This is a genomic window from Lentzea sp. NPDC036949 (genome assembly GCF_055608075.1).
This window is the reverse complement of sequence record NZ_JBVJRA010000029.1, coordinates 1-40,535: the sequence shown is the minus strand read 5'-3', so window position 1 is coordinate 40,535 and position 40,535 is coordinate 1. Positions and strand designations below refer to the sequence as shown.

Here is a 40,535-nt window from a genome sequence, read left to right as displayed (position 1 = left end):
AGGTACGACAAAGCAAAAGAGGCCGTCTATGCGACGACCTCTCCGCGTGTGCTTAGCGTACGTGTCCGAGGGGGGACTTGAACCCCCACCCCCTTGCGAGGACTAGCACCTCAAGCTAGCGCGTCTGCCATTCCGCCACCCGGACCGGTGTGGCTGAAGCATATACGCCCCCAGAACGCCCCCTGAACCAGGGGGCACGCAACGCCGGCACGCCCGCCTACGATCGGGGCCGCACAGGCGCGTGGACAGCGAGGAGGACGGCCGGTGAAGGTCATCGTCGAGGCCGACGGGGGGTCGCGGGGCAATCCCGGGCCTGCCGGGTACGGGGCCGTTGTCCGCGACCACCGGAGCGGGGAGACGCTGGCCGAGCGCAAGGGGTTCGTGGGGGTCGCCACCAACAACGTGGCCGAGTACCAGGGGCTCATCGCGGGGCTCAGGGCTGCGGCGGAGGTCGGGGCCGGGGTCGTCGAGGTGCGGATGGACTCCAAGCTGGTCGTCGAGCAGATGTCGGGGCGGTGGAAGATCAAGCACCCCTCGATGCAGCCGTTGGCGCAGGAAGCGCGGCAGGTGGCGCAGGAGTTCGACCGGGTCTCGTACGAGTGGATTCCGCGGGAGCGCAACCGGCAGGCTGACCGGCTTGCGAACGAAGCCATGGACGAGGCGCAAAAGCCTCAGGAACCCCGAAAGCCCTCCCAACCGGTCCAAGTCAAAGCCGAAGGCGACAAGCAGCCGCACTGGAGTGGAGCCACGGGCGAGCCCACGCGGCTGATCCTCCTGCGGCACGGGCAGACCAGGTTGAGCGTCGAGCGCCGCTACTCCGGCCACGGCGACCACCCGCTCACCGAGTTGGGGCTGGAGCAGGCGGCCAAGGCCGCGCAGCGGCTGTCCAAGGTGGAGGACGTCGCGGCGGTCGTGTCGTCGCCGTTGCAGCGGGCCGCGCAGACCGCGCGGGAGGTCGCTGACGCGGTCGGGCTTGAGGTGGTCACCCATCAGGGGCTCATCGAGACCGATTTCGGCGCGTGGGAGGGGCTGACGTTCGCGGAGGCGGCGCAGCGGGACCCCGACGTGCACCGGCGGTGGCTGGGGGACACGAGTGTCCAGCCGCCGCAGGGGGAGAGTTTCGACCAGGTGCACGCGCGGGTGCGGAAGGCGCGCACGGACCTGATTGCCAAGTACGGCGGCAAGACGCTCGTGGTCGTGAGTCACGTCACGCCGATCAAGACGTTGCTGCGGCAGGCGTTGGACGTCGGGCCGCAGTTCCTGTTCCGGATGCACCTGGACCTGACCGGCGTCTCGATCGCCGAGTTCTACCCGGACGGGCACGCGTCGGTGAAGTTGATCAACGACACGTCACACCTGGGCTGAAGCTAGGAACGGCGGCGGTGCACCGCCAGGGCGACCGCCGCCGCGACCAGGGCGCCGCTGAGGGCCAGCACCTCGACGTCGGGGAGGGTGGAGGGGTCCGCGGATGCCTCTGCCGGTGGTCCGGTGTCGAGCAGCAGGAAGGTGAAGACGGCCAACAGGAGCACGACGCCGAACAGCTTCACGGTTCCCCTCCCGGAGTGGTCAGCCGGCCTTGCGCAGGTGGGGCGTCAGCGCCGTCATGAACCGGTCCGCCGCGGCCTCCAGCGCCGTGGTCGCCGCCGGGGTGCCGACGTTCTGGTCCAGCACGAACTCGCCGCGCACCACGTGGTCCGCGCCCTTCGAGGCGAGCAACGGGTGCAGCGCGTAGTCCATCGCCACCAGGAACCCCTGGCTGCCGCCGGTCGCGAGCGGCAGGACGGCGCGGCCGCGCAGCGCCTTCTTCGGCAGCAGGTCCAGCAGCGCCTTGACCAGGCCGCTGTAGGCCGCGCGGTAGACCGGGGAGGCGACGACGACGCCGTCGGCGGAGAGCACGGAGCTCACGGCCGCGGCGATCTTCGGGTCGCGCAGGTCCTCGGTGAGCAGCGACAACGTTGGCAGCGCGCGCACGTTCAGGTGGGTCACGCGGTGGCCGGCGGCCTCCAGCAGCGCGGCGACGCAGGACACGACGAGACCGGTGGGCGCGGCGGGGGACGGCGCGCCGGAGATGATCAGCAGCTCGGACACGGCAGGGCACTCCCTGAGATCGCGGACGTGGGCGGTGGCGGTCTCAGCGGCAACACAGGCTGGCTGCCACGCGGCCGTAGTCGACGTGGCGACGTCGTGTCATGGGTGTGAGTGAAGCAACGTTCGGACCAGTGGACAACCGCTCCCAGCCGCTGGGATATCCTGGTGGACGCGGATGAGTCGGCAGGGCGGCCGCGGCGGGAGACCGTCGAGGAAAGTCCGGACTCCACAGGGCAGGGTGGTTGTTAACGGCAACCAGGGGCGACCCTCGGGACAGTGCCACAGAGAACAGACCGCCTCGGCCCACGGCCGGGGTAAGGGTGAAACGGTGGTGTAAGAGACCACCAGCGCCCCAGGTGACTGGGGCGGCTAGGTAAACCCCACCCGGAGCAAGGCCAAGAGGGCGCCTGACCGAAAGCGACGGCGCCTGCGCGAGCGTTCGAGGGCGGCCCGCCCGATGCTCGCGGGTAGGCCGCTAGAGCCTGTCGGCGACGGCAGGCCGAGATGGATGGCCGCCGAGCGGGGCGTGAGCCCCGTGAACAGGATCCGGCTTACATGCCGGCTCATCCGCCTGTATTGATGGACGCATGCTTTCTCACCTGGAGTGCGCCCGGTGCGGCCGTGAGCACGACGCCAACGCCGTCCAGAACCTCTGCCACTCCTGCGCCTCGCCGCTGCTGGCCCGCTACGACCTGACCCGCGTCACCCGGCCGACGGCCGAGAACTCGCTGTGGCGCTACCGCGACGTGCTGCCGGTGTTCAGCCCGGACCCGGCGTTCAGCCTCGGCGAGGGCATGACCCCGCTGGTGCCGCTGCCGGCGCTGAGCCGGGCGCTGGACGCGAACGTCATCATGAAGGACGAGTCGCTCGTGCCGACCGGGTCGTTCAAGGCCCGCGGCGCGGCCGTCGGCGTCGCGAAGGCCAAGGAGCTCGGCATCAAGGGCATCAAGATGCCGACCAACGGCAACGCGGGCGCCGCCTGGGCCCTGTACGCGGCCCGCGCCGGGTTGCGCAGCGTCATCGCCATGCCCGAGGACGCCCCGCTGATCACCCGCGAGGAGGTCGCGGCGAGCGGTGCCGAGCTGCGGATCGTGCCCGGCACCATCGCCGACGCGGCCAAGGCCCTCGCCGACGTCGACCTGTTCGACGCGTCGACCCTCAGGGAGCCCTACCGGATCGAGGGCAAGAAGACGATGGGCTACGAGATCGTCGAACAGCTCGGCTGGCGGGTGCCCGACGTGATCGTCTACCCGACCGGCGGCGGGGTCGGCCTGATCGGGATCTACAAGGCGCTGCAGGAGATGCGCGAGCTCGGCTGGATCAGCGAGAAGCTGCCCAGGCTGGTCGCCGTGCAGGCGACGGGCTGCGCGCCGGTCGTGCGGGCGTTCGTGGAGGGCGCGGAGGAGTCGGTGTTCTGGGAGGGCGCCCACACCGCCGCGTTCGGCATCAACGTGCCGAAACCGCTGGGGGACTTCATCATCCTCGAAGCGCTCCGGCAGACCAACGGCACCGCGGTCGCCGTCACCGACGAGCAGATCGAGGCCGACCGCGCCGAGTGCGCCCGGCTCGAAGGCGTGTTCCTGTGCCCGGAGGGTGCCGCGACCGTCAGCGCCGTCAGGCAGCTGCGCGCGGACGGCTGGCTCCAGCCGGCCGACGAGGTGGTCGTGCTCAACACCGGTGCGGGCGTCAAATACCCGGGGATCCGCCTCTAAGTACGCGCAGGCCCTGAGGGCGTTACAGAAATGCGGCCGTTCGAGTGGTGCGCCGGCCCCGGTTCACCACTCCCGGTATCACGGCCCGCACGCCCCCATCCTCCTGTCAGACGGTCGGCCCCTGCAGCCGGCCGTACCACCGAGGAGGGGGAACAAGACGATGCAACGCAAGCTGACCGCGGTGCTGGCCCTGTCCAGCCTGATCACCGCGGGAGCCGCGGGCACCAGCCTCGCCGCAGAGGCGGAGCTGCCCGTGTACGGGGTGACGAGCTCCGGGCTCGACCAGGAGCAGGCGCAGAAGCTGCAGAGGGCGTTGGGGCTCAAGGACGTCGCCAGGTCCGAGAGCGGTGAGGTGGCGTTCGCCGACGAGCAGCGCTACCTCCAGGTCCCGACCGTCGACAAAGGACGGGGCAAGGAGGACGAGGACGGCAACGAGACCACGCAGTCCGCACTGGACCTGGAGGCCCTCAAGCGCATCCAGACCGTCCCGACCGACGTGGCCGTGAAGCGCGTCCAGGAGGCGCTGCGCTCCGCCGGTGTGCTGCCGGACAACGCCACGCCGACCGCCCGGCACACGACGTTCGAGCTCGCGGACGCCAACGGCCGCACCGGGCTCACGCAGAACCTCGACACGTCGGTGTCGTACACGTTCGACCTCGGCGGCATCCCGCTGGAGGGCGAGGGCGCGAACATCCGCGTCGCGTTCGACGCGCAGGGCGTCACGGCGCTCAGCCACGCCGCCCGCACGTACGAGAAGACCGGCAGCGTGAAGGTCAACGACCTGGCCCACGGCCTGAAGCTGTGCCAGAGCTACCTCGGCGCCGAGGTGAAGCCGGACGTGAACTACGTCTACGCGGCCCCTGCGCTCGGCGAGAAGGTCGACCGGGTGGAGCCGTCGTTCCGCTGCACCGGCCGCAACGCCGACGGCGGCGCACCGCAGGCCATCATCCTGCCCGCGGTGGTGGGCGCGGAGATGCCCGCCCCGCAGCCGCCGCAGACCCCGCGTCCCGAGCAGCAGCTCAAGGCGCAGCGCGCCGGCACCCAGGTCGGCAGCGAGGGCACCGGCAACTGCTCCGGCCTGCCCAACACCCCGGCCAACATCGGCTCGTTCAACTCCGAGGCGAGCAGCCACGGCATCACCCGCGACTTCAGCTGGCTCGACCACAACGCCTGGGAGAGCGACTTCAAGGACCCGGTGTTCCCCGGCGGTGACGACACCAACTGGGCCGACGACGTCGACCTGACCTACTGGCAGGGCCACGGTTCCGGCACCGGCTTCTACTTCACCGGCTGCTCCAACCACAACGACACCAAGCTCGCCAACACCGAGGCGCGCTGGGGCAACAACGACGTCGAGTGGATGAGCCTCTTCACCTGCCTGATCCTGGAGACGAACACCGGTGGCCAGACGTGGGGCCAGCGCTGGGGACAGGCGTTCCGCGGCCTGCACCAGATCAACAGCTTCACCACGATCAGCTACAACTCCTCCAACCACGGCGGCAAGTACGGCCACTACCTGTGGCGCTCGCCGTTCCTGTGGTGGAACAAGCCGATGAAGGTCCGCGACGCGTGGGCGCAGGCCAGCATCGACACCCAGCCCGCGTCCGTCGAGTGGGCGACCATGGGCGTGTACCTGGGCGCGTCCGGTGGGTACGGCAACTTCAACGACTACTTCTGGGGCAAGGGCTCCGTGGGTCCCGACTACGCCTCGACCGGCATGTTCTGGCGGATCCGCGGCGGGTCCTGACCCTGCCCGGCACACCGGTGGGAGGCCTGGCGACTGCGGTCGCCGGGCCTTTCCGGCGTGCTCAGCGCTTCGCCGGCCGCCCGGACGGCATCCGCAGCACGGGCCGGAACGGCTCCCCGCCGTTGTACAGCTCCTCCAGTTCTGTCACGTACGCCAGGACAGCCGGGTTGACGATGTCCGCGAGCGAGCGCACCCCGGCCTGCGGTTCGTACGACGCGAGGTACGTGGCCGCCGCACGGGCGCGCTCCAGCACCGAACGGTCGAAGTTGATCGTCCGCTGGACCCGGCGCCGGGATTGCGGGCCCGTCCCGGTAGGCTGGGGAACGCCTGGAGCACTAGGGGAGGCTGTGATTCCGTCCACACTTCCGTCCGGCACGAGGTCAGGTTCGAGCATGGGCGAATCTCCTCGGAGTCGTCGCTTCGGGGCGTACGCGCGGCGGAGCCGCGAACCGGCCGTTCAGCGCATCCACCCTGGATGGACACGTGCGCGGTTTTGAGACGCACGCACTGTGTGTGACCAGGGCGTTCGCAGTCGGGTGAACCTTGCCAGCGACGGAGAGAATCTTGGTCCTGGTGTTCCCCACTGACGTCTCCTCAGTGATGATGTGTCGGCCAGATTAGACGTAATTCGCCGCCCGGGGAACGCCCAGATGATCTGCAGCCAGCTCCACTTGCTCCACACGCCGTGACGAACTCGTGTTCTACTCGTAGCGCAAGCCCGAGCGCACTCAGGAGTACCTAAATGACCGCCATGGAACTGGTGACACTCGCTCAGCAGCAGCCGACGGTGCCGGGCACAAACAACATCCGCGACTGGATCCTGGGCAACATCGTTCCCCTGCTCCTGCTCACCGTCGCGTTGCTGCTGCTCTGGCTGGGTGGCGGCAAGGGCGACAACGCGGGTGTCATGCGCCGCCTCGGTGGTGTGATCGTCGCACTGGCCATCATCGGCCTCGCGGTCACGACCGACGCGGGCAAGAACATCGGGCAGTGGCTCGCCGGTTTGTTCGTCGGAGGCTGACGCGTGCGGGTTCGCACTGACGACGAGGTCTACCGGGTCGACGCCGTCTGGCTGGGCCCGCCGAAAGCGACCTTCCCCTGGCGTGCGCGCTACGTCGCGTGGGGCGTCGGGATCGTCGTTTTCCTCGTCGTACTCACGATCGAGCGCCAGATGGGCATCGGGTTCGGGTTCTTCTCGACCGCGTGGGCCCTCGTCGCCACGATCATCCTGACCAGGTTCATCACCCAGCGGATCAGCCACGAACGGCCGCTCACGGCGGTCATGTCGATGTGGGTCCGCGAGCTCACCGCACCTCGAGAACGCACGGCCAGCACCGGCGGGGCGGCCAGTGCCGCCCGGATCCGGGTCAGCTCGCAGCGCCCTCGTCCCAAGTTGAGCAAGAAACAACGGGCGAGACAGCAGGCCCAGAACCGCCGGACGTCAGCCACGCGCAAGAAGGAGGTTCGCGGTGTTCGGACGCCGGCGAGACCGTGATCGTCGCTCCGCCCAGCACATCGCGCAGCACGCGGCCGCGGACCCGCGCGACCGCGACCGGGCCGCGTACTCCAAGCGCGGCCGCCGCCTGCCCGGCGAGCAGGCGGTGCCCAGCTACACGCCGTCGATCAGCGCCCGCAGCATCGACGGCCACCTGCTGCGCACCGGCCAGGAGGTCTACGCCTGGTACCGGCTCGCGCCGCAGCGCTGGTCGTTCCGCAGCGACTCGCAGCGCCAGGACCTGATCGCCGCCATCGCCGGTCAGTACGCCGAGCTGCAGGGCCGCTGGATGCACCTGCGGGTCACGACGCGGCCGTACCCGATCCGCATGTGGGCCGAGGCGCACGTGCACAACGCCGTCAAGCGCCTGCCGGACACCCCCGGCACGCTGACGTTCGACGACTACATGGTCGGCGAGCAGCAGCAGCTCATGGGCCGCTCGATGGCGGAGAAAGAGGTCTACCTGGGCGTCCAGGTGCAGACCCGCAACATGATGGACCGGGCCGTCGAACGCGCGGCCCCCGTGCTGCGCAAGGTCTTCCCGGACGCCGTCGACGCCGAGCTGGTGGCGCTGGACTCCGAGGTCGAGCACCTCGACCAGGTCATCGGGTCGGCCGGTCTCGAAGGCCGTCCCGCGACGGCCGAGGAGATGTCCTGGCTGATGCACCGGTCGTGCTCGCTGGGCCTGCCCGCACCGCGCAACCTGCCCGCGGTGCCGGGTGCCGCGTGGGAGCCGGAGGACCTGGCCAGCTTCACCGACGCCGCGGACTTCCACCAGGAGCCGTACTCGCCGACGGTGACCGTGCGCGGCCGCACCGGCTCGAACGCGGGCATCCGGCGGCACGTCGCCGTGCTCACCGTCGGGCTGATGCACGGCCTGCAGATCCCCGAGGTCGACGACCCGTGGGTGCAGCGCGCCGACCGGCTGCCCGCCTCCGTCGAGTGGTCCGCGCGGATCTACGTGCGCCGCCCGGAGGAGGTGTCCGGCGAGCTCTCCCGCCAGATGAGCAAGGTGCGCTCGCAGGTCCGCCACTACACCGACGAGCACGAGCTGGAACCGCCGCAGTCGCTGGCCCGCCAGGCCGGGCGCGTGCTGGAGATCGACGACGAGATGACGTCGGGCTTCACCGCGCTGGGCACTAGGGTGCGCTCGTGGTGGCGGCTCGCGGTCTCCGGGCCGACCGAGCGCGAGGCCCTGCGCCTGGCCCAGCAGCTGCTGGAGCTGTACAAGCCCAAGATCGCCATCGACCACCCGGAGGCGCAGTACGCGATCGCCCGCGAGTTCATCCCCGGTGAGCCGCTGTCGAACGGCGCGTACCTGCGGCGCGGCAGCGTGCTGTGGGCGGCGTCCGCCGTCCCGACGGCCACGGCCGAGGTCGGTGACCGCCGCGGCATCCTGCTCGGCGAGACCGTCACGGCCACCCGGCGCCCGGTCGCCTGGGACCCGTGGATGGCCCAGGAGCTGCGCGACGCGTCCGGTCTGACGGCGATGGTCGCGGGTCTGGGCGCCGGCAAGTCGTTCCTCGGCGGCGGCATCGTCTACAAGACGCTGCGCTCCGGCGCGCACTGGACGCTGCTCGACCCGTCCGGTCCGCTGGCCGCGCTGTGCGAGCTGCCGGAGCTGCGCCCGTACGCCCGGCCGATCAACCTGCTCAACGCCCAGCCCGGCATCCTCAACCCGTACCGGGTGGTCGCCGAGCCGATGATCGAGCACTTCCTCGACGAGGACGACCCGGAACGCGCGTGGCGCAGGGAGAAGGCACTCGCCGCGGCCACCCGCCGCCGGCTGGTGCTGGACGTGCTCACCGGTCTGCTGCCGTTCGAGGTCGCCCGCCTGCCGCAGACGCGCATCGTGCTGCTTCGCGCGGTCCGCACCGTCGGCGGCCGCTTCGACGCCCACCCCGGTCTCGTCTTCGAGGCGCTGCGCCGGGACGCGTCCGAGCACCACGAGCACGCCGTGGTCGTCGCGGACTTCCTCGACGAGATGCGCGAGCGCATGTCGTTGCTGATCCCCGAGGCGAACGCCGACCCGTACAACGAGGCGCGGGACGACCGGCTCACGGTGCTGACCATGGCGGGCCTGAACCTGCCCAAGGACGGCGTCGGCCGCGAGCACTGGACGGACGCGGAGTCGCTCGGCGTCGAGATGCTGAACCTCGCCGCGTGGCTCACCCAGCGCTCGATCTACGAGAAGCCGAAGGACCAGCGCAAGGGCGTCTGGATCGACGAGGCGTTCTTCCTGTCGGAGGTCCCGACCGGTCGCGTGCTGATGAACCGCTTCGCTCGCGACTCGCGCAAGTGGAACGTCCGCGTGCTGCTGTCCTCGCAGATCCCCGCCGACTTCCTCAAGATCCAGGGCTTCGTCGCCCTGCTCGACTCGGTCTTCGTCGGCAGGCTCGACGACGACCAGGCGCAGGCGGACGCGCTGCGGTTGCTGAAGGTGCCCGTGGGGGCCGGTTACGAGCAGGTCGTCGCCTCGCTCGGCCGCCGTCCCGGTGGTGAGCGGAGCGTGTCCGAACGCGACCGCGCGCCGCGGCAGTTCATCTTCGGCGACGGTGCCGGTGGCGTGGAACGGATCCGCATCGACTTCAGCGGTCCGCACCTCGAGCACCTGCGCAACGCGCTCGACACGACTCCGGACGCCAAGCGCGACCGCGATGCTCTTCCGTCGGGCGAGGAGGACCAGGTGCCGTCAGTGCCACAACCCGCGTACGTGCCGGACGAGATCGACGACGAGCTCGCCGCCGACCTCGAACTGGGGCTGACAGAGGACGAGGCCCACCTGGTGGGTCACGGTGACGGCTCCAACCGCCACCGGGACGGCGTGGCATGACGCTGTTGGCGGTCGTGGTCTCGGTCGTCGCCTTGCTCTGGGCGAGGCGGCGGTTCGGGCTGCGCCTCTCCCAGCGCGTGGGCGCGCGCACGAGGGCCATCGGTCTCGTGTCGGCGATCCTGGCACTCCAGGTGGTACTGGGTGCCCCGGCCGCCCACGCCCAAAACTGCGGTGAGGCACCCAATCCGGAACGTCCGGGTGCGGGCATGGTCGGCGCGCTCGACCCGCCGGTCGGCAACGGCCTGCCGGGCTCGGCGTACCTGGACTACGGCTACGCCGGCATGGTCTGGCACTACTACCAGAAGAGCTGCACCATCCCGAACGCCAACGCCACGATCGACACGTGGGCGGGCAACGAGCTCTTCAGCATCGGCAAGAACATCGTCGGCGCCACCAACGCGCTGCACTACACGGTGATGGGCCGCGGTCTGCTGGTGCCGCTGGACGACGCCGTGAACAACGGTGTGCAGAAGGTCTACGACAACGTCTACCTGCGCTGGTTCGGGCTGGTCGCGCTGATCCTCGCGATCCTGATGTTCCGGCAGATCTGGACCGGCGACTTCGCCGCGATCTCCAAACGCGGGCTCTGGGCGCTGGCCGCGATGTGGCTCGCCACGTCGACGTTGGCGCTGCCCCAGTTCTACAACCTCCTCGACAACACCCTGGTCTCCAAGACGTCGGAGATACAGGCGGGCTTCATCGAGGCCCCCGAGGAGCAGGGCACACTCCACGTGCTGCCGACGAAACTGCACGAAGCCGTTGTGTACCAGAGCTGGTTGCGCGGCGCGTTCGGCACTCCCGAGGCACCGCAGGCCGTCGAGTACGGCCCGCGCATCCTCAAGGCGCAGGCCTGGACCACGGCCGAGATCGCCGAGCACAAGGACGCCGACCAGGCGGCGCTGAGCGCCAAGAAGGCCGAGTGGATCGCACTCGAAGGCCAGCTCGGCACCGCGAAGGGCTACTTCGACGGCACCGACGGCAGCCGCACCGGCGCGGGGTTCCTCTCGCTGCTGCAGGCGGTCGCGTTCTCGCTGTTCCAGCTGTTCGCGAAGGGCGCGGTGCTGCTGGCCCAGCTGCTGCTGCGCATCCTCACGCTCGCCGGCCCGCTCATCGGCCTCGTCGCGCTGATCCACCACGACCTGCTGCGCAAGGTCGCCCGCGCGGCCGCCGTGACGGTGTTCAACGTGCTGGTGCTCGCGGTCCTCGCGGGTGTCCACGCGCTGCTGCTGCAGGCGATCTTCAACGCGACCGGGCTGTCGCTGCTGACGAGGACGTTGCTGGGACTGATGCTCACCCTGGTGTGCTTCGTGATCGGCAAACCGCTGCGGCGCATGTGGCAGATGGTCGAGATGTCGGTCGGCTCGGCGAGCAACGTCCTGCCGATGCAGGGCGGCGTCTGGTCGAAGCTGCGCGGCCGCAAGCAGACCGGGCCCAGCCCGCAGGACGAGTTCTGGGACTCGGTGCGCGAGGGCGACGGCGCCGGCGAGGAGGTGCCGCAGCGGGGCCGCGGACGGGTGCGCCCGGAGGCGTCGAACCCGGTCGCGGCCACCGCCCAGCGGCTCGACCGCGGTGCGCCGAGCCAGATCAACTCGTCCGGCGACGGCTACAGCACCACGCGCGCCGGTGCGCTGCCCGCGGGATCGGGCCCGGCGGCGCTGCCGGTCGGCCGGTCGCGCGTCGTGGACAGCCCACCGGTCACCGACCGGCAGTGGGACCGCGTGGACGACGCGGTGCTCGTGCCGTCGCGGTCGAACGGCTACTCGGCCCCGGTGCAGGAACCGCGGCGCGCGGAGACCGAAGTGGTGGCGGGACGCCAGGTGCACGTGATCTACCGGCCGTCGCGCGGCTTCGAAGTCAGGGACAACTGAGGAAGGGGGACAACCGGTGCCTATCCGCACGAACCGCGGCCGTGCCGCGGTCTACCGCAGCCTGTGGGGCTGGCCGATGCGTTCCCCGCGCCACCTCGGTGCGTCGATCGTCATCTTCGTGCTGCTCGTGGTCGCCCTCGGGGTGATCATCCCGAGGATGCTGGACCGCTCGCCGACCGGCACGACGGTGGCGGCCCAGTCGACCTCCGTGCAGCCGACCCAGGTGGGGCAGCTGCCCAGCAGCGGGGTGTCGCTGCCGACCAAGCTGCCGCCGCCGACGAACTCGGCGCAGGCCGCGCCGCCGCAGGCGGACGCGCAGCTGGTGGCCGAGCTCTGGGCGGAGAACTGGATCAAGCCGCCGCCCAACAACGACGTCGAGAAGTGGCTCGCGAACCTCCGCCCGTACACCACGGAGGAGTTCCTCGCGCAGATGGCGACCATCGACCCGAAGAACGTGCCGGACAAGATCACCGAGAAGGTCGCCCCGGTGCGGTCCACGGTGTCGTCGGCCGACTTCCGGGTCGGCACCGACTCCGGCAAGGTCGTCATCACGTTGATCAAGCTTTCGCCCAGCAACGAGTGGCGGGTCAACAGCTACACGAAGGCGGACTGAGCCATGCGCCTCATGTTGATCATCGGTGCGGTCGTCGTGGCCATCGTGACGGTGGTCGCGACGTCCGGTGTCACGCAAGTGGTCAACAACCAGAGCGGTGCGGCCGGCGGAGCCGGCGTGCTGCGGATGAGCTGCAACGCCTCGATCGGGCCGTGGGACGCGGGCGGCGGCGACAAGGGCCGCCACGACGCGTCGCGCCTCAACGACGAGCAGCGCAACATCGTCGCCCAGATCATCTCCATCGGCCAGCAGCGGGAGCTGCCGCCGCTGGCGTGGCAGATCGCGATCCAGGCCGGCATGACCGAGTCGGGTCTGCGCCCGCTGAACTACGGCGACCGCGACTCGCTCGGCATCTTCCAGATGCGCCCGTCGATGGGCTGGGGCACCGAGGCCCAGGTGGTCGACCCGGTCTACGCGATCAACAAGTTCTACGACGTGCTGCTGAAGGTGCCGGACTGGGAGAACCGCAGGCCCGGCGACTCGGCGCAGGCGGTGGAGCGCTCGGCGTTCCCGGACAGGTACCACAACTGGGAGTCCATGGCGGCGTTCCTGCTGAGCGAGCTCGGCCAGATCTCCGACCCGGCCGGCTGCGGCGCGGGCGCCGGCGAGTTCCTGGTCGCCTCGAACGCGGCGGGTGTCGCCATCGAGTTCACCAAGCAGCAGCTCGGCGAGCCGTACCTGTGGGGCGGCAACGGCCCGGACGCCTGGGACTGCTCCGGCATCCTGGTCAAGGCGTTCGCGGGGGCGGGGGTCAAGATCCCGCGGGTGGCGAACGACCAGTACGAGAAGGGCGGCGCCCACCTGCCGGTCCGCGACGCGCAGCCGGGCGACCTGATCTTCTGGGCCTACAACACGGCCGACCCGCGTTCGGTGCACCACGTGGCCATGTACCTCGGCGGCGACGAGTACATCCACGCACCGCAGACGGGTGACGTCGTGAAGATCAGCAAGATCAACTGGAACTACCACGAGTTGATGCCGATGGCCGTCCGGCCGGGCGTGTAGATCGCGGGGAGGCGCTGCATGTTCAACCACAACCCCATCCCGAGGCCCGCCGGACCACCCGCGTCGAGCGCACCCGTGCGCGACTACACGGCCGCCGGCGCTCCCGGTGTCTCGTCCGACTACGTGGTGGTCCCGCGCGCGCTGGCCGAGGCCATGCCGTTGCCGTGGCAGCAGCACATGGTCCACCTGCTCGCGGAGTTCCACCGCACCTACGGCCACCTGAAGTGGCCGATCTACCGCGTGGTGCCCTCGCGCTACGAGAAGCTCACCGACCTCGACGAGGAACAGCTCGCGGAGGTCGGTGCCGTGGTGGAGATCGACTCGGACGGTTCGCTGGTCTACCGTGACCGGTCCGACCGCTTGATCGACAACGCCGAGCACCGCACGGTCCTGGTCTCGTGTTTGGATCCGATCCCGTCGGAGTACGCCAACGCCAACCAGTCCACGCCGCCGCGGGGATTCCCGGCGCCCATGGGAGGCGAACGCGCATGAGTGACACCAGCGGGTGGTTCTACTGCCTGACCCACCAGACCGTCGAGCAGGGCAAGGGCTGCCGGGGCGCTGACCGGATGGGCCCGTACCCGGACGAGGCCACGGCCGCACGCGCCCTGGAGATCGCCCGCGAACGCACGCGTTCCGCGGACGAGGCGGACAAGAAGTGGCGCGGCGACGACGAGGACTGATCGCCGGTCCTTAGGCTGTGCGGGTGGCCTCCCTGGTGATCCGCACGGGTCGTGCTGACCTGTCCTTCGACGGCATCCGCACCGAGTTCGGGCTGCGGCCGGTGTTCCCGGCCGCGGCACTGGCCGAGGCGCAGGAGGCGGTCGCCCGCCCGGTGGGCGACCGCCTCGACCTCACGTCGATCCCGTTCGTGACGATCGACCCGCCCGGCGCGAAGGACCTGGACCAGGCGCTGTGCCTGGACCGCACGTCCTCCGGTTTCGTGGTGCACTACGCGATCGCCGACCTGGGCCTGTTCGTGACGCCGGGCGGCGCGCTGGACGAGGAGGTCCGGCGCCGCGGCCAGACGGTGTACCTGCCCGACGGCAACGTGCCGCTGCACCCGACCGTGCTGTCCGAGGGCGCCGCGTCACTGCTGCCCGGCGTGGTGCGGCCGGCGGTGGTGTGGACGTTCACGTGCTCGGCCGACGGCGAGGTCGCCGCGGTCGAGGTCCGGCGCGCTCTCGTCCGTTCGACCGCGCAGTTCGACTACGCCTCCGTCCAGCGGACCTTCGACGCCGGCACCCCGCACCCGTCGGTGGCGGCGCTGGCGGAGTTCGGCCCGCTGCGGCGGGCACTGGCCCGTTCCCGCGGCGCGATCGAGCTGCAGCTGCCCGAGCAGGAGGTCGAACCCGACGGCGCCGGCTGGAAGCTGGTGACCCGCCCGCGGGCCGCCGTGGACTCCTGGAACGCCGAGATCTCGCTGATGACCGGCATGGCGGCGGCGAAGATGATGATCGAGGCCCGCGTCGGTGTCCTGCGGACCCTGCCGGACCCGGACGCCGAGGCCGTGGCGTCGCTGCGGAAGTCGGCGGCGGCGCTGGGCGTGCCGTGGGCCGCCGGGGTGTCGCCGGGTGCGTTCCTGGCCGACCTGGACGCCTCGACACCGGAGGCGCTGGCGCTGTTCACGGACGCCACGCGCCTGCTGCGGGGTGCGGGCTACTCGGCGTTCAACGGCACGGTGCCCGAGCTCGTGACGCACGCGGGGGTCGCGGCGCCGTACACGCACGTGACCGCACCGCTGCGCCGGCTCGTCGACCGGTTCGCCACCGAGGTGTGCCTGGCGGTGTCGGCGGGGAAGCCGGTGCCCGCGTGGCTGGCGGAGGCGCTGCCGTTGCTGCCGTCGCTGATGGGGGCGTCGGACTCGCTCGCGTCGAAGGTGGAGCGGGCGACGCTGGACCAGGTCGAGGCGTGGGTGCTGAGCGGACGGGTCGGGCAGGAGTTCGAGGCCGTCGTGCTGCGGGCGGGGGACGACGAGGCGGAGGTGTTCATCGCCTCGCCGCCGATCCTCGCCAAGTGCGCCGGCCCCCGCCTCTCCGAGGGCGAACGCATCCGCGTGCGCCTCGCGGAAGCCGACCCGCCTTCCCGCCGCGTCCACTTCACCGCCCAGCTCTGACGCCACGCGGGCCCCTTTCGTGCCCTCTTGGCGCACGCGGGGCCCTTTCGTGCCCTCCTGGCGCACGCGGGGACCTTTCGTGCGATCCCCGCGTGCGCGGGCTATCGGCGTTCGCGGCGTAGTCACACGTGTCGAGCGCAAGGTCACGTTGGGCCGCACGCCCCCACCGGACCGTGTGAAGATGCACGGGTGACAGAGATTCGTGACCTCACCGTCGGCGTGCTCGGTGGCACCGGTGCCCAGGGCAAGGGCCTCGCCATCCGCTGGGCCAGGGCCGGGCTCAAGGTGATCATCGGCTCCCGCAGTGCCGAACGGGCCGGGCTCGCCGCCGAGGAGATCGTCGGCGTCGCCGGTGGTGACGTCAGGGGCGCGGACAACGCCGACTGCGCGGCCGACTCCGACGTCGTGCTCGTCGCGGTGCCGTGGGACGGGCACGGCGACCTGCTGGCGTCGTTGCGGGACCAGCTGGCGGGGAAGATCGTCATCGACTGCGTGAACCCGCTCGGGTTCGACAAGCAGGGCCCGTTCGCGTTGCCGGTGACCGAGGGCAGCGCGGCGCAGCAGGCGGAGCTGCTGCTGCCGGAGTCGCGGGTCACGGCCGCGTTCCACCACGTGTCCGCGGTGCTGCTGGCGGACCTGACGGTGTCCGAAGTGGACATGGACGTGCTGGTGCTGGGCGACGACCGCGAGGCCACGGACACCGTGCGCGAGCTGGCCGAGCTGGTGCCGGGCTTCCGCGGCGTCTACGGCGGGCGGCTGCGCAACGCGCACCAGGTCGAGGCGTTCACGGCGAACCTCATCGCGGTCAACCGCCGGTACAAGGCGCACGCCGGTCTGAAGATCACGGGAGTCTGATGCTGCCCGTCGACGACCTCGGTGAGCCGGTTCCGGTCGACCGGCCCCGGCGCGTGGTCAGCCTGGTGCCGTCCATCACCGAGGCCGTCGCGGTCAGCGTTCCGGGAGCACTGGCCGGTGCGACGGACTACTGCACGCACCCGGCCGGCCTGGACGTCGAGCGGGTCGGCGGCTCGAAGTACCCGGACGTGGAGGAGGTTCTGCGGCTGCGGCCCGACCTCGTGATCGCGAACTCCGAGGAGAACCGCGCCGAGGACGTCGACCGGTTGCGCGCCGACGGCATCCCGGTGTGGGTGACCGAGGCGCCGCGGACCGTGCCGATGGCGCTGGCGTCGCTGCGGCGGCTCTTCGCCACCGCCTGGGACCTCGAACCCGGCTGGCTCGTCGACGCCGAGGACCTGTGGCGGGACACCGCACCGCAACGCCTCACCGCGCTCATCCCTGTGTGGCGCCGGCCGTGGGTGGTCGTCGGCCGCGACACGTTCGCCACCGACGTGCTGCGCAGGCTCGGCGTCGAGAACGTCTACGCCTCCCACGAGGAACGCTATCCGCGGCCGAGCCTGGACGAGCTGAACGAGCAGCGGCCCGACCTGGTGGTGCTGCCCGACGAGCCGTACGCGTTCACCCACTCCGACGGGCCGGAGAGCTTCCCCGGCCTGCCGTACGTGCTCGTCAACGGCCGTCACCTCACGTGGTACGGGCCCTCCCTCGTGGAGGCCAGGGCGAGCCTCGAACGGGTGCTGGGCCACCTCGGGGGCTAGTCGCGGAACCGGTCGGTGGCCGCCAGCAGCGCCGCGAGGACACCGGGTTCGTCGTAGGCGTGCCCGGCGTCCGGCACCAGCACGAGCTCCGAACCGGGCCACGCCTTGTGCAGGTCCCACGCCGACACCGCGGGCGTCGCCATGTCGTAGCGGCCCTGCACGATCACGCCCGGGATGCCCGCCAGCCGGTCGGCGTCGCGGATCAGCTGACCCTCCTCGAACCAGCCGTCGTGCACGAAGTAGTGGTTCTCGATCCGGGCGAACGCCAGCGCGTACGCCGGTTCCGCGAACTGCGCCACCAGCTCGGGCCTGGGCAGCAACGTCACCGTCGCGCCCTCCCACGTGCTCCACGCGACCGCCGCCGGGCCGTGCACCGCAGGGTCTGGGTCGGCCAGCAGCCCCGCGTACAGCTGAACGGGGTCGCCGGACATGCCCTCCAACGGCGCCATGAACTTCTCCCACAGGTCGGGGAAGACGTTCGCCGCACCACCGCGGTAGTACCAGTCCACTTCGGACTTGCGCAGCGTGAAGATGCCGCGCAGCACCAGTTCCGTGACGCGGTCGGGGTGCTTCTGCGCGTACGCCAGCGCCAGCGTCGACCCCCAGGACCCGCCGAACACCTGCCACCGCTCGACCCGCAGCGACTCGCGCAGCAGCTCCACGTCGGCGACGAGGTGCCAGGTCGTGTTCAGCGAGAGGTCACCGGACACCGACGCGTGCGGCAGCGAACGCCCGCAGCCGCGCTGGTCGAACAACACGATCCGGTACACCTCGGGGTCGAACAGCCGGCGGTGCGCGGGGGAGCAGCCGCCGCCGGGACCACCGTGCAGGAAGACGACGGGCTTGCCGGAGGGGTTGCCGCACTCCTCCCAGTACACCTGGTTGCCGTCGCCGGTGTCCAGCAGGCCTGACGCGTGGGGCTCGATCTCCGGGTACATGGGCCTATCGTCGAGGACATGGCGCAGTTCACGAAGGAGACGTCCACCACGGGAGCGTTCGTGCGGCAGCCGAACCGCTTCACCGCGCGGCCGGAACCCGAGCCCGGCCGCTACCGGCTCGTCGTCAGCCTCGCGTGCCCGTGGGCGCACCGCGCGGTCGTCGTGCGCAAGCTGCTGGGCCTGGAGGACGCGATCTCGCTCGCCGTCGTCGACCCGATCCGCGACGACCGCGGCTGGCGCTTCCAGGGCACGGACCCGGTGCTCGGCTACGACTTCCTCAGCCAGGCCTACGAGAAGGCCGACCCCGGCTATGAGGGCCGCGTGACCGTTCCCGCGCTGGTCGACACGACCACCGGCGAGGTCGTCACCAACGACTACCCGCAGCTCACCCTCGACTTCAGCCTCAAGTGGAACCCGGAGAGCACCCTCTACCCCGAGCACCTGCGCGAGGAGATCGACTCCTGGATCGAGCCGATCTTCCACAACGTCAACAACGGCGTCTACAAGGCCGGTTTCGCCACGTCACAGGAGGCCTACGAGGAGGCGTACACCGCCTTGTTCGCCGAGCTGGACCGCATCGAGGACCACCTGGCCACGCACGAGTACCTGGTGGGCGGCCAGCTCACCGAGGCCGACATCCGCCTGTGGACCACGCTCGTGCGGTTCGACGCCGTCTACCACGGCCACTTCAAGTGCAACCGGACCAAGCTGACCGAGATGCCGAACCTGTGGGCGTACGCGAAGCGCCTCTACGCGCAGTTCGGGGACACGGTCGACTGGGACCACATCAAGCGCCACTACTACGTGACGCACCACGAGATCAACCCGACCAGCATCGTGCCGGCGGGCCCAGACCCGTCGGTCTGGACCCGCTGACCCTGCTCGGCTTGCTGTCACGCGGGGGCCCCGCGTTCCCCGGAAGGGAACGCGGGGCCCCCGCGTGCCTCAAAGGGAACGTAGGACTCCCGCGTGACTTCCGCTCAGTGGAAGGTGTGCTCGGGGCCGGGGAACTGGTGCCCGCGCACCTCGTTCGCGAACTCGGTCGCCGCGCCCAGCATGACGTTGCCGATGTCGGCGTAGCGCTTCACGAACCGGGGCGCCTTCCCGCGGTTCAGGCCCATCATGTCCTGCCAGACGAGCACCTGGGCGTCGGTGTCCGGACCGGCACCGATGCCCACGGTCGGGATGACCAGGTCGTGCGTGATCTGCTTCGCGACCTCGGCGGTCACCATCTCCAGCACGACCGCGAACGCGCCGGCCTCCTGGACGGCGGCGGCGTCGTGCAGCACCACGTCGTGGTTCTCGTGGCGGCCCTGCACCCGGTACCCGCCGAGCTGGTGCTCGGACTGCGGGGTGAAACCGATGTGCGCCATGACCGGGATGCCCGCGGCGGTGATCGCGCGGATGTGCGGCGCGAAGTAGGCGCCACCCTCCAGCTTGACCGCGTGCGCCTGGCCTTCCTTCATGAACCGCACCGCGGTGGCCACGGCCTGCTCCACCGACACCTGGTAGGAGCCGAACGGCAGGTCGGCGACCACGAGGGAGCGCTTGACCGACCGCGTCACCGCCCGCACCAGCGGGATCAGCTCGTCCACCGTGACCGGCAGCGAGGTGTCGTTGCCGAAGACCGTGTTCGACGCGGAGTCGCCGACCAGCAGAACGGGGATGCCCGCCTCGTCGAAGATCTGGGCGGTGAACGTGTCGTACGCGGTGAGCATGGGCCACGGCTCGCCGCGGTCCTTCATCTCACGCAGGTGGTGGACCCGCACGCGCTTCGCGGGAGCCTTCTGGGGAGCGGCTCCGGAGCCGTAGGGCGCGGAAACTTCGGCATTGGTCATCGTCGACCGTTCCTTTCCTCGAGGCCCGCCGCAGCGAGTCCCCGGGCGCTTGGTGCACGGTTGCCGACCCCCAGGGTGGCACCGCCGACCGGAAACCGGTTGCAGATGCGGCTACCGTCACACGGGTGGCAGCCCGAATCACAGAACTGGTGCTCGACTGCACCGATCCGGAACGACTCGCGGCCTTCTGGTGCGAGGTCCTCGGCTACGAGGTGGTCGACCGCGAGGACGTCCTCGTCGAGATCGCCCCACCGGACCGCCGCACCACCCTGCTGTTCCTGAAGAACCCGGACCGCAAGCTGCAGAAGCTGCGCCTGCACATCGACGTCCGGGCCACCGACCGGGAGCAGGACGAGGAGCTGGCGCGCCTGCTGGAGCTCGGCGCCACGCGCATCGACATCGGCCAGGGCGAGGACGTCAGCTGGTACACCCTCGCCGACCCGGAGGGCAACGAGTTCTGCCTGCTCAGCGGCCGGGCAGAGCCCTGAGCACGGTCCGGATCGCCATGACCACGGCGTCCGGCCGGTCCATCTGAACCATGTGCCGACTGCCGGGCACCGGCACGTTGCGCCCCCACGGCACGAGGGAGGCCAGCGACCGGTGTTCCGGCCATATCTTCCGACCGGCCGTGAGCACGAGGAACGGCACCTCCGGGAACGCACAGCGGGTCCGCAGCCGTTCCAGCGTCGCCACCTGACCGGGGTAGGACGCCAGCTCGGCCAGTGTGGCGCGTCCCACATCGGCCCGCCGGTAGACCAGCTCGACCAGGTCCCGCGGTGCCGGGTCGGTCGCGCCCAGCGTGGACAGCGCGGTCAGCCAGTTCCGGAAGGAGTGCCCGTACCTGCGCGTGAGGCGGGCTCCCAGCCAACGGCTGCCGAACGCGCGCAACACCTGCGCCACTACCGCCGACACGTCGAACGGCGCCCCCGCGCCCGGCATCTCCGTGTCCGGGTCGAGCAGCACGACCCCCAGCACCCGGTGCGGCCGCAGCCGCGCATAGGCCTCGACGTGCATCGATGCCATCGAGTGCCCCACCAGCACCGCCTGCGGGACACCGCGCAGCACCGCGTCCAGCACCGCCACCTCCCGCGCCAGCGACGGCCCGCGCCGCGCCGGACCGGACATGCCCAGACCGGGCCGGTCGAACACCACCACCCGCGCCAGCGGTTCGAGCATCCGCACGGTCCGGTCCCAGTCGAACCACGCCCCGCCCAGCCCCGAGCTCAGCACCACGACCGGCCGGTCAACACGCCCGGAGACCGCCACGTGCACCCGGCCCGCCGAAGAGGGGATCATGGCCGTCATCGGCTGACCTCGGGAGATGATGTGGGACCGGCGTGGCAGTGGAAGGTCGCTGGCTGGATCGCGACGATCGTGCAGCTGGCCGGGGTGATGTCGCTGCTGCGGGTGGTCCTGCCGGAGGACAGCTGGTTCACCGACCTCGCCGACGGCGTCGGGTACTTCACGGGCCTGCCCATCGACGGCAACCTCTTCATCGCGCTCGTGTTCTTCGTGCTGGGCGCGGCGCTGCGCAGGCGCAAGCGGGCCGCCCTGTGGGCCCTGCTGCTGTTCCAGGCGCTGGGCCTGCTCGCGGTCGCGTTCACCATGGTCATCCTGGCCGTCGCACCTGAAGAAGTGCTGGACGGCGACGACGAGTCGAGCTACTGGGCGTTCCTCGGCGTCGGGCTCGCGACCTCGGTGCTGTTCGTGGCGGCGCTGTGGGCGGTGCGGGCGGCGTTCCCGGCCCGGCTGGCGCGCGGTGCGTGGCGGCAGGCGCTGGCGTCGTTCGTGCTGGGCATGATCGCCCTGGTGCTGGCCGGCTGGGGCCTCACCGAGCTGTTCCCCGGCAAGCTGGTGGAGCACGCCGACAAGCTCGCGTGGGCGGCGAACCAGGCCACCGGTGAGGTCGTCCGGCTGGGCCGGCTCGACATCCCCGAGGGACCGCAGTGGCTGAGCGTCGTGCTGGGACTGGGCGGCACGCTGGTCGCGAGCCGCGCCCTGTACGTGTTCTTCCGCGGCGTCCGCACCCAGAGCATGATCACGTCCGAGCAGGAGCTGGACGTGCGCCGCCTGCTCGCCTCCGACGGCGAACCCGACTCGCTCGGCTACTTCGCGACCCGGCGCGACAAGAGCGTCGTGTTCGCGGCCTCGGGGCGCGCCGCGCTGACCTACCGGGTGATCGGCGGCGTGACGCTGGCCAGCGCGGACCCGGTCGGTGACGAGGAGGCGTGGCCGGAGGCCGTGCTCGCGTGGCTCGCGGAGGCGCGCACCTACGGCTGGACCGCCGGTGTCCTGGGCGCCTCCGAACGCGGCGCGCAGGTCTACACCGACGCGGGCCTCAAGGCGCTGGAGATCGGTGACGAGGCGATCCTCGACGTGCGCGAGTTCAACCTCGCCGGCCCGGAACGCCGCGGGCTGCGCCAGGCCGTGTCCCGCGTGGAACGCGCCGGGTACACCACGCGGGTGCGCCGGCACAGCGAGATCGCACCGGACGAGATGTCGTCCATCCTGGACCTGGCGCAGGCGTGGCGCGGAGCGGAGACCGAGCGCGGTTTCTCGATGGCGCTGGGGCGCCTGGGAGATCCGAGCGACGGCCGGTGCGTGATGGTCGAGGCCTACGACGCCTCGGGTGCGCTGCGCGGGCTGCTGTCGTTCGTGCCGTGGGGCCGCCGGGGCGTGTCGCTCGACCTGATGCGCCGCGACCGGGGAGCCGAGAACGGCCTGAACGAGTACATGGTCGCCCAGCTCGCCGCGGCCGCGGGACACCTCGGCGTGCAGCGGATCTCGCTGAACTTCGCGATGTTCCGCGCGGTGTTCGAGGAGGGCGAGAAGATCGGCGCCGGCCCGGTGCTGCGGGCGTGGCGGCGGGTGCTGTCGCTGGCGTCGCGGTTCTTCCAGCTGGAGTCGCTGTACCGGTCGAACGCCAAGTACCTGCCGGAGTGGGAGCCGCGGTTCCTCTGCTACCAGCGGTCCAGGGCCCTGCCGCGGGTCAGCATCGCCGCCGGCGTGGCCGAGGGGTTCGTGCCGTCGCTGCGGTCGCTGCGCAGGCGCGCGCTGCAGAAGACCGGCGTGAGCTCCGACTTCGCCGCCCGCGTCGCCGAGATCGACGCGCTGAAGGTCGAACCGAAGACCGTGCGCCGCCCCGAACAGGTCAGGGTCCGCATCGCGAAGGTCGAACGCCTGGTCGCCGCCGGCGTCGACCCGTACCCGGTCGGCTTCGCGCGGTCGGACCTCCTCGCGGGCGCACGGGAGCGGTTCGGCGAGGAGGTCTCCGTCACCGGCCGCGTGGTCGCACTGCGGGAGATGGGCGGCCTGTGCTTCGCACGGCTGCGCGACTTCAGCGGCGAGATCCAGCTGATGCTGGAGACCGAGTCGCTCGGCGACGCCCTGCGGTCGTGGAAGTCGGACGTCGACCTGGGCGACCACGTCGGCGTGACCGGCACCGTGATGAAGACCGACAAGGGCGAGATCTCCGTGCGCGCCACCTCGTGGACGCTGACCGCGAAGTGCCTGCACCCGTTGCCGGACAAGCGCAAGGGCCTCGCCGACCCGGAGGCGCGGGTGCGGCAGCGCTACCTCGACCTGGTGGTGAACCCCGACTCGGCGGCCCTGCTGAAGCTGCGCAGCGACGTGATCCGCAGCGTGCGGGAGTTCCTGCACGCGCGCTCGTACCTGGAGGTCGAAACGCCGATGCTGCAGGCGGTGCACGGCGGCGCGAACGCCCGGCCGTTCGTCACCCACATCAACGCCTACGACATGCGGATGTACCTGCGGATCGCCCCCGAGCTGTACCTGAAGCGGCTGTGCGTGGCGGGCGTGGACCGGGTGTTCGAGCTGAACCGCAACTTCCGCAACGAAGGCGCCGACGCCACGCACAACCCCGAGTTCACGATGCTGGAGGCCTACCAGGCCTATGCGGACTACCGCGTGATGCTGGACCTCGTGCGCGCGTTGATCCAGCACGCGGCACGGGAAGCGTTCGGCGCGGAGATCGCCTCACGCCCCGACGGCGACTTCGACCTCTCGGGGGAGTGGCCGGTCATCCCGGTCTACACGGCGGTCTCGTCGGCGCTGGGCACTTCGGTGACGCCCTCGACACCGGTCCCGGAACTCCGCTCGCTGCTCGCCGCACGCGGCGTCGAGGTCAACGAGGACTGGGACCACGGCCAGCTCGTGCAGGAGGCGTACGACTCGTTCGTCGAGGCGACCACGGTCGGACCGACCTTCTACATCGACTTCCCGACCTCGGTGTCTCCGCTGACCCGCCGCCACCGCGACGACCCCCGCCTGGCCGAACGATGGGACCTCGTCGCGTTCGGCGCGGAGATCGGCACCGCCTACTCGGAGCTCACCGACCCGCTCGAACAGCGGCGCCGGCTGGAGGCGCAGTCGCTGAAGGCCGCGTCCGGCGACGTCGAGGCGATGGAGCTGGACGAGGACTTCCTGCGGGCGCTGGAGCACGGCATGCCACCCACGGGCGGGCTCGGGATGGGCGTGGACCGGTTGCTGATGATGCTGACCGGGACGTCGATCCGGCAGACCGTGCTGTTCCCGTTCGTCCGCCCTCAGTGACCCACTCCTGGTCACCTGGGTGATCGACTGTGACACGCGCGACAGTGTGTGCGAAAATCGCACCATGGCTGAAATCCGGGAGTGGAGCCAGGTGGGCGAGCGTGTCCGTGACGCTCGAATCGGCGCCGGTCTCTCCCAGGCCGAGCTGGGCGCGGCGTTGTCGCTCGACCGCACCATGATCGCGAAGATCGAAGCGGGAACGCGCAAGGTCGACGCGCTGGAGCTGACCAGGCTGGCTGCCGCGTTGCAGGTGCCACTGGACCACTTCCTCCACAGCGCGCCGGCGGTGCTGTCCAGGCGTGCCGAGCTGAGCGAGGACACCGCCACCGACGCGGGCCGGCAGGCTCACCGGCTGGAAGCACGCCTGGAATCGTGGGTGCGCGACGTCCAGCAGCTCATCGGACTTGGAACGCTCCCGCCCAGGAACCCCTACCGCTTCCAGGGAGCCGTCGCCACCGAAGAGGACGCGAGGCGGGCGGCGCTGCAGCTCAGGGAGCGCGCGGGCCTCGTCCTCGAGCCGATCCCCACCCTGATGGACCTGTGCGAGCAAGCGGGGCAGTTCGTGCTCGTCACCGACCTGCCGGGTGATGGTGCATCGGTGCTGGTGGACGACGAGCTGGCGGTCGCCGTGGTCAGCAGGTCGGGTGATCCGGGCCGGCGACGCGCCACCGCCGCGCACGAGCTCGGGCACATGGTGCTCGGAGATCCCTATTCGAACGACATCGGCGTGCACGCGTCACTGCGGGAACGGGAAGCGGTGGTCGACGCGTTCGCGGCGGAACTGCTGCTCCCGTCCGAGGTGGTGGCGAAGGCGAACGGCCGCCAAGGCCTCGTCGAGTTGGCGGCTCGGTACCGGACGTCCTGGTCGCTGGCAACGCGCCAGGCCCAGCTGGTCGACTCGTTCGACGCCGCAGAGGCTCGGAGGTGGAAGCACCGCACGCCGACCAAGGCGGAGCTGATGGACGCCGTCGGATGGGCGCCGCAACCCGACCTCGACTCCGTCCGAGTGCCGCGCAGCTACGCGAAGGCGGTGATGGCAGCGTGGAAGCGCGACCTGGTGACGTCGTCCCGCGCGGTCGAGCTCATGCACGGCCAGCTCGTCGAGAGCGACCTGCCTGTCGCGCCTGACGACGAAGTCGCACCGTGAAGGCCGACAAGCCGCTGGTCCTGGACACCATGTGCTTGTCGCACTTCGCTTTGATCGAACGGCTCGACGTGCTCGGAGAGCTGCTCGGCAACAGGGAGTGCTGGACCACCGCGGTGGTGAAGGAGGAGATCTCCCGCGGCGTCGGGCAGCACCCGCTGCTGCGCAACGCTCTGGACCTGCCGTGGTTGCACGTCAAGGCGCTGGACGAACTCTCCGAGATCCAGCTCTTCGTCAAGTGGTCGAGGGCGATCGGCACGTCGGACCGCGACCACGGCGAGGCGAGCGTGTTCGCGGCGAGCGAGGTCCTCGACGGTGTCGCTCTCACCGACGACCGGCAAGCCACGAAGGTGGCGCGCGCACGGGGACTGGAAGTGCACGGCACCATCTGGCTGCTCGCCCAGCTGTGCCGGGACGGCAAGCTTCCCGAGGCCGGCGCGGGCAACCTCATCGACATGCTGCGGGACAGCAACATGAGGTTGCCTTGCACAGGCGCGGGGTTCAGCGCATACGCGAGGAGTTACGGGCTGCTGTGAGTGGTCGTCCTCAGTGATCCAGGTACGCCAGCACGGCCTGCACGCGTCGGTCACCCGCACCGTCCTCGGTGTTGAGGCCGAGCTTGAGGAAGATGTTGCCGATGTGCTTGTGCACGGCCCCCGGGCTGACGACGAGCCGTTCGCCGATGGCCGCGTTCGACAACCCCTCCGCCATCAGGCCGAGGACCTCGCGTTCGCGCGGTGACAGCCCGCTGAGCGCGTCGTCGGACTTGCGGCGCACCAGCAGCTGCGACACGACCTCGGGGTCCAGCGCCGTGCCGCCGTTCGCGACGCGGTGCAGCGACTCGAGGAAGTCCGCGACCCGGCCCACGCGTTCCTTGAGCAGGTAGCCGACGCCGCCGGAGGTGCCGGCCAGCAGTTCGTGGGCGTAGCTCTGCTCCACCCACGCGCTGAGGACCAGCACGGCGAGCTTCGGGTGCCGTGTGCGCGCCTCGACCGCGGCCCTGAGTCCCTCGTCGGTGAACGTCGGCGGCATGCGCACGTCGACCACGGCGATGTCCGGCTCGTGCTCGGCGACGGCGACCAGGAAGTCGTCCGGGTTGTCCGTCGCCGCGGCCACGTCGAGGCCCTCGTTGCGCAGCAGCAACGTCAACCCCTCGCGGAGCAACGCGTCGTCTTCGGCGATCACGATGCGCATGTGGTCACTTCCCGGTCGGCAACTCGACGGTGAGAACCGTAGGGCCTCCCTCGGGACTGCTCATCGTCGCGGTCCCGTCCAGCGCCTCGACCCGCCCCCGGATGCCGTCCAGGCCGGTGCCCTTCTTCTCGTCAGCACCTCCCTTGCCGTCGTCGTGCACCACGACCGTGAGCCGCTCGCCGTTCATCCCGAGGCTGACCCACGCGTGGTTCGCGCCGCTGTGCTTGGCCACGTTGGTCAGCGCCTCGGCCACCGCGAAGTACGCCGCCGCCTCGACCGCCGCCGGCAACCGCCCGAGGTGGTCGGCCTGCAACAGGCACGGCACCGGGCACCGCGCCGCCAGCGCCTGGATCGCCCCGTCGAGCCCCAGGTCCTCCAGCACCGGCGGGTGGATGCTGCGCACGACGTTGCGCAGCTCCTCCAGGGCGTCGCCGGCCGCGTCCTGGGCCCGCAGCAACGCCTGCAGCGCGTTCTGCGGGTTCTGGTGCAGCGTCCGCTCCGCGATCCCCAGCATCATCACCACGCCGACCAGCTTGTTCTGCGTGCCGTCGTGCAGGTTCCGCTCGATCCGCCGCAACTCGGCCCCGTGCGCCTGCAACGCCGCGGCCCGCGTCGCGACCACCTCGGCCAGCCGCTTCTCCAACGTCGCCCGCGGCGGCGCCAGCAACACCCGCGCCCACCGCGCGTCCACCTCGGCGAGCCGCGGCAACTGCGTCAGCGCCAGCGCGAGCACGAGCCCGATCGGGATGCTCAGCAGCGCCTTGCCCCACGAGTCGATCCGCATGCCGAACGAGTTCTCCATCGGCACCACCGACCACAGCGCCACCGCGAGCGGCTGCTGCACCAACGACCCGGGAACCCCGATCGCCAGGGACCCGAACAACGTGCCGAACATCGCGTGCAGCACCAGCCACAACCCGTCCCGCCGGCTCGCCGGGTCTGCCAGCACCCGCTGCGCCCGGTGCAGCCACGGCCCGTCGAGCGGTTCCGACGCGGGCACCTCCACCCCGGTGAACCGGGCCAGCCGCCGCCGGTCGAAGTCCACGATCCGGCGGATGTACGGCGCGGTCACCGGCAACAACGGCAGCACCACCACCGACAGCAGCAGCACGCCGATCGCGAGCCACGCGGCGATCGCCGTCAGCAACCCGGTCGCCAGGTAGACCACCGCTGCCCAGATCCGTTTCATGTGGCCAAACGTAGCCACCCGGACCCGTCGGTCGCGGTAGAGCAGGCTCCACTCCCCGGTTTCCACCCTCCTGCCCGGGTTCTCGGCCGCACCGCTCGCCACCCCCGCGCCCCTTCCTCCTTCGGCGGGGGTCGGAGGAGGGAGATCCGGACATGAGACAGACGCGGTCAGGCGTGGATCAGGACAAGGATCACTCGGGTGGGTGACGAAGTGGACTGTCCGTCGAGGTCAGGAGGGCGAGCACAGCCTGGCCAACCCTGCCCAACCCGGCCCTCAGCCCTCCCGCCACCCGTTCGTGATCGGCAACCGCCGATCCCGCCCGAATGCCTTGTTCGAGATCTTCGTGCCCGGCGGGTACTGCCGCCGCTTGTACTCCGCCCGGTCCACCATCCGCAGCACCCGGTCGACCAGCTCCGGCTCGAACCCGGCGGCCAGCAGGTCGTCGTACCCGCGGTCGCCCTCGACGTAGTCGTCCAGTAGGTCGTCCAGCACCGCGTAGTCCGGCAGCGAGTCCGAGTCGACCTGACCCGGCCGCAGCTCGGCCGAGGGCGGCTTGGAGATCGAGTTCTCCGGGATGGGCGGGGTCTCGCCGCGCTTCTCGGCTTCGGCGTTGCGCCACCGCGCCAGGTCCCAGACCAGGGTCTTCAGCACGTCCTTGATCGGCGCGTAACCACCGACCGCGTCGCCGTAGATGGTCGAGTAGCCGACCGCGAGCTCGGACTTGTTGCCGGTCGCCAGCACCAGGTGCCCGTGCTGGTTCGACAACGCCATCAGCAGCATGCCGCGGCAACGCGCCTGGATGTTCTCCTCGGCGAGACCCGTCAGCCCCAGCTGCGACACGTACACGGACACCATCTCGCCAATGGGTTCCGTGGTGAAGTGCAGGCCCGTGCGCGCCGCCATCTCCGAAGCGTCCGAACGGGAGTGTTCCGATGAGTACGACGACGGCATCGAGACGCCGTACACGGAGTCGGCGCCGAGGGCGTCCACGGCCAGTGCGGCCACCACGGCAGAGTCGATGCCACCGGACAGACCGAGTACAACGGAGCGGAAGCCGTTCTTGTGCACGTAGTCGCGCAGGCCGGTCACGAGCGCGTGCCACACCTCGGCCTCATCGGACAGTGGCTCGAACACGCGCGGTGCGGGCAGCGGTTCGTAAGGAGCGACGGCGTCCGAGATGAACACCCGGCGCACGTAGAAGTCACCGATCTGACCCTGCTCGTAAGACGCCGAAGAAGGCACGTCGAAGTCCACGAGCATCAGGTGCTCGACGAACTGCGGTGCCCGTCCGATCAGCTGGCCGTCCGCGCCGACGACCATCGAGTCGCCGTCGAACACCAGCTCGTCCTGGCCGCCGACGAGGTTGCAGTACGCGAGCGGTGCGCCCGCCTCGGCCGCGCGGCGGACCACCAGGGGCAGCCGGGCGTCGTCCTTCTTGCGCTCGTACGGGGAGGCGTTGGGGGAGACGACCAGGTCCACGCCGGCGTCGCCCAGCGCGGTGATCGGGCCGCCGTCCTGCCACAGGTCCTCGCAGATCACCATGCCGACCTCGACGCCGTTGACGCGCACGACGTCGAGCGACGAGCCGGGCTTGAAGTAGCGGCGCTCGTCGAACACGCCGTAGTTGGGCAGGTGGTGCTTCGACTGCCGCGCCACGACCCGGCCCTCGTGCAGCACCCCCACCGCGTTGCGCGGGCCGACGGAGTCGTGTTCCAGGTAGCCGACGACCGCGGTCACGGAACCGAGTCCGGCGTCGTCCAGCGACACCGCCAGCGCCTCCAGCGCCTCCGCGGACGCCCGTGCGAACGAGGTGCGGATCGCCAGGTCCTCGACCGGGTAGCCGGTCAGGACCATCTCGGGGAACACCACCAGGTGGGCGCCGCCCTCGCGGGCCTTGCGCGTCCACTCCACAACCAGCGCGGCATTGCCGGAAAGGTCGCCCACAGTGGCGTTGACCTGGGCGAGCGCGATGCGAAGCTGCGGCATGCCCTCATCATCTCCCATACCATCGGACTGTGGTCCGTCTCTTGAGCGTGTTGCTCGTCATTCCCCTTCTGGCCTCCTGCACCTCGATCCTCGAAGGGACCGCCAAGCCCGGCGTGACCTTCGAGAAGCCCGGTCCGGCCGGCACCGTCCCGCCGGGACTGGAGAAGTACTACGGCCAGCAGCTCGCCTGGCAGGACTGCGCGCCGTTCGCCACGACCGGCACCAGCCGGCAGGCCTACGGCTCCAAGCGCGACGTCGAGTGCACCCGGCTGCAGGTCCCGCTCGACTACGCCAAGCCCGAGGGCGACACGATCACCATCGGCGTCCTGCGCTACCGGGCCACCGGTCAGAAGATCGGGTCGCTGCTGACCAACCCCGGCGGGCCGGGCGCGTCCGGCATGGCGTCGGCCGCGGGCATGGTGGGTGACTACCGCAAGACCGAGCTCGCGAAACGGTTCGACCTGATCGGGTTCGACCCGCGGGGCATCGGGGCGAGCGAGCCGGCGGTCCGCTGCCTGTCCAACGCCGAGCGCGACGCGGAGCGGCTCGACCTCGACACGGACACTTCTGCGGCCGGAATCGCCCAAACGGAGCAGGAGAACAGGACGTATGCCGAGAAGTGTGCGGCCGGGACGAAATTCGGGGCGGCAATGCTCGCCAACATGGGCACGCGGGACGTAGTTAAGGACATGGATGTCCTTCGCTCTGCGCTCGGCGACGCGAAGCTGAGCTACGTCGGCTACTCGTACGGCACCCGCATCGGTACCGAGTACGCCGAGACCTTCCCCCAGAACGTGCGCGCCCTCGTCCTCGACGGTGCCGTCGACCCGACCCAGGACCAGCTCCAGTCGCTGGTCGCGCAGGGTGCCGGCTTCCAGAAGGCGTTCGACGAGTTCGTCAAGTGGTGCCGGACGGAGGACAACTGTCCCCTGGCCGGGGACGCCAACACGAGCTTTCGCCAGCTCACGACCCCGTTGATCCAGAAACCGGTCGACGTGGGCAGCCGCAAGCTGTCCTACAACGACGCCGTCACCGCGACCATCCAGGCGTTGTACTCCGAGCAGCTGTGGCCGCTGCTGCTGCAGGGGCTCAACGAGCTGAAGAACGGCAAGGGCACGATGCTGCTGCGCCTCGCCGACGCGTACTTCGACCGCGACGACCAGGGCAGCTACTCGACCATCACGGACGCGTTCAGCGCCGTTCACTGCGTCGACGACCAGCGCCTGACCGACAAGAACGCCCTGCTGGAGACCGCCAGGCAGTACAAGGCCGCGGCGCCGTTCCTCGACGACGGCAACCCGCCGGGCGCAGCGCTCGACTCGTGCGCGTTCTGGCCGGCCCCGGTGACCGCGCGCACCGGCCCGCCCACGGCCGACGGCATCCCGCCGCTGCTGGTCATCTCCACGACCGGTGACCCCGCCACGCCGTACGAGGCCGGCGTGAACCTGGCCAAGGCGCTCAACTCGCGGCTGCTCACCTACGAAGGCGTCCAGCACACCGTGTTCCTGCAGGGCCAGTCGTGCGTCGACGCGGCCGGCGTGAAGTACCTGGTCGACCTGACCCTGCCCGCCGACGGAACCCGGTGCGCCTCATGACGAAACGGCGGTCCCGCATCACCGCGGCCGTGTTCGCCCTGATAGTCGTGCTGGGCACCTCCACGTCCTACGCGCGCATCGACGGCAGTCCCGTCGCCGCGCGCAAGGGCGTCGAGCGCTTCTACGCGCAGGCGTTGTCGTGGGCCGCGTGCCAGCCGTACGCGACCGATGCGAAGAGCAAGGGCCTGTTCGAGCGCGAAGGCATCCAGTGCGCACGGCTGCAGGTCCCCCTCGACTACGAGAAGCCGGACATCGGGACCATCACCATCGGGCTCTTACGCCGGCCCGCCGCCGAACAGCAGCGGCGGGTCGGGTCGCTCGTGGTGAACCCGGGCGGTCCGGGTGGTTCGGGCATGACGCACGTCGCGAACATGCAGCCGGACAACCCGGTCGGCAAGCGGTTCGACGTGGTCGGCTTCGACCCGCGCGGGGTCGGGGCGAGCCAGCCCCGCGTCCAGTGCCTCACCGACGCGGAACGCGACGCGCAACGCCTGCGCCCCAAGGGCGAGAACGCGAGCCAGACGGAGTCGGAGAACAAGTTCTTCGTCGACCGGTGCACCCAGCGCAGCGGCATCGACCTGCTGCGCAACGTCGGCACCCGTGACGTCGCACGGGACCTGGACGTGCTGCGGGCCGCGCTGGGCGAGAAGAAGCTGACCTACCTCGGTTACTCCTACGGCACGCGCATCGGCACGTTGTACGCCGAGATGTACCCGCGCAACGTGCGCGCGATGGTGCTCGACGGCGCCGTGGAGGTCAGCCCCGACCGGGTGGCCGCGTCGGCACGGCAGGCGCAGGGCTTCGAGGAGTCGTTCCAGCGCTTCGCCGGTTGGTGCGCGCAACGCGACTGTCCCCTGGGGAGGGACACGAACACCGCGGAGTCGAAGTTCCGCCAGCTGATCGAGCCGCTCAAGAAGACCCCGCTGCCGGTCGGCGACCGCAGGCTGTCCCACTCGGACGCGAACACCGCCATCATCCAGGCGATGTACAGCGACCGGCTGTGGGAGACCGCGCTCAAGGGCCTGCAGGAGCTGCGCACCAACCGCGGCACCACCCTGCTGCAGCTCGCCGACCAGTACCTCGGCCGCGCAGCGGACGGCACCTACAGCCGCATCCAGGACGCGTTCGTGGCCATCCGCTGCGTCGACGAACCGCCCATCAAGGACCGCGCCACCCTGGAGTCCAACCGCCGGAAGCTGCTGGAACTGCTCGGCAACGACACGGTCCCCACCGACGAGACGGCGCTCGGCCCGTGCGCGTTCTGGCCGGCACCGCACACCTCGGAACCGCATCCGCCGAACGTCACCGGGCTGCCGCAGGTGCTGGTCATCTCCACGACCGGTGACCCGGCCACGCCGTACCGGTCCGGTGTGGACCTCGCGGCCGCACTGGGCGCGCGGCTGCTGACCTACAACGGCAACCAGCACACGGCGTTCCTGGCCGGTATCGGCTGCGTGGACGGGGTGGCGACGAACTACCTGGCGGAGCTGCGGTTGCCCGAGACCGACCCGGTCTGCTGACGGGCGGGCAGGAACACCGATCCCAGCGCTCCGAGCGCGCAGATCACCGACGTGATCAGGAAGATCTCGTGGTACTCGGTGAGCAGCGCCTCGGTGAGCGCGCGCTGGTACTCGGCGAACCGCCGCTGGAACTCGGCGGGCTCGACCCCGAACGGCAGCGGGGTGTCCAGGTCTGCCGTGAGCTCGCGGAAGCGGTGCAGTCCCCACGCGGACAGTGCCGCCACGCCGACGAGCATGCCCGTCATGCGCGCGACGACGACGAACGCCGACGCCACCCCGTGCCGCACCGGTGGCACGACCCGCAGCACCGCACCGGACAGCGGCGCGATCACCAGGCCCAGCCCGAACCCGGCGACCGCGAGGTCCCGCGTCAGCACCAGCCCGCTCACCTCCGCGGGCCACTGCGCGATGAACACGTACGACACCGATGCGATCGCCAGACCGGCGAACGACACCCACCGGTCACCGACGCGTCCGGCCAGCAGTCCACCCAGGACCGCACCGACCGGCAACGCGACGAGGAACCGCGTCAGCAGGGTCGCTGCGGCGGCGGAGTCACGCCGCAGCACCGTCTGCGCGAACAGCTCCACGTCGACCAGCGTCACCATCAACGCCGCACCGGCCGCCAGCGACACCCCGAGCACCGCCCAGAACGGCCGCCACTGCACACCCTCGGGATCGATGAGCCGCACGGCAGCACGGCGTTCCCACACGAAGAAGCCCGCCAACACCACCACTGCCGCACCGAGCACCGGCCAACCCCACGCGGGCAGCACGGACTCGGCGGGTGCCGGGTTGTAGAGGGCCACGACGAGCAGCGACAACGCCACCGCGAGCAGCACACCGCCCACGACGTCGATCCGAACCGGACGCCGTGTGTCCGGCACGGACCGTTGCACGACCACCATCGCGATGACCGCCAACGGCACGTTCACCCAGAACACCCACCGCCAGCTCTGCGGCTCCCACGCCTCGAACAACGGCATCGCGTTGAACAGCGTGGCCACGCCGATGCCGTAGAGGGTGCCGAGCACCGACCCCAGCTCCTGCGCCGCACCCACGGTCCCGAGCGCGGTCGACCGCTTCCCGGCCTCCCACAGGTCCGCGACCAGCGCCATCGTCACCGGCAGCAGCGCACCACCGGCCAGTCCCTGCACCACGCGGCCCGCCACCAGCACCGGCACGTCCGCGGCCAGTGCCGTCACCACGGACCCCACCAGGAACCCGAGCAGCGACACCTGCAGCACGAACCGCCGCCCCAGCCGGTCCGACAGCTGCCCGAGCAACGGCATGCCCGCCACGTACCCGAGCAGGTACCCGGTGACGATCGGCGTGGCCTGCTCCAGCTGGTTCACCGCGATGCCCAGGTCGCGCACGATGTCCGTGAGCACGCCGACGACGACGTACGCGTCGAGCGCACCGAGGAGCACGGCCGCGCCGGACGCGGCAAGGGCTGCTGTGCGCACGTTACGCGGGCGCCGTCACCGTGACGGGCTTGTTGAAGTCCGTCAGGCCGACGTCGACCTTCTGCCCGCCGGGCAGCTCGAACAGCGCGTTCTTCAGCTTCGAGTCCTGGTCGACGGAGAACGTCGCCTTCACGTCCGACGAGATCCCCGGCACCAGGCCCGCGGCCACGTCCTTCGGCACGGTCGCCTCGACCACCGACACGTCACCGGCCGACTTGGTCTTCGGGTCCTTCGCCGCCGACAGGACCTTCGCCACGCCCTTGTCCGGGTTCAGGATCGCCGACGGGTCGTACACCTGGCCCGCGAACGCCGCGGGCAGCTTCGTGTACCCACCGGTCGGGCCCTTGAAGTGCAGGTTGCCGCCCGTGAGCACGTACTCGACCGACAACAGCTGACCGGCGAAGTTCACCTTCGCGTTGCCCTTCGAGTCACCGGCCGCGGTGAGGTCGCCGTCGGCGTCCTTCACCGGCACGTCCGGGAGCTCCCCGTCCACCTTGATGGAGAAGTGGACGCTCGACACCGAGCGCATCGACTCCGCCGACTTCGAGAGCAAAGTCGCACCATCGGGGAGATCCCCGCCTGAGGTGCAGCTCGTGAGCAGGGCGAGTAAGCAAACCGACAACCAACGGGCGGACATGCGTTGATCGTAGAGTCCCCCCAGGCCTTAGGCTGCGCGTTATGGACCGCCAGCAGGAGTTCGTGCTCCGCACGCTCGAGGAACGCGACATCCGGTTCGTCCGGCTCTGGTTCACCGACGTCCTCGGCTTCTTGAAGTCCGTGGCGGTCGCACCCGCCGAGCTCGAGGGCGCCTTCAGCGAGGGCATCGGCTTCGACGGCTCCGCGATCGAGGGCTTCGCCCGCGTCTACGAGTCGGACATGGTCGCGAAGCCGGACCCCGCCACGTTCCAGGTGCTGCCCTGGCAGACGCCGGAGGGCAACAACTACTCCGCGCGCATGTTCTGCGACATCACCATGCCGGACGGCTCCCCGTCGTGGGCCGACCCGCGGCACGTGCTGCGCAGGACCCTGTCCAGGGCCAGCGAGGCCGGCTTCACCTGCTACGTGCACCCCGAGATCGAGTTCTTCCTGCTCAAGGGCCTTCCCGGCGACGGGAGCGAACCCGAGCCCGCCGACAACGGCGGCTTCTTCGACCAGACCTCGCACGAGACCGCCACGCACTTCCGCCGCCACGCCATCGAGGCGTTGGAGGCCATGGGCATCTCCGTCGAGTTCAGCCACCACGAGGGCGCACCCGGCCAGCAGGAGATCGACCTGCGCTACGCCGACGCACTGACCATGGCCGACAACGTCATGACGTTCCGGTACGTGGTGAAGGAGGTCGCGATCACGCAGGCCGTGCGCGCCTCGTTCATGCCCAAGCCGTTCTCGGACCAGCCCGGTTCGGGGATGCACACGCACTTCTCGCTCTTCGAGGGCGACCGCAACGCGTTCTACGACGAAGAGGACCCGTACCAGCTCTCCGAGATCGGCAAGCAGTTCGTCGCGGGCATCCTCAAGCACGCGCGCGAGATCTCCGGCGTCACGAACCAGTGGGTCAACTCCTACAAGCGCCTGATCGTCGGCGGCGAGGCACCCACGGCGGTCTGCTGGGGCCACGCCAACCGGTCCGCGCTGGTCCGCGTGCCGATGTACTCGCCGGGCAAGTCGTCGTCGCGCCGCGTCGAGGTCCGCACGCTGGACTCCGCCTGCAACCCGTACCTGGCGTACTCGGTGATCCTGGCCGCCGGCCTCAAGGGCATCGAGAAGGGCTACGAGCTGCCGCCGCCCGCCGAGGACGACGTGTGGTCGCTCACCGACCGCGAACGCCGTGCCGCGGGCTACGCGAACCTGCCGCAGAACCTCGGCGAGGCGCTCACCGAGATGGAGAACTCGGAACTGCTCCCCGAAGCGCTCGGCGAGCACGTCTACGACTTCTTCCTGCGCAACAAGAGGACGGAGTGGGACGCGTACCGTCGTAGCGTCACCCCGTACGAGTTGCGCACTCTTCTTCCCGTGCTGTGAGGCCGATACGTTGCTCTCCGTGACAGAGGTACCCGAGTTCCAGCCGACGATCTGCGCGTGCACGGTCGCCACGGCGGCGGAGCTGCCCGCGGTGAAGGTGCTGTCCAGCTCCTTCCTCGCGGAACACCCCGAGGGCCGGTTCGTCGCGCTGATCGTCGACGCCCAGCCCGAGCACGCAGGCCCCGGCCTCATCACACCGCTCGAGATCGGCGTCTCCGAGGTCGAGCTGCACGTGCTGGCCACCGCACGCGACGCCGCCGAGCTGAAGGCCGCCATGCTGCCCCGGCTGCTGGAGGCGCTGCTGACGCAGGGCATGCCGGTGCTCTACCTCGACCCGTGGGTGCAGGTCTTCGGGTCGGTCACGAAGCTCGTGCTGGAGGCGCTGCGCACCGCACCGGTCGTGCTGCTGCCGCGCACCCTGCGACCACTGCCCGACGACGGCCTGCAACCGGGGCCGTGGGAGCTGCACGAGTCGGGCGCCTTCGACCCCGGTTTCATCGCGGTCGGCCCCGGCTCCGAGCCCTACCTCGGCTCGCTGGACATGCCCGCGATCGTGCCGCACCACGTCGTGCGCGACGCACGGGTCGGACTGTCCGTGTGGAACGTCGCCGACCGGCCGTTGCACCGCTCCGAGGCCGGCACCGTCCAGGTCCTCGGCGAGGACCTGCTCACCGTGCACTTCGCGGGCTTCGACCCCCTGCGGCCGTGGATGCTGTCCGCGGAGTTCGTCGAACGGCCGCGCGTGCTGCTGTCCGAACACCCCCTGGTCGCCGACCTGTGCACCGCCTACCGCGCCGAGCTGGTGCGCTGCGGGTGGACCACCGCCCCCGTGCCCTACCGGTTCGGGGCCCTCATCGACGGCACGGTCATCCCGTCCGAGCTGCGCGCCGACTACCGGGCCACCGCACCGACGCCGCTGCCCGCGTTCGGCGAGGACGGCGGCGGCGGGTTCCTCATCTGGGCGTGCGAGCGGACCGAGCAGGGCGGCACCCGCTGGGCGGACGCCGTCTGGCGCGCGGACCCCGCGCTGCAACAGCAGTTCCCCGCACCCTTCGGCGCCGACTTCGAGGACTGGCGCGAGTGGTGCGCCGGTGCCGGCGTCGCCTCCGGGCGGCTGCCCGTGCCCGCCGTGCCCCAGCCGCGGTCAGAAGGCCCGGCGCTGCTGGACCAGCTCGGCGTCTCGATCGTCGGCAACGGCCCGGTGACCGAACGCGTGCTGGCCGCCGCACGGGCGTCCGGGCTGCCCGTGTCCGACTCCGCCGCCTACCCGGTCGTCGTGCGCACCTCCGACGACGTCGAGGTCCCCGACGGGCGGTTCGTCGTCGACATCGCCCTGGACGCCTCCGCGGCCGACGACCGCGTCGGCGTGAACGAGCTGTGGGTGTCGTCCGAGTCGTCACGCGCCGCCGCGGAACGCATCGGCAGCCCGATCGTCCGCGTGGTCCCGGTACCCGTGCACGACGTGGGCGCACGTGACCACGAGGCCGGCTCGGTGGTGGTGTTCGCGGCCATCGCGGACCACGCGCTCGACCGGCCCGGCAACGTCCTCGGCGCCGTGTCGGCGTTCCTCAGCGCGTTCCCCGACCGCACCGACGTGACGCTGCAGGTCGCGGTCTCCGGTGCGTACGACCACCCCGAGGCCGCCGAGCGGCTGCGCCTCGCCACCGCCTCCGACCAGCGGATCGCCCTGGTCGAGGACTTCGACGTGTGCCAGACCGCCGACGTCGTGGTGTCGCTGCACCGCGGCGGCGCCGACGACCGGATCGCACTGCGCCTGGCCGAGCTCGCCGTCCGCGGCATCCCCGTGCTCGCCTCCGACCACGGCGGGGTGGCCGAGCTGTTCGGCAAGACCGCCGTGCTCGTGCCGTGCCACCAGGGCGCAGAACCCGACGTCCAGGCCGCCGCGAAGCTGATGCGGTCACTGGCCGACGACCTCGGCACGGCCGCCGCCCTCGGCCAGGCCGCACGCGACCACGTCCTGTCCGTGCGGTCCGTCGCACGCGTCGGCGAACTGCTGCGCGAGCGCGTCGAGCACTCCTACCGCGGCTGGCGGGCCCGCCGGCCCAAGCCGCGCCCCGAGGTCGACCCGCTGCTCGCACTCCAGTCGGCCAAGCACGCGTTGCTGCGCCAGCCCGACGTGGGATCCGCACACCGAACGCCCATGGCTCCCGCGCTGCGCAAGGTCGTGCTGCGCGCGCTGGACCACTACGACAACCACATGCGCGAGGTGCTCCACACCCTCGTCGACGGCGTCGAACGCACCGTGTCCGAGCTGGTCAACCGGCAGGACGCGCTGCGCACCGGCGTCGGCGCGGGCGAGCTGGAGCTGCTGCGCGCCGAGGTCGAACAGGTCGCCGCCCGCCAGACCCACTTCACCGACCAGCTCGTCGGCGTCGACGACGGCGTGGTCCGCGTCCGCGCCGACATGGCCGGCCAAGGCCGCCGGCTGCGCGAGATCGAGGACGCCGTCGTCGCCGAGGCGGCCAAGCGCGCGAAGACGACCGACGTGCTCGCCGACCGGATCGACAAGCTCACCGTCGCGCTCGACCGCACGCTCGACCGGATCGACACCCTCGAATCGCGCGTCGTCGAGGTGTTCCGCGAACGCGACACCCGCCTCGACGCCGCCGTCCGCGCCGCCCACCAGGCCCAGCAGACCGCCGACGCGCTCCGCCGGGTCGTGGTGCGCCAGCACGAGACCTCCTCCGACGTGCCCGGGGTGCGCAGCTCGCTGGTGCTGTGCGACGCGGGCATGCTGCGGCTGCCCTCCGACGACGCGTTCATGCTGCCGCTGCTGTCGTCCAACGGCGTGTGGGAACCGGACCTCGCCGAGGTGCTCGACTCGCACGTCGAACCGGACGGGATCTTCCTCGACGTCGGCGCGTACGTCGGCTACCACTCCATCAGGGTGCTGTCCCGCCTCGGCCTGATGGGCGCGGTCGTCGCCGTCGAACCCGACAGGGGCGCCGCGGCCCTGCTGCGGCACAACGTCTCCGCGAACCTGCCCGCCGCCGTCGCCGACCGGATGACCGTCATCGAGGGCGCCGCGTGGGAGAGCACGGGCGAGCTCGCCGCCGCGCCGACGCTGACCGGCGGGGTGTCGGTGGCACCGCTGCCGGCCGACGCGGGCGACGACGTCCCGCGGGTCCGCGCGGTCCGGCTCGACAAAGAGCTCGAGGAGATCGCCCTCGCACAGGGCATGAAGCTCTCGGTCGTCCGAGTCGACACGCCCGGTCGTGGTCACCGCGCACTGGCCGGCCTGGTCCGGTTGCTGCGCAGGGACCGCCCGCAGGTGTTCCTCGAGTTCTCCGCCACCGCGACCGCCGACTTCGGTGACGATCCGGTGACGGTCCTCAAGGAGTTCGGCATCTGGGGGTACGAGCTGGTGCCGCTGGCCACCCGCCAGGCCGCCTCTCCCGAGCAGATCGTGCGGGCGATGGAGGGTCTGCGGTCGGTCACGCTGTGGCTGCGACCGCGTCCGATCGGCGCCAAGCCAGCCGCTCCACCGCCGTCCGTGCCCATCAAGCAGCCTGCTGACCAGGCGATTTGACACCGGTGCCCCCGGTGAGTAACTTTCTCCGGGTCGCAAGCGAGACCCCCGGAACGAGCGGTTGACACCGCGGATCGGGCCGGGTAAAGTTTCACGGCGTCAAACCCCCAGAAGTAAATGAACGGCCTACCGTGCTGTCCGGGATCTGAAAATGACCCCGATTTGACACCGGAAAAGCCAGTCGGATAACTTCTGAACCAAGCAAAATTGAATGCGAAGCGAGTTTGCGCCGCACCGAAGAAGCCGAAACGGCCGATTTGACAAAGCGAAAACGAACTGGCTAAGCTTCAAACACAAGCCCCGAGAGAAACTCTCCGGAAACGGAGATGGACCCGGTGAGCGCGTGTTCTTTGAGAACTCAACAGCGTGCCGATAACACAGCCAGTAATATGAATACTCCTCGTCAGGAGTATTCCTTTGAGTAGCTA

At 70.6% G+C, this 40,535-nt stretch carries 34 protein-coding genes, 1 tRNA gene and 1 other RNA gene; 24 read left to right on the top strand and 12 right to left on the bottom strand.

What is annotated here, in order from left to right; translation table 11 throughout:
- Positions 1–62 precede the first annotated feature (62 nt).
- Positions 63–145 (bottom strand) — tRNA-Leu (locus ACZ7CD_RS39525).
- Positions 146–264: 119 nt separating this feature from the next.
- On the opposite strand from ACZ7CD_RS39525, the gene ACZ7CD_RS39520 reads away from it, so the two are divergent.
- On the top strand, positions 265–1,365 hold the full coding sequence (locus ACZ7CD_RS39520) for a bifunctional RNase H/acid phosphatase (RefSeq protein WP_470380983.1): 1,101 nt from the start codon (positions 265–267) through the stop codon (positions 1,363–1,365).
- 2 nt (positions 1,366–1,367) lie between these two features.
- On the opposite strand, the gene ACZ7CD_RS39515 is transcribed toward ACZ7CD_RS39520, so the two are convergent.
- Positions 1,368–1,547: a hypothetical protein gene (locus tag ACZ7CD_RS39515; RefSeq protein WP_360386512.1), complete on the bottom strand. Its 180-nt coding sequence runs from the start codon at positions 1,545–1,547 to the stop codon at positions 1,368–1,370.
- A gap of 19 nt (positions 1,548–1,566) precedes the next feature.
- Positions 1,567–2,088: an NAD(P)H-dependent oxidoreductase gene (locus ACZ7CD_RS39510; protein ID WP_470380982.1), complete on the bottom strand. Its 522-nt coding sequence runs from the start codon at positions 2,086–2,088 to the stop codon at positions 1,567–1,569.
- A 176-nt stretch (positions 2,089–2,264) separates the two neighbouring features.
- On the opposite strand from ACZ7CD_RS39510, the gene rnpB reads away from it, so the two are divergent.
- The 3 genes from rnpB to ACZ7CD_RS39495 all read left to right on the top strand — a co-directional run bounded on the left by rnpB (position 2,265) and on the right by ACZ7CD_RS39495 (position 5,547).
- An RNA gene (gene rnpB / locus ACZ7CD_RS39505) (RNase P RNA component class A) lies at positions 2,265–2,658 on the top strand.
- A 17-nt stretch (positions 2,659–2,675) separates the two neighbouring features.
- Positions 2,676–3,800 (top strand): threonine synthase, encoded by a 1,125-nt coding sequence (locus tag ACZ7CD_RS39500; RefSeq protein WP_360386518.1) that lies wholly within the window; start codon positions 2,676–2,678, stop codon positions 3,798–3,800.
- 160 nt (positions 3,801–3,960) lie between these two features.
- Positions 3,961–5,547 carry a DUF6345 domain-containing protein gene (locus tag ACZ7CD_RS39495; RefSeq protein ID WP_470380981.1) on the top strand — a complete coding sequence of 529 codons (1,587 nt, stop codon included), beginning with the start codon at positions 3,961–3,963 and terminating at the stop codon, positions 5,545–5,547.
- 61 nt (positions 5,548–5,608) lie between these two features.
- Here ACZ7CD_RS39495 and ACZ7CD_RS39490 read toward each other — a convergent pair whose 3' ends face one another.
- Positions 5,609–5,800: a ParB family protein gene (locus ACZ7CD_RS39490; RefSeq protein WP_360386523.1), complete on the bottom strand. Its 192-nt coding sequence runs from the start codon at positions 5,798–5,800 to the stop codon at positions 5,609–5,611.
- A 489-nt stretch (positions 5,801–6,289) separates the two neighbouring features.
- On the opposite strand from ACZ7CD_RS39490, the gene ACZ7CD_RS39485 reads away from it, so the two are divergent.
- The 11 genes from ACZ7CD_RS39485 to ACZ7CD_RS39435 all read left to right on the top strand — a co-directional run bounded on the left by ACZ7CD_RS39485 (position 6,290) and on the right by ACZ7CD_RS39435 (position 17,093).
- Positions 6,290–6,568 (top strand): hypothetical protein, encoded by a 279-nt coding sequence (locus ACZ7CD_RS39485; RefSeq protein ID WP_360386526.1) that lies wholly within the window; start codon positions 6,290–6,292, stop codon positions 6,566–6,568.
- Between the two features lie 3 nt (positions 6,569–6,571).
- The gene (locus ACZ7CD_RS39480) at positions 6,572–7,042 is read left to right on the top strand and encodes a hypothetical protein (RefSeq protein WP_360386528.1); all 471 of its coding nucleotides are present in this window, start codon (positions 6,572–6,574) and stop codon (positions 7,040–7,042) included.
- Positions 7,043–7,061: 19 nt separating this feature from the next.
- Positions 7,062–9,875 (top strand): ATP-binding protein, encoded by a 2,814-nt coding sequence (locus tag ACZ7CD_RS39475; protein ID WP_360386695.1) that lies wholly within the window; start codon positions 7,062–7,064, stop codon positions 9,873–9,875.
- Positions 9,872–11,743, top strand: coding sequence for a hypothetical protein (locus tag ACZ7CD_RS39470; protein ID WP_360386531.1), 1,872 nt, complete (start codon positions 9,872–9,874; stop codon positions 11,741–11,743). The genes ACZ7CD_RS39475 and ACZ7CD_RS39470 overlap by 4 nt, the downstream gene beginning before the upstream one ends.
- A 16-nt stretch (positions 11,744–11,759) precedes the next feature.
- Positions 11,760–12,356, top strand: a complete 597-nt coding sequence (locus ACZ7CD_RS39465) for a hypothetical protein (RefSeq protein WP_458429224.1) — start codon at positions 11,760–11,762, stop codon at positions 12,354–12,356.
- 3 nt (positions 12,357–12,359) lie between these two features.
- Positions 12,360–13,361: a C40 family peptidase gene (locus ACZ7CD_RS39460; protein WP_360386537.1), complete on the top strand. Its 1,002-nt coding sequence runs from the start codon at positions 12,360–12,362 to the stop codon at positions 13,359–13,361.
- 18 nt (positions 13,362–13,379) lie between these two features.
- Positions 13,380–13,853, top strand: a complete 474-nt coding sequence (locus ACZ7CD_RS39455) for a hypothetical protein (protein WP_360386540.1) — start codon at positions 13,380–13,382, stop codon at positions 13,851–13,853.
- Positions 13,850–14,044: a hypothetical protein gene (locus ACZ7CD_RS39450; protein ID WP_360386543.1), complete on the top strand. Its 195-nt coding sequence runs from the start codon at positions 13,850–13,852 to the stop codon at positions 14,042–14,044. Before ACZ7CD_RS39455 ends, ACZ7CD_RS39450 begins: the two co-directional genes overlap by 4 nt.
- A 35-nt stretch (positions 14,045–14,079) precedes the next feature.
- Positions 14,080–15,477 (top strand): RNB domain-containing ribonuclease, encoded by a 1,398-nt coding sequence (locus tag ACZ7CD_RS39445; protein ID WP_470380984.1) that lies wholly within the window; start codon positions 14,080–14,082, stop codon positions 15,475–15,477.
- A 189-nt stretch (positions 15,478–15,666) separates the two neighbouring features.
- The gene (npdG, locus tag ACZ7CD_RS39440; protein WP_360386545.1) at positions 15,667–16,332 is read left to right on the top strand and encodes an NADPH-dependent F420 reductase; all 666 of its coding nucleotides are present in this window, start codon (positions 15,667–15,669) and stop codon (positions 16,330–16,332) included.
- Complete coding sequence (locus ACZ7CD_RS39435) at positions 16,332–17,093, top strand: helical backbone metal receptor (RefSeq protein ID WP_470380980.1); 762 nt, start codon at positions 16,332–16,334, stop codon at positions 17,091–17,093. Before npdG ends, ACZ7CD_RS39435 begins: the two co-directional genes overlap by 1 nt.
- Here the strand turns inward: ACZ7CD_RS39435 and pip are convergent.
- Positions 17,090–18,031 carry a prolyl aminopeptidase gene (gene pip, locus ACZ7CD_RS39430; protein ID WP_470380979.1) on the bottom strand — a complete coding sequence of 314 codons (942 nt, stop codon included), beginning with the start codon at positions 18,029–18,031 and terminating at the stop codon, positions 17,090–17,092. The two genes, ACZ7CD_RS39435 and pip, sit on opposite strands and share 4 nt — an antisense overlap.
- An 18-nt stretch (positions 18,032–18,049) precedes the next feature.
- Here pip and ACZ7CD_RS39425 point away from each other — a divergent pair, with 18 nt between their 5' ends.
- Positions 18,050–18,907 (top strand): glutathione S-transferase family protein, encoded by an 858-nt coding sequence (locus ACZ7CD_RS39425; RefSeq protein WP_470380978.1) that lies wholly within the window; start codon positions 18,050–18,052, stop codon positions 18,905–18,907.
- Positions 18,908–19,011: 104 nt separating this feature from the next.
- On the opposite strand, the gene panB is transcribed toward ACZ7CD_RS39425, so the two are convergent.
- A complete protein-coding gene (gene panB / locus ACZ7CD_RS39420) occupies positions 19,012–19,869 on the bottom strand; it encodes a 3-methyl-2-oxobutanoate hydroxymethyltransferase (RefSeq protein ID WP_360386555.1) in 858 nt (285 codons plus the stop codon).
- A 125-nt stretch (positions 19,870–19,994) separates the two neighbouring features.
- On the opposite strand from panB, the gene ACZ7CD_RS39415 reads away from it, so the two are divergent.
- On the top strand, positions 19,995–20,357 hold the full coding sequence (locus ACZ7CD_RS39415; protein ID WP_458429219.1) for a VOC family protein: 363 nt from the start codon (positions 19,995–19,997) through the stop codon (positions 20,355–20,357).
- On the opposite strand, the gene ACZ7CD_RS39410 is transcribed toward ACZ7CD_RS39415, so the two are convergent.
- Entirely contained in the window at positions 20,335–21,174 is an 840-nt protein-coding gene (locus ACZ7CD_RS39410) for an alpha/beta fold hydrolase (protein ID WP_360386560.1), read from the bottom strand. The two genes, ACZ7CD_RS39415 and ACZ7CD_RS39410, sit on opposite strands and share 23 nt — an antisense overlap.
- A 21-nt stretch (positions 21,175–21,195) precedes the next feature.
- Here ACZ7CD_RS39410 and lysX point away from each other — a divergent pair, with 21 nt between their 5' ends.
- From lysX to ACZ7CD_RS39395, 3 genes are all read left to right on the top strand, one after another.
- Positions 21,196–24,441 (top strand): bifunctional lysylphosphatidylglycerol synthetase/lysine--tRNA ligase LysX, encoded by a 3,246-nt coding sequence (lysX, locus tag ACZ7CD_RS39405; protein WP_470380977.1) that lies wholly within the window; start codon positions 21,196–21,198, stop codon positions 24,439–24,441.
- Between the two features lie 64 nt (positions 24,442–24,505).
- Complete coding sequence (locus ACZ7CD_RS39400) at positions 24,506–25,588, top strand: helix-turn-helix domain-containing protein (protein WP_470380976.1); 1,083 nt, start codon at positions 24,506–24,508, stop codon at positions 25,586–25,588.
- Positions 25,585–26,121, top strand: a complete 537-nt coding sequence (locus tag ACZ7CD_RS39395; protein WP_470380975.1) for a PIN domain-containing protein — start codon at positions 25,585–25,587, stop codon at positions 26,119–26,121. Before ACZ7CD_RS39400 ends, ACZ7CD_RS39395 begins: the two co-directional genes overlap by 4 nt.
- A gap of 10 nt (positions 26,122–26,131) precedes the next feature.
- On the opposite strand, the gene ACZ7CD_RS39390 is transcribed toward ACZ7CD_RS39395, so the two are convergent.
- From ACZ7CD_RS39390 to ACZ7CD_RS39380, 3 genes are all read right to left on the bottom strand, one after another.
- On the bottom strand, positions 26,132–26,779 hold the full coding sequence (locus tag ACZ7CD_RS39390; protein WP_470380974.1) for a response regulator: 648 nt from the start codon (positions 26,777–26,779) through the stop codon (positions 26,132–26,134).
- 4 nt (positions 26,780–26,783) lie between these two features.
- Positions 26,784–27,968: a sensor histidine kinase gene (locus ACZ7CD_RS39385; protein WP_360386573.1), complete on the bottom strand. Its 1,185-nt coding sequence runs from the start codon at positions 27,966–27,968 to the stop codon at positions 26,784–26,786.
- Between the two features lie 273 nt (positions 27,969–28,241).
- The gene (locus ACZ7CD_RS39380) at positions 28,242–29,954 is read right to left on the bottom strand and encodes an NAD+ synthase (protein ID WP_360386576.1); all 1,713 of its coding nucleotides are present in this window, start codon (positions 29,952–29,954) and stop codon (positions 28,242–28,244) included.
- Between the two features lie 29 nt (positions 29,955–29,983).
- Between ACZ7CD_RS39380 and ACZ7CD_RS39375 the strand changes: the two genes are divergently transcribed.
- Positions 29,984–31,549 carry an alpha/beta hydrolase gene (locus ACZ7CD_RS39375; protein ID WP_360386578.1) on the top strand — a complete coding sequence of 522 codons (1,566 nt, stop codon included), beginning with the start codon at positions 29,984–29,986 and terminating at the stop codon, positions 31,547–31,549.
- On the top strand, positions 31,546–33,069 hold the full coding sequence (locus ACZ7CD_RS39370) for an alpha/beta fold hydrolase (protein WP_360386581.1): 1,524 nt from the start codon (positions 31,546–31,548) through the stop codon (positions 33,067–33,069). The genes ACZ7CD_RS39375 and ACZ7CD_RS39370 overlap by 4 nt, the downstream gene beginning before the upstream one ends.
- Here the strand turns inward: ACZ7CD_RS39370 and ACZ7CD_RS39365 are convergent.
- Positions 33,024–34,535, bottom strand: coding sequence for an MFS transporter (locus ACZ7CD_RS39365; protein WP_470380973.1), 1,512 nt, complete (start codon positions 34,533–34,535; stop codon positions 33,024–33,026). The genes ACZ7CD_RS39370 and ACZ7CD_RS39365 overlap by 46 nt on opposite strands.
- Before the next feature lies 1 nt (position 34,536).
- Positions 34,537–35,088, bottom strand: coding sequence for an LppX_LprAFG lipoprotein (locus ACZ7CD_RS39360; RefSeq protein ID WP_470380972.1), 552 nt, complete (start codon positions 35,086–35,088; stop codon positions 34,537–34,539).
- 125 nt (positions 35,089–35,213) lie between these two features.
- On the opposite strand from ACZ7CD_RS39360, the gene glnA reads away from it, so the two are divergent.
- Both glnA and ACZ7CD_RS39350 read left to right on the top strand, forming a co-directional pair.
- Positions 35,214–36,557, top strand: coding sequence for a type I glutamate--ammonia ligase (glnA, locus tag ACZ7CD_RS39355; protein ID WP_360386587.1), 1,344 nt, complete (start codon positions 35,214–35,216; stop codon positions 36,555–36,557).
- 19 nt (positions 36,558–36,576) lie between these two features.
- The gene (locus tag ACZ7CD_RS39350) at positions 36,577–40,107 is read left to right on the top strand and encodes an FkbM family methyltransferase (RefSeq protein WP_470380971.1); all 3,531 of its coding nucleotides are present in this window, start codon (positions 36,577–36,579) and stop codon (positions 40,105–40,107) included.
- The last annotated feature ends 428 nt before the right edge of the window (positions 40,108–40,535 follow it).

Coding starts and splice junctions, on each gene's coding strand:
- ACZ7CD_RS39385 (WP_360386573.1), bottom strand. CDS start 27,968: ATGAAACGGATCTGGGCAGCGGTGGTCTACCTGGCGACCGGGTTGCTG.
- ACZ7CD_RS39450 (WP_360386543.1), top strand. CDS start 13,850: ATGAGTGACACCAGCGGGTGGTTCTACTGCCTGACCCACCAGACCGTC.
- ACZ7CD_RS39400 (WP_470380976.1), top strand. CDS start 24,506: ATGGCTGAAATCCGGGAGTGGAGCCAGGTGGGCGAGCGTGTCCGTGAC.
- ACZ7CD_RS39500 (WP_360386518.1), top strand. CDS start 2,676: ATGCTTTCTCACCTGGAGTGCGCCCGGTGCGGCCGTGAGCACGACGCC.
- ACZ7CD_RS39460 (WP_360386537.1), top strand. CDS start 12,360: ATGCGCCTCATGTTGATCATCGGTGCGGTCGTCGTGGCCATCGTGACG.
- ACZ7CD_RS39370 (WP_360386581.1), top strand. CDS start 31,546: ATGACGAAACGGCGGTCCCGCATCACCGCGGCCGTGTTCGCCCTGATA.
- ACZ7CD_RS39435 (WP_470380980.1), top strand. CDS start 16,332: ATGCTGCCCGTCGACGACCTCGGTGAGCCGGTTCCGGTCGACCGGCCC.
- ACZ7CD_RS39485 (WP_360386526.1), top strand. CDS start 6,290: ATGACCGCCATGGAACTGGTGACACTCGCTCAGCAGCAGCCGACGGTG.
- panB (WP_360386555.1), bottom strand. CDS start 19,869: ATGACCAATGCCGAAGTTTCCGCGCCCTACGGCTCCGGAGCCGCTCCC.
- ACZ7CD_RS39380 (WP_360386576.1), bottom strand. CDS start 29,954: ATGCCGCAGCTTCGCATCGCGCTCGCCCAGGTCAACGCCACTGTGGGC.
- ACZ7CD_RS39495 (WP_470380981.1), top strand. CDS start 3,961: ATGCAACGCAAGCTGACCGCGGTGCTGGCCCTGTCCAGCCTGATCACC.
- ACZ7CD_RS39455 (WP_360386540.1), top strand. CDS start 13,380: ATGTTCAACCACAACCCCATCCCGAGGCCCGCCGGACCACCCGCGTCG.
- ACZ7CD_RS39425 (WP_470380978.1), top strand. CDS start 18,050: ATGGCGCAGTTCACGAAGGAGACGTCCACCACGGGAGCGTTCGTGCGG.
- glnA (WP_360386587.1), top strand. CDS start 35,214: ATGGACCGCCAGCAGGAGTTCGTGCTCCGCACGCTCGAGGAACGCGAC.
- ACZ7CD_RS39390 (WP_470380974.1), bottom strand. CDS start 26,779: ATGCGCATCGTGATCGCCGAAGACGACGCGTTGCTCCGCGAGGGGTTG.
- ACZ7CD_RS39470 (WP_360386531.1), top strand. CDS start 9,872: ATGACGCTGTTGGCGGTCGTGGTCTCGGTCGTCGCCTTGCTCTGGGCG.
- ACZ7CD_RS39410 (WP_360386560.1), bottom strand. CDS start 21,174: ATGACGGCCATGATCCCCTCTTCGGCGGGCCGGGTGCACGTGGCGGTC.
- pip (WP_470380979.1), bottom strand. CDS start 18,031: ATGTACCCGGAGATCGAGCCCCACGCGTCAGGCCTGCTGGACACCGGC.